This is a genomic window from Bradyrhizobium sp. 142, assembly GCF_023074015.1.
Taxonomy (GTDB): Bacteria; Pseudomonadota; Alphaproteobacteria; order Rhizobiales; family Xanthobacteraceae; genus Bradyrhizobium.
Map to the genome: position 1 here is coordinate 1 of NZ_JADPKQ010000096.1, position 43,151 is coordinate 43,151.

Genomic DNA, 43,151 nt, shown 5'->3' on the forward strand with positions numbered 1-43,151 from the left:
GGCCGCTACGCGCCGCCTCCGGCGGTGGCCTGCGGCCAGCCTTGACCGCGGCTGCGTCTGGCGCAGCGGTCAACCATCGGAACGAAAACGCCATCGCGAGTGCATCGCACTCCACACCAACAACCATGAGCAAAGCATGCCCTGATCAATCATTCCCCTTGACAACCACATCCCCATACAAGCCCGGGTGAGCGCAGCGACACCCGGGACAATGGGTCCTAAGGTCCCGGATGTCGCTACGCTCATCCGGGCTAGCTTCTCGCGTTCGAGGGAGATTTCTCGCAGGTCGTGTTATACAACCGGCATCATTGACCTTCGGATCATCCCATGGCCCCGGTTTCCATCCTGCTCAACCTGCTCTGGATTCTCATCGGCGGCGCCTGGATGGCGTTCGGCTGGCTGGTCGCGTCCGTCATCATGGCCATCACCATCGTCGGCCTGCCCTGGGCGCGGGCAGCGTTCAACATCGCCGTCTATACGCTGCTGCCATTCGGCTCGAGGGCGGTGCGGCGCGATGAGGTCACCGGTGCGGGCGATATCGGCACCGGCGTGCTCGGTGTCCTCGGCAATATCATCTGGTTCGTGCTCGCCGGCTGGTGGCTGGCGCTCGGCCACGTCGTGACCGCAGTAGTCCTCGCAATCACCATCATCGGCATTCCCTTCGCCTGGGCGCATCTGAAGCTCGCCGGCATCGCGCTCTGGCCGATCGGAAAGGTGATCGTGCCGGCGTAGCTCTGGCGAGAAGTGCGAGCTGAAATTCGGCCCAAGTGTGCGCCGCCCCCAAGTTCATCTTGCGCTGCGACAAAAAACTTGCACACTCGGCCGGGCCAGGCAGCGGAGCTCGCCATGTCCCTCCAGACCGTAATATCCGACGCCGACCATCGCCCCAACCGCCCTGAGGACGTCCAGGCGCTGGAGGCGGATGCGCGGCTGCGCGACGACATCCGCCTGCTCGGCCGCATCCTGGGCGACACAGTGCGCGACCAGGAGGGCGCCGAGCTGTTCGACCTGGTCGAGCGCATCCGCCAGACCTCGATCCGGTTCCACCGCGACGAGGACCGGCTCGCCCGCCACGAGCTCGAGCAGATCCTCGACGGCATGTCGATCTCCGAGACGCTGCGGATCGTCCGCGCTTTCAGCTATTTCTCTCATCTTGCCAACATCGCCGAGGACCAGAACAACATCCGCCAGATGCGCGCGCGCAGCGCCGCCAAAACCGGCAGCTCCGGCGTGCTGTCGGAAACGCTGGCCCATGCCAAGGCGGCGGGCTTCAGTGCCGACGCGCTGCGCCGCTTCTTCAGGGAGGCCCTCGTCAGCCCGGTGCTGACGGCACACCCGACCGAAGTCCGCCGCAAGAGCACCATGGACCGCGAGATGGAGATCGCAGCCCTGCTCGACCGCCGTGAGCGAGTCGCGCTGACTGAAGACGAAGCTGCGGCCAGCGACGAGCAACTTCGCCGCGAGGTGCTGACGCTGTGGCAGACCAATCTGCTGCGCCGGACCAAGCTCACCGTCCTCGATGAGGTTGCCAACGGCCTGTCGTTCTACGATTACACTTTCCTCCGCGAGGTGCCGCGGCTGATCAATACGCTGGAGGACCGGCTGGAGGAGGGCGGCGAGCAGACGGCAGGCGAGCTCGCCTCGTTCCTGCGGATGGGAAGCTGGATCGGCGGCGACCGCGACGGCAATCCCTTCGTCACCGCCGACGTCATGCGCGGCACGCTGCGGCTCCAGTCCAGCCGAGTGATGCAGTTCTATCTGAACGAGCTGCACGTGCTCGGCGCCGAACTGTCGATCGCGGCGCATCTTGCCGACGTGTCCGGGCAGCTGCGCACGCTGGCGGAGCGTTCGCCCGACACCTCGCCGCACCGGAGCGGCGAACCGTACCGCCTCGCGGTGTCGGGCATCTATGCGCGCCTTGCGGCGACGGCCGAAAAACTCCAGGTCGAAATCACCCGCCGCCCGGTCGGCAAGGGCGCGCCTTACGAGAGCGTCAAGGAGCTTCAGGCCGATCTCGACGTGCTGCACCGCTCGCTGATCTCAAACAATGCCCGCGTCATCGCCCGCGGCCGGCTGCGGCTGCTGCGCCGCGCGGTGGATTGCTTCGGCTTCCATCTGGCCCGGCTCGACATCCGCCAGAACTCGGCCGTGCATGAGCGCACCATCGCCGAGCTGATGGACGCTGCCAATCCCGGCACGTCCTACCTCGCGCTCGGTGAAGACGCCCGCATCGCGCTGCTCAGCAATGAACTGCGCAGCACGCGCTCGCTGGTCTCGCCGTTCGTCAAGTACAGCGACGAGACCATGGGCGAGCTCAACGTGTTCCATGCTGCCGCGGAGGCGCATGCGAAGTTCGGCTCGGACGCCATCCAGCAATGCATCATCTCGATGTGCAAGAGCATGTCTGATATGCTCGAGGTCGCCGTGCTGCTCAAGGAGGTCGGCCTCGTCCATCCGTCCGGCCGCAGCGCCATCAACATCGTGCCGCTGTTCGAGACCATCGAGGACTTGCAGGCATCAAGCGCCATCATGGACCGCATGCTCTCGCTGCACGATTACCGCCGCCTCGTCGACAGCTGCGGCAGCGTGCAGGAGGTCATGCTCGGCTATTCCGACAGCAACAAGGATGGCGGCTTCGTCACCTCGGGCTGGGAGCTCTACAAGGCCGAGATCGGGCTCGTCGACGTGTTCGAGCGGCATGGCGTGCGCCTGCGCCTGTTTCATGGCCGCGGCGGCTCGGTCGGCCGCGGCGGCGGTCCGAGCTACGACGCCATCATCGCGCAGCCCGGCGGCGCTGTGAACGGCCAGATCCGTATCACCGAGCAGGGCGAGATCATCTCGTCGAAATATTCCAATGCGGAAGTAGGCCGCAACAATCTGGAGATCCTTGCGGCGGCGACGCTAGAGGCAAGCTTGTTGCATCCGCGCCAGAGCGCGCCGCGGCGCGAATACCTGACCGCGATGGACGAATTGTCGAACCTCGCCTTTAGGGCTTATCGCGGTCTCGTCTACGAGACCGACGGTTTCGTCGATTACTTCTGGGAATCCACCGTCATCAACGAGATCGCGACGCTCAACATCGGCAGCCGCCCGGCCTCGCGCAAGAAGACCCGTGCGATCGAGGATTTGCGTGCGATACCGTGGGTGTTCTCCTGGGCGCAATGCCGCCTGATGCTGCCGGGCTGGTACGGCTTTGGCAGCGCGGTCGAGCAATGGATCGCCGAGCATCCCGACCAGGGCATGCCGTTCCTCAAAGAGCTTTACAAGGAATGGCCGTTCTTCCGCATGCTGTTGTCGAACATGGACATGGTGCTGGCGAAAAGCTCGATCGCGATCGCCTCGCGCTATGCCGAACTCGTGCCTGACGAAGCCCTGCGCGAAAAAATCTTCGGCCGCATCCGCCGCGAATGGCATTCCTGCATTGAGACGCTGCTGGATATCATGGACCAGGACCGCCTGCTGCAGGGCAATCCGCTGCTGGAACGCTCGGTGCGACACCGCTTCCCCTATCTCGATCCGCTCAACCATGTGCAAGTCGAGCTGCTCAGGGACCACCGCGCGCAGAACCCGGACGAGCAGGTGCTGCGCGGTATTCAGCTGACGATCAATGGTATTTCGGCGGGCTTGCGGAATACGGGTTGAGCGAGCGAGTAGTGAACAGAAGGGCGTGTCCGACTGTTCGCTACTCTCCACTCTATTTGCTCACGGCTTCATTGCGCCCTGCACGCTCGTGTAGACGGCGTAGAGCGATGTGGAGCCACAAATATAGAGCCTATTTCGCTGCTGACCGCCGAAGCACAGGTTCGCAACTGTTTCCGGGATATGAATTTTGCCTAGCAAGTCGCCCGACGGCGTGTAACAGCGCACGCCGTCTTCGTTCGGATCGCCCCAGCCCACCGAACACCAGACCCGTCCTTCGGTGTCACAGCGGACGCCGTCGGTGATGCTTGGCTTTGGCATTTCGGCGAAGACCTTGCTGTTCGACACCTTCCCCGCTGCCACGTCGAGGTCAAACACGCGGATATGCGATGGGTTGTCCGGTCCGTCGGTGAACCCGGTCTCGCAGATGTAGAGCTTCTTCTCGTCGGGCGAGATGGTGATCCCATTGGGCTCTACAAAATCGTCGATGACGACCTTGACATCTCCGGACTTCGGCTCGACCCGGTAGACGTTCTTCTTCGCCTGCTCGGGCTCGGCCTTGATCCCTTCATAGAAGCCGCCGATGCCGTAGGCGGGGTCGGTGAACCAGATCGCGCCATCGGCAGTAACGACCGCATCGTTCGGCGAGTTGAGTCGCTTGCCATTGAATTTGTCGGCAATGATGGTGATCGAGCCGTCGAGTTCGGTCCGCGTCACGCGCCGACCGCTATGCTCGCATGTGATCAGGCGTCCTTCGCGATCGATGGTGTTGCCGTTCGAGTTCATCGAGGGCTGACGGTAGACGCTGACGTGACCGTCGTCCTCCGAGAAACGCATGATGCGGTTGTTGGGAATGTCGCTGAACAGCAGGTATCGCCCGGCCGCGAAATACACCGGACCCTCGGCCCATCGGAAGCCGGTAGCAACACGCTCGACTGCCATGGTGCCGGCGAAGGCCGGGAAGTCCGCGGGCCCGAACGTCGGCGGCCCCTTCTTGGCGGATTCCAGATGGGAGTCCGGGTAGCGGCTGCCGGGTAGCGGCCCCAAGGGCAATGGCGCCGTCGACCTCGTCGGAGCGCCGGTCTGGCCGAACGGCGTGACGGAGGCCGCCAGGGCTGCGTTGATGGTAACGCCAGTCGCGGCGACTGCAGCCGCCGCGCCCTTCAAGAGGGCGCGACGGCCAAGGCCATCACGCTCCGTTGCAGTCGTGTCGCTAGGTTTGGTCAGTATTCTTGTCATGGTTTCCTCCCAAAAAGTTTGTTGGGAGGACAACCATCCTTCGGCATTCAGGCGTAAACCGGGGCGTTCTCCGGCCGAGGCAACCAAAGATCGCAGGGCAGGAATGCCGGAAATGCAGCTAGACGGGATCCTTACACGGGATCCCAGGGGAAGATGTCGGCTGAGCGGTCGAGCTTGTAGAACGAGCCCTTCAGCGCCGGCATGCCATGTTCCGCGATCGACTGCGGCGTCCAGCCTTCGCTCCGATGCACCGAGCGCAGCGGCCTGTTCTGGCTGAACAGGAAGAGCTCGTTCATGCGCGCGCCGAAGATCTGCCCGGTGACGTCCTTGGCGGCATCGGAAAGCAGATAGGCGCAGATCGGCGCGATCTTCTCCGGCCCCATCTGCTTGATCTTCTCGACGCGCGCCTTCTCGGCTTCGGTCTCGGTCGGGATGGTGCCGATCATGCGGGTCCAGGCGAACGGCGAGACGCAGTTGGAGCGGACGTTGAAGCGGCCCATGTCGAGCGCGATCGATTTCGACAGGCCGACGATACCGAGCTTGGCGGCAGCGTAATTGGCCTGGCCGAAATTGCCGATCAGGCCGGAGGTCGAGGTGAAGTGCACGAACGAGCCGGACTCCTGCTCGCGAAAAATCCGCGCCGCGGCGTGCGAGACGTAGAACGAGCCCATCAAATGCACTTTGATGACGGCCTCGAAGGCTTCCACGCTCATCTTGTGGAAGATCATGTCGCGCAAAATGCCGGCATTGTTGACGACGCCGTCGAGCCGGCCGAAATGATCGGTCGCGGTCTTGACGATCTTGCTCGCGGGGATCGCCTCCGCAACCGACTCGAAATTGGCAACGGCCGTGCCGCCGCGCTTCTTGATCTCCTCGACGACCTCCTCGGCGGGCGTGGCGCTCGTGCCGGCGCCGTCGGCGGCGACGCCGGGATCGTTGACGACGACCTTGGCGCCTTCCGCCGCGCAAAGCAGCGCGATCTCCCGCCCGATGCCGCGGCCTGCGCCGGTGACGATGATGACCTTGTCTTGCAGTGATTTCGTCATGTGGGTTCTCCGCTATGCGTTGCAATTTCCGCCGTCATTCGCGCCTCTTGGCGCGAGCTTGCGCTCCGCCCCGGAATGACAGCCTCATCTCTCGTTCGTAAACACGATCGTGCCTGATGCCGCGAACATGCCGCCGACGCCGTGGCACACCGAAATCTTCGCATTCGGCACCTGCGCCGGCGCAGTGCCGCGCATCTGGCGCACGCTCTCCTGGAGCGCGTACATGCCGTACATGCCCGAGTGCATATAGGACAGGCCGCCGCCATTGGTGTTGAGCGGCAGCTTGCCGCCGGGCCGCGTGTTGCCGTCGGCGATGAACTTGCCGGTTTCCTCATGCGGCATGAAGCCGAGGTCGCCGAGCCCGAACAGCGGAAGATGCGCAAAGGCATCGTAGATCATGAGATGGTCGACATCCCCATGCGTGATGCCGGCTTCCTTGAACGCGAGCGGCCCCGCGGTCTTGAAGGCGCGCGAGGAGTTGAACGTCTCCATCTGGCTCACCATCGGTGTCTCCACACTCTCGCCAGTGCCCTTGATGTAGACGGGCTTCCTCGGAAAATCCCTGGCGCGGTCGGCTGAGGTCAGGATCAGTGCGCCGCCGCCGTCGGTGACCAGACAGCATTGCAGCAGCCGGAACGGATAGGCGATCATGCGCGAGTTGAGAACGTCGGCGACCGTGATCGGGTCCTTCATCATCGCCCGCGGATTCTTTGCCGCCCATTCCCGCTGCACCACCGCCACCGAGGCGAGCTGCTCATGGGTGATGCCGTAGGTCTTCATGAAGCGCAGCACGGGAATCGGGAACATGCTGGGCGGGCCGTAGACGCCGAATGGCGCCTCGAATTGGCCTTGCAGGCTGTCGGCGGGGATCGAACGCGGCGCCTTGCCGATCATCGACTTGCCGCTCTCGGCATGGGTGATCAGCACGGTCTTGCAGAGGCCGGCCTCGATCGCCGCGGCGGCATGGCGGACGTGCAGCATGAACGAGCAGCCGCCGACAGAGGTACCGTCCACCCACGTCGGCTTGATGCCAAGATAATGGCTGACCTGCTGCGGCGTCTCGACCGCGGTGGCGAAGCCGTCGATGTCGGACAGCTTCAGCCCGGCATCGGCGATGGCATTGAGCGCCGCGTCCGCGTGAAGCTGGAGCTGCGAGGCATTGGGGATGACACCGAGCTCGGTGGTTTCGGCGGCGCCGACGACGGCAACCTGGTTGCTGCGCATGGTCTATCCCTTCGCCGGACGGAACACGGGGAGGCTGATCGTGTCGTCGAGCTTCTCGAAGTCGACCTCGAGCTTCATGTCGAGTTCGAGCGCTTCCGGCGTCTGCGGGCAGTCGATGATGTTGCTCATCATCCGCGGCCCCTCGGCAAGCTCGACCACGGCGATCGCGTAAGGCGGCGTGAATCCGGGCGCGGCGGGACGATGGTTGATCACGTAGCTGTAGAGGAAACCCTTGCCGCTCGCCTTGAAGGCAGAGACCTTGCGCGACGCACAGGACGGACAGAACGGGCGCGGCGGGAAGTAGACATGCGCGCAGGCATCGCAGCGTTGCAGGCGCAGCTCGCCCGCCTTGGTGCCGTCCCAGAAGTGCTGGGTTTCCGGCGTCGGTTTCGGTCGCGCGCGCTGCGGTTCGGCCATGTCGGCAAGTCCTCCCAAGGTTCAGGCTGTGAGGCCTGCCCGTTGCGATCTTGATGCGACAATTGACCATGGCGCGTCAACGGTCCAGCAACGCGCATGCATGCCATCATGCGCACAATGCTTGTATCGAACTGAGGCGGCGCTATAGATTGCGCGCGAAATATTCCGTGAGACAGACATGCCCGATTTTCCGACACTGGCGAAGCTCGCCGATGACCTCGAGAGCGGCCGCACGACCTCCCGCAAATTGGTCGAGGCGTGCCTCGCCAGGATCGCCGATCCGGCCGGCGAGGGCCAGCGCACCTTCCTCCGTGTCGACAAGGATGCGGCGCTTGCCGCTGCGGATGCGATGGATGGCCTGCGCAAGGTGAAGGCCGCGCCGTCGCGCTATGCCGGTATCCCGATCTCGATCAAGGACCTCTTCGACATCAAGGGGCAGGTGACGCGCGCCGGCTCCCGCGCGCTCGACGATTCCCCGCCCGCCGAGCAGGATGCCGCGACCGTCGCACGGCTGCGCAAGGCCGGATTCGTCGTGATCGGACGCACCAACATGACCGAGTTCGCCTATTCAGGCATCGGCATCAACCCGCATTACGGCACACCGAAAGGTGCCTGGAACCGGGCCGCGGGACATGTGCCGGGCGGCTCGTCCTCGGGTGCGGCGGTCTCCGTGCTTGACGGCATGGCGCATGGCGCGCTCGGCACCGACACCGGCGGCTCCTGCCGGATTCCGGCGGCCTTCAACGGCATCGTCGGCTACAAGCCGACGCAGCGGCGCGTGCCGCTCGACGGCTCAGTGCCGCTGTCGTTCTCGCTCGACAGCATCGGGCCGCTGGCACGATCGGTCAGTTGCTGTGCCATACTCGATGCGGTGCTGGCGAACGAGCCGATCGTCCCGCTGAGGCCGCGCCCGGTCCAGGGCATGCGGCTGGCGGTGCCGACCACGATTGCGCTCGACGATCTCGACGCTGAAGTGGCCGAGACGTTCGAGCGCGCGCTGAAATCGCTGTCCGGTCATGGGGCCATCATCGAGCGCATCGAGATGGCCGAATTCCACGACATCGGACCGATGAACGCCAAGGGCGGCTTTGCCGCATCCGAAAGCTACGCCTGGCACCGCTATCTCCTCACCGCAAAGGGCGACGTCTACGACCCCAGAGTTTCCGTTCGCATCATGCGCGGCGAGGCGCAGAGCGCGGCCGACTACATCGATCTTCTCAACGAGCGCCGCTCGCTGATCGCGCGCGTCAACGCACGTATCGCGCCCTATGACGCGCTGATGCTGCCGACCACCGCCAACACGCCGCCGAAGATCGCCGATCTTTCCGACGACAAGGCGTTCACCACAGAGAACCTGCGCGCCTTGCGCAATTGCACCCTGATCAACATGATCGATGGTTGCGCCATCTCTCTCCCAGCACATCGCGAGGGCGACGTTCCCGTTGGCCTGATGCTCGCGGGTAGCGGTGGATCGGATCGCCGTATTTTCGAACTTGCTGCCGGCATGGAGGCCGTAATTCGTGTTTGACCTGACTTTCACCGTCGACGCCCAAGACACCACAACGCCGCTGACGCTGGCGATCGACCAGTCCGTCATCGCCGGCTGGACCGGCCGCGATCCCGTCGCGCGCGACAAGCATATCGCGGAGCTGGAGGCCGTCGGCATCGCCCGGCCGGCCTCGACGCCGATCTACTACCGCGTCTCGGCGCGGCGGCTGACCATGGAAGACAGCATCGAATGCTGCGGCGGCGATTCCTCGGGCGAGGTCGAGTTCGTGCTGATCGGCTGGCAGGGCCGTATCTTCGTTGGCTGCGGCTCCGACCACACCGACCGCAAGGTCGAGGCCTACAACGTCACGGTGTCCAAGCAGATGTGCGACAAGCCGATCGCCTCCACGCTGTGGGAGCTCGAGGACGTGATCGGCCACTGGGACCAGATGATCCTGCGCTCCTACGCCTGGATCAAGGGCGAGCGCGTGCTCTACCAGGAGGGCACGCTGGACGCGATGCTGCCGGTCGACGACCTCATCGCGCGTGGATTTGGCGGTAACAAGCTGCCCGACGGCTGCGCGATGTTCGGCGGCACCTTCGCCGCCAAGGGCGGCATTCGCCCCGCCGACAGGTTCGAGTTCGAGCTGGAGGATCCTGTGCTGAAGCGGACGATCAAGCATGGGTATGACGTGGTGACGCTGCCGGTGCGGGGCTGACGTCTCTCCACCGTCATTGCGAGCGAAGCGAAGCAATCCAGACTCCTTCTGCGGTGACAGTCTGGATTGCTTCGTCGCAAGGGCTCCTCGCAATGACGAGGACATAGTCGGAAATCGGGTGGCGCAGGGCGAATCTGCTTGCGAAAGTCGAAGCCATGACTGCTACAGCACGCAAACCATCTCATCCGCTATCAACTGATCTCGCCACCCGCGTTGACGGGCTTCCTTGGGCCGAGATCACCGGCGAACTCGACACCCAAGGCTGCGCAGTCCTGAAAGGCCTGCTCACGCCGGATGAATGCCGCGCCGTCGCTGCGCTCTATCCGGACGACGCGCACTTCCGCAGCCGCATCGTCATGGGCCGCCACGGTTTTGGCCGCGGCGAATACAAATACTTTTCCTATCCGCTCCCCGATCTCATCGCGCAGTTGCGGCCGGCGCTTTATGCCCACCTGCAAGGCGTCGCCAATCGCTGGAATGAGTCGATGGGGATCGACATCCGCTATCCTGCCGCGCATGCGGCGTTCCTCAGGCGCTGCCACGAGGCAGGCCAGCTGCGGCCGACGCCGCTGCTGCTGCAATATGAGGCCGGCGATTACAATTGCCTGCACCAGGACCTCTATGGCGAGCACGTGTTCCCGCTCCAGGTCGCGATCCTGCTCTCCGAGCCGGGACGCGATTTTACCGGCGGCGAGTTCGTGCTGACCGAGCAGCGCCCGCGCATGCAATCCCGCGCCGAGGTCGTGCCGCTCGCGCAGGGCGATGCGGTGGCTTTTGCCGTGCACCACCGCCCGGTGCAGGGGACACGCGGCACCTACCGCGTTAACCTGCGCCATGGCGTAAGCCGGATTCGCTCGGGGCAACGCCACACGCTGGGTGTGATTTTTCATGATGCCAAGTAAACCATGCGACAAGTAAACCATGCTGAGTGAGGCCGACGATTGACGGCGGATTTGTTCGACAGCCTTGCCGAGGCGCGGCCGTCGCGCGAGGAGATCGCTGACGGCGCCGCGTTGTTGCGCGGATTCGCCAAGCCAATCGAGCAGGAGTTGATCGCGGCCGTGCATGCGATCGTTGCGCAGTCGCCGTTTCGGCGGATGACCACGCCCGGCGGCTATCAGATGTCGGTGGCGATGACGAATTGCGGTGAGCGCGGCTGGATCACCGATCACACCGGCTATCGCTACGATCCGATCGATCCGCGATCCGGCGCGGAATGGCCCGCGATGCCGCCCGTGTTCCGCGATCTCGCCCGCCGCGCGGCGGAGCAGGGCGGCTTCACAGGCTTTGCGCCCGATGCGTGTCTCGTCAATCGCTATGAACCCGGCACGCAGCTGTCGCTGCACCAGGACAAGGACGAGCTGGATATGTCCGCACCGATCGTCTCGGTCTCGCTCGGGCTGCCCGCGACCTTCCTGTTCGGCGGCATGGCGCGCAGCGACAAGCCGCGCCGCTTTCGGCTGGTCCATGGCGACGTCGTGGTCTGGGGCGGCTCGTTCCGGCTCGCCTATCACGGCGTCGCCCCGCTCGCCGAGGGCGAGCACGCGCTGCTCGGGCGGCAACGGATTAATCTGACGTTCCGTCGGACCCGCTGACGCATTTCCTCTGGGCCATCTCTCGTCTAGGCTTGCCGCTCGGGGGAGGCGGCGACATGACCAAGGCACAATTGTCGGCGGCGGCCGGCGCCAGCGCCAAGCGCACCGGGGTGTATCTGGCGGTGCTGCAACTGGTGTTCACGCTGGGCTGGACGACTTATGTCATCTATTTGCCGAGGCTCGCCGCCGAAGTCGGTCTCGCGCCGACGACCGTCATTCTCATCCTGATGATCGATCAGTCGATCTTCACCGTAGCCGATACCGCGATGGGAGTAGCTGCCGACAGGATCGCGCCCCGCGTCGGCAGGCTTGGTCTGTTCGTAGGCCTGATGGCGGCAGTCTCCTGCGCTGCTTTCGTGGCGCTTCCCTTCGTGGCCGGCGCCGGCGCTGCCGCGCGGGGCGCGTTCATCGGACTGATCGTGGTCTGGTCGATCACCTCCTCGGCCTTGCGCGCGCCGCCGCTGACCCTGCTCGGCAGGTACCGCGCAAAGCCTCAGGTGCCGTTGCTCGCGGCCCTGGCGATGCTGGGTTATGGGATCGCGGGCGCGATTTCGCCCTATCTCGGCGTGGTCCTGCGCGAGCACGACGCGCGATTGCCCTTTGTGATCTCCAGTTCCGTTTTGCTGCTCACGGCTCTCGCGCTGTCGCGGATCGAGTACGACGTTGCGCGCAACACCTCGCCACCGGCGCCGGCAGAAGCCGCCAAGCCGCTCTGTCTCGTCCCGATCGCTTTCATCGTCGCGATGGTGGCGCTCGCGCTCGGCTACCAGCTCCATTTCGCCATGAACAGCGCGCCGCTCTACCTTCGCATCGCCAAGCCCGACCAATTGCAATGGCTGATGCCGGTATTCTGGATCGGCTTCAACATCGCGATGTTTCCGGCGAGCCTGGTCGTCAAGCACCGCGGTGGCCTGATCGTGATGGGCGGGGCCGGGTTGTTCGGCGCGCTGGCGATCGTAACCGCCGAGCTCGCCGGCAGCCTCAGCGTTCTGACGGCGGCGCAATTCCTGGCGGGCGCCGCCTGGGGCTGCATGCTGATGAGTGCGGTCTCCGCCGCGCTCGCGATCGGCGCGACGGGCGCGGAAGGCAAGGTGACGGGCCTGGTATTCTCGGCCCTCGCGCTCGGCACGTTTGCGCGGATGGCGGCGGTTGCCGGCGGCTTGCAGAAGATGCCGGACTACGTGCCGCTGCTGCAGTGGGCGCCGGTCGCCTGCTGGTCGGTCGCAGGCGCCGGCCTGCTCGTGATCGCTGCCGCGCGGCTGGATGGTGCGCGGAGCCTCAAGGCCTCGGCGGGTGAATGAACGTCCACGGACTCACTTCGGAGTCCCGCGGCACCTCGACCGAGATCAGATATGGCCCGCCATGGGCCAGCGCCTTCTCCATCGCCGCCTTGAACTGATCCGGCGAAGTCACGCGCGCCGCGGCAACACCAAAGGAGTCCGCAAGCTTGACGAAATCCGGGTTGACCAGATCGGACGCCACCACGCGGCCGTCGAAGCGCTCGCGCTGGTCGCGGCGGACATTGCCGTAGGCGTTGTTGTTGAACACCAGCGTCACCACGGCGATGTTGAACTGCACGGCGGTGGCGAGCTCCTGAACGCCGAACATGAAGCCGCCGTCGCCGGTGATCGCCACCACCGCCTTGTCCGGATTGGCGACCTTGGCGCCGAGCGCGGTCGGAAAGCCCGAGCCGAGCGTGCCCTGGTAGCCCGAGGTGATGAAGGTGCGCGGCTGGTAGATCGGAAAGCCGTACCAGGAGGCGAAGCCGACCTGGGATAATTCATCGGTCACGATCGCATTCGCCGGCAACACCTCGCGCAGGATGTTCAGATAAGCCATCTGCGGCTGGATGCGCTGGATCTCGGCTTGCGCGCTCGCGGTAGCCTCGCGGATCTCCGCGCGGCGACCGCTGCTCTTTGCAAAGCTGGCCTTCTTCACGGCTGTGACGAGATCGGCCGTGCCGGCCTTCGCGTCGGCGACAACAGCGGCATCGGAGGCGACCCGGCGCATCTCGGCCGGATCGATATCGATACGAATGGATTTCAGCCCGTTCGGCTGATACGGCCAGCGGAAGCCCGATGCCGGCAGTTCCGCGCGGGTGCCGATTGCGATCATCAAATCGGTCTTCGCCCACAGCTTGTAGGCGGCCGCCATGGTCAATCCGAGCTCATGCGCGTTGGAGACGATGCCGCGGCCGCTGCGGAAGGCAACCACAGGCGCATCGATCATCTCGGCAAGCTCGAGGACTTCCTCGCGCGCCTCGATCGCGCCGCTGCCGACGAAGATCATCGGCGCCTTGCTGTTCCTGATGAGCGCGGCTGCCTGCTTGATCATATCAGGGTCGGGCAGGGGTGCCGGCAGCGGCCCCAGCACCTTTGCGGCCGCCGTGTCCGCGCGCTGGGTGAAGATGTCCCAGGGCATCTCGACCGAGGCGGGGCCGCGCCGTCCGGACGTCATCTCCTGGAACGCGCGCGCGACGATGGTCGGCGCATTGCCGGGATATTCGATCCGGTCCGCCCATTTCACATAGGTGCGCAAGGTGGCGAGTTGGTCCGGCATCTCGTGCAGATGGCCGCGGCCCTTGCCCAGGAACTGAGTTGGCACCTGTCCGGTGACGCACAGGACCGGCTCGTTGCAGCCGTACGCAGTCAGCAGCGCCGCGCTGGCATTGAGCACGCCGGGGCCGGGCACCACGCTGAACACGCCGGGCCTGCCGCTGGAGCGCGCATAGCCGAACGCCATGTAGCCGCAGGCCTGCTCGTGCCGGGCGCCGATCACCTTGAGCTGGGCCTGATGGAAGGCGTCGAACAGGCCGTAGACCTGCGCGCCGGGCAGGCCGAACACGGTGTCGACGCCATGGGCGACAAGGCCGCTTACGATCGCTTCGCCGCCGGTGAGGGTGGTCATCGCATAATTCCATTCGTTCGTTGATCAGGCTTCGTCGACGACGCCGTTGCGTAAAGCTCCGATGCCCTCGGCTTCGATCTCGACGACGTCGCCCGGTTTCAGATAGCGCGGCGGATCGAACCGCGCGCCGGCGCCGGTCGGCGTGCCCGTGACGATGATGTCGCCGGGCACCAGCGTCGCGAAGGTCGAGATATAATTGATGAGGTAGCGGAACGGGAACATCAGCCGGCTGGTTCGGTCGTCCTGGCGCAACTCGCCGTTGACGCGCGTGGTCAGTCGGATGTCGGCAATCTGCGATTCCTGCGTGTAGGGTACGAGCCACGGTCCGAGGCTGCCGCTGGAATCGAAATTCTTGCCTTGCGTGACATTGAACTTGGCGTGGCGCAGCCAGTCGCGCACCGAGCCTTCGTTGCAGAGCGTGAGCGCCGCGATGTGATCGAGCGCCGCGCTTTCGGCGATGTGCCGGCCGGCCTTGCCGATCACCAGCACGATCTCGCCCTCATAGTCGAGCTGGGCCGAGGCGCGCGGGCGCACCAGCGCCGTGTCATGGCCGACGAAGGACCGTGGGCTCCGCATGAACATGCTCGGATATTTCGGCGCCTGCTGGCCGTCCTTGTACTCGGCATTGCGGTCGGGATAGTTGACACCGATGCAGATGATCTTTTCCGGCGCAGGCACCGGCGGCAGCCAGGTGATGTCACTGAGCGCATGATCCGGTGCGCGGCCAGCGGCTTCTTGCGCGAGGCTCGCGAGCTTGCCGGCGGCGATGACCTCGCGCAGCGTCGGATAGTCCTTGGCGTGGCGCGCGGAGAGATCAACGATGCCGCCGTCTACGACGGCGCCATAGCGGGTTGCGCCCTTGACGGAATAGGTGGCGAGGCCAGGGAGGCTCATGGGCAGCTCACTATTTCTCGTCGTCCCGGCGAAGGCCGGGACCCATACCGCGTGATCTACCGGTCGTGCGCGATGACAATCCCGAACGACCAACCTTCGTCAAATTTCTCCCTGTGGTTATGGGTCCCGGCCTTCGCCGGGACGACGGGAGAGAGTTCTTAATTGTCACAAGCATCAATCCGCCACCAGCACGTCGGCCACGAATTTCGGCTCGCGCACAGTCTGCCCTGCGAACGGCGAGCCCTGCTCGAACCACGAGCGCGGGGCTGGTGCGCCCCACAGCGTCTGACGGCGCGGGTCGCGCAGCGACCAGCGCAGCGGCTCGTGGTCGTGATCGCCGGTAAAGTAGTCGCTGGTGTAGAGCTCGAGCCGGTGGCCGTCGGGATCCCTGACATAGAGGAAGAACGCATTCGAGATGCCGTGGCGTCCGGGACCGCGTTCGATGTTCTTGACGAAACCCTGCGACGCCATGACGTCGCAGAGGTGGATGATGTTCATCGCCGTCGGCGTCCAATAGGCGAAATGATGCAGCCGCGGCCCCTTGCCATTGGTGATGGCGAAGTCGTGGACGTTGCCCTTGCGATGCATCCAGGCCGCGGCGATGCGCCCGTTCGGCCCGTCCTCCTCGGCATATTCGGTGAGACGGAAGCCGAGCCGGGCATAGAAATCGACGGTGTCCTGCACCTCGGCGGCAAAGACATTGAAATGGTCGAGCCGCTGCGGATGACAACCCCTGTAGAGATCGTAGCGGCGGAGCAGATGCGGCCGCCGGTCCATTGACGCGTAGAGTTCGATCTGGAAGCCGAAGGGATCGGTGAACTGCAGGGTACGGCCCTGGAACGGCTGGTCGACGAAGGCGTAGCCAAGGCTGTTCTCGGACAGGAACGCAGCCGCCTTGTCGAGATCCTTGTCGTTGCCGACCTTGAAGCCGAGCCGGTTGCAGGCGGGAGCCGCCGCCTTGCGCAGCACCAGCGAGTGATGTTGATGCTCCTCGGCGCCACGCAGGTACACCACATTGTCGTCGGCGTCCTCGACATGCAGGCCGACGGTGGTCTCGTAGAACTCGCGGCTGAGCTTCAAATCGGTCACGTCAAGCACGGCGTGGCTGGAGCGGATGATGTTGAACGGCGGCTCGAAGACGTGTTGCGGTACGGGCATTGCGTTTCCCCTCTCTTAGACCTCGTCATTCCGGGATGCGCCGAAAGGCGCAGACCCGGAATCCATCGCGCAGCAGAGTTTGTGGACGAGTGGATTCCGGGCTCGCGCCCCGGGCCGCGCTTTGCGGTCCTGTCTCGCGCCCCGGAATGGCGAAGCATTATACTCCCAACTTTTGAATCTTGTGCGTGCCCCGCGCCAGCGAGACGTGCTTGGTTTCCATGTAGAAGTCGAACGAGTAGTCGCCTCCGTCGCGGCCGATGCCTGAGGCCTTCATGCCGCCGAACGGCGTCGGCAGATGGCGGACGTTTTCCGAGTTCAGCCAAATCATGCCTGCCTCTAACGCGTCGGCGACACGCAACGCGCGGCCCATGTCGTTGGTCCAGACATAGCCGGTGAGGCCATAGCGGATGTCGTTGGCGATCTCGATCGCATCCGCCTCGTCGCGGAAAGGAAGAACGGTGAGGAAGGGACCGAACACTTCTTCCTGCGCCACGCGCATCTTGCCATGCGCGCCGGTGACCAGCGTCGGCTCGACATAATGTCCGTTGCCGGGCCCGTCATAGACTTTGCCGCCGACGGCGATCACAGCGCCATCCTGGCGCGCGACGTCGAAATAGGAACAGACCTTTGCCAGGTGTCGCTCGTGGATCAGCGGCCCGATCTCGGTCGTGGGATCGAGGGGATGGCCGACCTTCAGCGCCTTCACGCGCGCGGTCAGCTTCTCGATGAATTTTTCGGCTATGCTGGCCTGGATCAGCAGTCGGCTGGAGGACGTGCAGCGCTCGCCGTTGAGCGAGTAGATCATGAACACGACCGCATCGAGCGCGCGGTCCAGATCGGCATCATCGAACACGATCACCGGGTTCTTGCCGCCGAGCTCGAAATGCACGCGCTTCAACGTCGGTGCGCCCTGCTTCATGATCGCCGAGCCCGTTGCGCTTTCGCCGACGAAGCCGATCGCCTTGATCGCGGGATGCTCGGTCAGGGCCTTGCCGGCCTCTTCGCCAAGGCCGTGAACCGTGTTGAGCACCCCGTCGGGAACCCCGGCCTGCTTGACGAGCCTGGACAGGATATCCGCCGTCACCGGCGACCATTCGGCCGGCTTGTGCACGACGGTGCAGCCGGCCGCGAGCGCAGGCGCAATCTTCCAGGTCGAGAGCATGAACGGCGTGTTCCACGGCGTGATCACACCGACGGGGCCGATCGGCACGCGCGTCGAGATATTCCAGTGCTCATCGCTCGGCGTGTTCTGGCCGTCGCGGGCTTCGCCGCATCTGTCGGCGAAGAAGCGGAAGTTTTCGGCAGCGCGGACTGCAGCTTTGGCCATGAAGCGATAGGCCTGGCCGGTGTCGATGCATTCGAGCACCGCGATGTCTTCGGCATGGTCCTCGATGGCGTCGGCGACCCGATGCAGCAGCTTCTTCCGCATCGCAGGCGCCATGTCGCGCCAGGATTTGAAGGCAAGCGCAGCGGCGGTGGCCGCGCGATCGACGTCCTCGGCGTTGCCGCGGGCGACGCTCGCGAGCGTTGCGCCGTCGACCGGGGACTTGGTCTCGAAGGTCTCGCCCGAGATCGAGGCGACGGTCTTGCCGTCGATCAAATGGCCGATGCCGTCGGCGCGGAGCTTCTTGAGCAGCGGCGCGACACGGTCGCGGTTGGCCTGGAACACATCGGCCTTCGGCGCGGGCTTATCCATGGGCGGCCTCCACTTTCAGGGCGTCGTGGATGTTGTTGCGCTTCCAGCTGGTGTCCTTGTCGTTGATCTGTATGTCGAACGACAGAGCGAATTTGCTGGCGGCAAAGACGGGATCGAGATGTCGGGAGAGCGCCTGGAACACATGCTCGCCGGCCTTCTGGCGGGTCACAACGTCGCGGCCCTCGCCGATGCGAAGCACCATGTCGAGAAAGCCGTAGTCCTGCCGGGCATCGGCGATCGCATAATGCTCGCACCTGACAGCGCGAACGCGGATGCCGCCGAGCGGGAAGATGCCGGTCTCGACCGCCGCCTTGCGTACGAGCTCACACGCCGCGCCAATGTCGAGGCGGCCCGCGAGATTGGCCGAATATTCGATCGTGAAATGCGGCATGGCGGTTTCACTCCCTGCATCTTTTTGTTCGTCAAGCGAAGTAGCAGCTCACCGAACCGTAGGCGCCATAGTCGGCTTGAATTGTGTCGCCCTTGCGGGTCTCGATCGGGCGGATGAAGGAGCCGGCGAGCACGACCTGCCCGGGCTCCAGCGCGAGACCGAGCGGCGCGATCTTGTTGGCGAGCCAGGCGACGGCGGTGGCGGGATGATTGAGCACGCCGGCGGCAAGACCGGTTTCCTCGAGCTGACCGTTCTTGAAACAGAGCGCGCCGATCCAGCGCAGATCCGCTTCCGAGGGGCGGATCGGCCGGCCGCCCAGCACGATGCCGGCGTTGGCCGCATTGTCGGCGATGGTGTCGAAGATCTTTCGCGTCGCCTTGGTTGCGGGATCAATGCGCTCGATCCGCGTATCCAGAATTTCCAGCGCCGGCACCACGAAGTCGGTGGCGTTGAGCACGTCGAACATCGTGCAGTCGGGACCGGAGAGGCGCTTGCTCATGATGAAGGCGAGCTCGGCCTCAACCCGCGTCGCGATGAAGCGCTCGGTTGGAACCAGCCCGCCATCGGCAAAGAACATGTCGTCGAGCAGCACGCCAGAATCCGGCTCGTCGATGTTGAGCGCGCTCTGCATCGCCTTTGACGTCAGGCCGATCTTGTGGCCCTTCACGAGGCGCCCTTCGGCAATCTTGACATCGACCCACGCCTTCTGAATCGCGTAGGCATCGGCGATGGTGATGCCGGGGAAATCCTGCGAGAGCTGGCGGATCTGCGTGCAGGTCCTCTCCGCCTGGTGCAGACGCTTCGCGCAAGCTTGGATATCGTCGTTGGAAAGCGCCATGGGATCTTACAAAGTGTAATTTTACAAATTGTGGTGCCGGGGAGATACTTAACATGTTAAGCGAATGCGTCAAACACAATTTGATCTTGCTGCACTGCAAACATTTCGCGGCCTGAAGGCGGGTATCATGGCGAAGAGACCGGCTGATCCAGCGAATGGGGGCGCGAATGCCGTGCGGCAGGTGCCGATGCGCGACTTCTCGCGCTCGCTGCCGATGTCGCTGCTGAGGGCGCGCGAGGCGGTGATGCGGCGATTTCGTCCTTCGCTGCGCGAGCACGGCTTGACCGAGCAGCAATGGCGCATTTTGCGGGCACTTGCGGCGATCGAGGCGGCCGAGGTCACGGAACTCGCGCGCACGGCGTTCCTGCTCGGACCGAGCCTGTCGCGCATCCTGCGCGATCTCGAGGCGCGCAATCTGATCGAGCGCAAGACCGCGAAGGCGGACCTGCGCCGCAGCATGGTCTCGATCTCGGAGAAAGGCGTGAAGCTGATGGCTTCCGTGGCGCCGTCATCGGAGGCGATCTATTCCGAGATCACGCGACGCTATGGTGCACGCAAGCTCGCCGAGTTGCAGGACATGCTGGCCGAGCTCGAACGGAGTCTCGCCGAACTTGGTGCCTCCGACGAGGCAATAGCCGAGGAGTGAACCCAGATATGCGCGTGCGCGCGGCGAGAGCGATGGACATCGCCTCATTTTTTCGCTCAAAGTCCCCCAAAGCCGATCCGCTCAAGATCGGCTCCACCCTTGCCGGATGACACCTGGGCGGCGATAGTGAACACCGCCCGCGAGGTCGGCGCTAGTGAAGTCAGCATCCAGAGGGCGACTGCATAGGTCTTGCGTCATTGCGAGCGTAGCGCGGCGATCCAGTTAGCGGTAACAGCGGCTCGCGCCGTCGTGGCGCTCGTCATGGTGACGAAGGTCCAACAACAAAGAAGGAAGGCAACGTGGCGAACAAGGTCAAGGAAATCTGGAAGTCGGGCAAGGCCGTGGTCAACGCGTGGCTCGCGATTCCCTCCGGCTTCTCGGCCGAGATGATCGCGCAATGCGGCTTCGACAGCGTCACGGTCGACATGCAGCACGGCGTGCAAGACTACCTGTCGATGGTGCAATGCTTCCAGGCAATGGACAAGCATCCGATCACGCCGATGGTTCGCGTGCCCTGGAACGAGCCCGGCATCATCGGCAAGGTGCTCGACGGCGGCGCCTATGGCGTGATCTGCCCGATGGTCAATACGCCCCAAGAAGCCAGGAACCTCGTCTCCTATTCCAAATATCCGCCGAAGGGCGTGCGCTCCAACGGCCCGATCCGCGCCGGCATGTACGGAACCGCGGGCTCCTACCAAAAGACGGCGAACGACGATATCGTGCTGCTGCCGATGATGGAGACCAGGACCGCGGTCGAGAACATGGAAGCGATCCTCGATGTCGAGGGCCTCGATGGCGTCTATATCGGCCCGTCCGACCTCGGCTTCTCCTACGGCCTCGAGCCGAAGCTCGATCGCACCGAGCCCGAGATCCTCGCGATCTACGACAAGATCATCAAGGAGTGCAGCAAGCGCGGGCTCAATCCGGGCATCCATTGCAGCGGTGCCGAAGGCGCCGCGCGCGCCATCAACATGGGCTTCAAGCTGGTGACGCTGTCCAACGAGGTCGGCCTGATGACGACCTACGCCAAGATGCAGGTCAACGCGACCCGGAAGGATTCGGCCGGGAAGGCGTGAGCTCTCTCCCCTCCCTCTCCCCGCTCTTGCGGGGAGAGGGTTGGGGTGAGGGGCCTCTCTCCACATATACCTAACTCACAGCAGAGCGCGCGGCTTGCCCCTCACCCGGATCGTACCGGACAATGCTTCGCATCGCCGGGAGCGATCCGACCTCTCCCCGTAAGAGCGGAGAGAGGTGAAGCAAGAAGACCGAAGGAGACCCTCATGACCATCAGCCCCGTCATCCGCCTGCATCCCGATGATGGCGTGCTGATCGCGCGCGCCAGCCTGCCGCCCGGAACGGTGGTGGCCGACGGCGTGACGACGGTCGACCGCATTCCCTCCGGCCACAAGGTCGCGATCAAGCCGATCGCAGTTGGCGAGCCGGTCAGGCGCTATGGCCAGATCATCGGCTTCGCCACGGTGCCGATCGCGCCGGGCCAGCATGTGCACACCCAGAACTGCGGCATGGGCGACTTCGCCAAGGACTATGCCTATTGCGCCGACGTCAAGCCGACGCCGAACTTCGATTTGCCGGCGACCTTTGAAGGCATCCGGCGCCCGGATGGCCGCGTTGCCACGCGCAACTATATCGGTATCCTCACCTCGGTGAATTGCAGCGCGCATGTCGCCAGCCTCGTCGCCGACGTCTTCAAGAAGAATCCGTTCAGTGGCGACAATCCGCTGGCTGATTTTCCCAACGTCGACGGCGTGGTCGCGCTGACTCACAAGACCGGTTGCGGCATGACCCAGAACGAGCCTTTGGCGCTGCTCCGCCGCACGCTCGGCGGCTATGCGCGGCACGTCAATTTCTCCCACGTCATCGTGCTCGGCCTCGGCTGCGAGGTGAACCAGATCGGCGGCCTGATGGAGGAGCAGAAGCTCGCGGGACGTCTGCGCGCGATGGACATCCAGGAGGTCGGCGGTACCCGCAAGACCGTCGAGGCGGGCATTGCCTTCGTGCGCGAGGCGCTCGCTGACGCCAACAAGGTCAAGCGCGAGTCCGTGCCAGCGAGCGAACTTACCGTGGCGCTGCAATGCGGCGGCTCGGACGGCTATTCCGGCGTGTCGGCTAATCCAGCCCTTGGTGCGGCGAGCGATCTGATCGTGCGTCACGGCGGCACCGTGATCCTGTCGGAGACGCCGGAGACTTATGGCGCAGAGCATCTGCTCACGCGCCGCGCCGTCAGCCGCGAGGTCGGCGAGAAGCTGGTCGATCTCATGCGCTGGTGGGACGCGTACACCGAGCGCGAAGGCGCCGAGATGAACGCCAATCCCAGTCCCGGCAACAAGGCCGGCGGCCTCACCACCATTCTTGAAAAGTCGCTCGGTGCGATGGCCAAGGCCGGCACCACCAATCTCGTCGACGTGCTGCGCTACGCCGAGCCGGTGACCAAGAAGGGTTTTGTGTTCATGGACACGCCCGGCTACGATCCGGTGGCGGCGACCGGGCAGGTCGCCGGCGGCGCCAACCTCGTCTGCTTCACCACCGGACGCGGCAGCGTGTTCGGCTGCAAGCCGGCACCGTCGATCAAGCTCGCCACCAACACGCCCATGTACAAGCGCATGGAAGACGACATGGACGTCAATTGCGGCACCATCCTCGAAGGTGCGGAGAGCGTCGAGCAATGCGGCCAGCGCATCTTCGAACTCATCCTGAAGACCGCCTCCGGCCAGCCGACCAAGAGCGAGAGCTTTGATTTCGGCGGCGCCGAGTTCGCCCCCTGGGTGCTTGGCGCGACCATGTGACGGACCCGGTAGCCCGGATTACGCTACAGCGTAATCCGGGCTACGGCGGATACTTCGTAGGCACGTGCTGCCCGTTGTTAGTGCTTGATCGCGATCACCAGCGGTGTTCTGCTCAAAAAAGCTGCTGGAGTACCGCAACCCGTGTCGATCTACGTCGCATTACACCACGTCACACACTACAAATACGACCGTCCGATCGATCTTGGCCCGCAGACTATCCGGCTGCGGCCGGCGCCGCACACGCGCACGCCGATTCTGAGCTATTCGCTCAAGGTCACGCCATCAAACCATTTCGTGAACTGGCAGCAGGATCCGCAAGGCAATTGGCTGGCGCGCTACGTCTTCCCGGAGAAGACCACGGAGCTGAAGATCGAGGTCGATTTCACGGCGCAAATGACCGTGGTCAATCCGTTCGACTTCTTCGTCGAGCCTTATGCCGACAGCTTTCCGTTCGAGTATCCGCAAGATCTCAAGACGGAGCTTGCGCCTTATCTCGAAACCATCAAGCCCGACCGCCTGTTCGCAAAATATCTCGATTCGCTCCCCCACGAAGCTCCGAACACCGTCAACTTCCTGGTCGATCTCAACAGGGAGCTACGCGAGCGAATTCGTTACGTCATCCGAATGGAGCCGGGCGTGCAGACGCCGGAGGAGACGCTGTCGTCCTGCGCCGGCTCATGCCGCGACTCCGCCTGGCTCTTGATCCAGGCCTTCCGTCATCTCGGGCTCGCTGCCCGTTTCGTCTCCGGCTACCTGATCCAGATCCGTCCCGACATCGATCCGATCGAGGGCCCGCCGGAGGTCGAGAACGACTTCACCGATTTGCACGCCTGGGCCGAGGTCTACCTGCCCGGCGCAGGCTGGATCGGCTTCGACGCCACCTCCGGCATGCTCGCGGGCGAGGGCCACATCCCGGTCGCCGCGACGCCGCACTACCGCTCCGCAGCCCCGATCTCCGGCGGCGCCGGCTTTGCCGAGGTCGAGTTCGCCTTCGACATGAGCGTCCGGCGCATTCGCGAGGCGCCGCGTATCACAAAGCCGTTCTCCGACGAATCCTGGACCCGGCTCAACGATCTCGGCGAGCAGGTCGACGGCGATCTCGCCGCGCAGGATGTGCGGCTCACCATGGGCGGTGAGCCGACCTTCGTCTCCGTCGATGATCTGGAAGCGGCGGAGTGGAACACCGAGGCGGTCGGTCCGACCAAGCGCGCGCTTGCCGACGATCTGATCCGCCGGCTGCGCACGCGCTTTGCGCCCGGCGGCCTGCTGCACTACGGCCAGGGCAAATGGTATCCCGGCGAAACCCTTCCGCGCTGGGCGTTCGGTCTGTACTGGCGCAAGGACGGCGTGCCGATCTGGAAGAATGCTGATCTGATCGCCAAGATCGAGAATCCGCGGCGGGCCGGGGTCAAGGACGCCGAAGCCTTCATGCAGGGCACGGTGGCACGGCTCGGCCTCGATCCCGGCTACATCATGCCGGCCTATGAAGATCCCGCCTACTGGTTGCAGAAGGAGGGGGAGCTTCCCGTCAACGTCGATCCATCCGACTCCAAGCTGTCCGATCCGGAAGCGCGCGCGCGCATGGCGCGGGTGTTCGACGAGGGGCTGAATACGCCGAAGGGCTTCGTGCTGCCGGTGCAGCGCTGGAACGCGGAAGCGCCGCGCTGGCGCAGCGAGCGCTGGAATCTGCGTCGCAACCATCTGTTCCTGATGCCCGGCGATTCCCCGCTCGGCCTGCGATTGCCGCTCGCCGCGCTCGAATATGTGCCGCCCGATCGCTATCCCTACATCGTCGAACAGGATCCGATGGAGCCGCGGAGCAAGCTGCCGGTGTTCGGCCGCATGCAGCGCCTGGAAGCGCCCGGACCACAGCTCGCGCCGAAAGGTCCCGATGCGCCGGAGCCGGTCCGCACCGCGATGTCGGTCGAAGTCCGCGACGGCGTGCTCTGCGCCTTCATGCCGCCGGTGGAGCGGATCGAGGATTATCTCGAGCTGATCGCAGCCCTCGAGGCCACTGCCGAGGAGATGCAGCTCCAGGTCCATGTCGAGGGTTATCCGCCGCCGTTCGATCCGCGCGTCGACGTCATCAAGGTGACGCCCGACCCCGGCGTGATCGAGGTCAACGTCCAGCCGGCAAAGAACTGGCGCGAGGCGGTCGACATCACCGTCGGGCTCTACGAGGATGCCGCCAAAATTCGTCTGGGTGCCAACCGCTTCCTGGTCGACGGCCGCCACACCGGCACCGGCGGTGGCAATCACGTCGTGGTCGGCGGCTCCAGCCCGCAGGATTCGCCGTTCCTGCGCCGCCCTGATCTCTTGAAGAGCCTGGTCCTGTACTGGCAGCGCCATCCGTCGCTGTCTTATTTCTTCTCCGGCCTGTTCATCGGCCCGACCAGCCAGGCGCCACGGATCGACGAAGCGCGCCACGACAGCATTTACGAGCTCGAGGTCGCGCTCTCGCACGTGCCGCCGCCGGGTTACCAGGCGCCGCTGTGGCTGGTAGACCGGCTGTTCCGGCACCTGCTCGTCGATATCACCGGCAACACCCACCGCGCCGAGATCTGTATCGATAAGCTCTATTCGCCGGATGGCCCCACGGGGCGGCTCGGCCTCGTCGAATTCCGCGCGCTCGAAATGCCGCCCGATCCCCGCATGTCGCTGGCCCAGCAGCTCCTCATCCGCGCGCTGATCGCAAAGCTCTGGCGCGAGCCGCAAGCTGGCAAGTTCGTGCGCTGGGGCACCGCGCTGCATGATCGCTTCATGCTGCCGCATTTCATCTGGGAAGACTTTCTGGATGTGCTCTCGGAGTTGAAGCAGTCCGGCTATCCGTTCGAGCCGGAATGGTATCTGGCCCAGCTCGAATTCCGCTTCCCCGCCTTCGGCCGTGTCCATCATGGCGGCGTGACGCTGGAATTGCGCCAGGCGCTGGAGCCCTGGCATGTGCTCGGCGAGGAGGGCTCGGCCGGCGGCACGGTGCGCTACGTCGATAGCTCCGTCGAACGGCTCCAGGTCAAGGCGGAGGGCTTTGTCGAGGGCCGCCATGTCGTGACCTGCAACGGCCGGCGCCTGCCGATGACCTCGACCGGCCGCTCGGGCGAGGCCGTCGCCGGCGTCCGCTTCAAGGCCTGGCAGCCGGCCTCCGGCCTGCACCCGACCATTCCGGTCCATGCGCCCTTGACCTTCGATCTCATCGACACCTGGAATGGCCGCTCGCTCGGCGGCTGCGTCTACCACGTCGCCCATCCCGGCGGCCGCAGCTACGACACCAAGCCCGTCAACACCTACGAGGCCGAGGCGCGGCGGCTCGCGCGCTTCCAGGACCATGGCCATACGCCCGGCCCGATCCGGCCGCCGCCGGAGGAACGCACAAATGAGTTTCCGCTGACCCTCGACTTGCGAACGCCGCTCCTGCAATGAGTATTTGGGTGGGGCAAGGAGACTCGCATGGGCGAGGGCGCAGCCGAAGAGAACGACCAGGCGGGCAGGGCGTCCGGCCGGCGCCGCGTCGCGCAATGGGTTCGCGACTATAGCCGCCTGCCCGGCATCCCCGACGAGTTCCTCGGCCCCGACGGGGCCCCGCGCGCGGTCTGGAGCCGCTTCCTCGATGCCTTCGGCGCGCTCGCGCCCGACGAGATCGAACGGCGCTTCGCCATGGCCGACCGGCATTTGCGCGAGGCGGGCGTCACCTACCGCGCGCCCGGCGATGCCGCCGACCGGACCTGGCCGCTCAGCCACCTGCCGCTCCTGATCGACGAGGCCGACTGGCGCCAGCTCACCGCCGGCATCAAGCAGCGCGCCGAGCTGCTCGAGCTGGTGCTGCGGGACATCTATGGCGAGGGACGGCTGGTTGCCGAGGGCGCGCTGCCCGCGGCCGCGATCGCCGGCAGCGCCGAATATCTGCGGCCCGTCTGCGGCGTCCCGCCGCCCGGCGGGCGCTATCTCTCGATCTATGCCGCGGATGTCGGCCGCGGGCCCGACGGCCGCTGGTGGGTGCTCGGCGACCGCACGCAGGCGCCATCGGGCGCGGGCTACGCGCTGGAGAACCGCCTGGTGCTCTCGCGCGCCTTCTCCGATCTCTACAAGTCGATGAAGGTGCCGCGCGTCGCGCCGTTCTTCGAGGCCTTTCGCGACTCGCTTCGCGCCAGCGCCGACCGCGACGAGCCGCGCATCGGCGTGCTCTCGCCCGGCAGCTTCAGCGAGACCTATTTCGAGCATGCGACGCTGGCGCGCTATCTCGGCTTCCTGCTGGTCGAGGGCGACGATCTTGCCGTCAGTGACAACCGCGTCCACATCCGAACCGTCGCAGGACTCAAGCGGCTCGACGTGCTGTTGCGCCGCGTCGATTCCAACTCGCTCGATCCGCTCGAGCTCGATGCCTCCTCGCGGCTGGGTGTGCCCGGCCTGATCGACGTGCTGCGCAAGGACGGCGTCGTCGTCGCCAACATGCCCGGCTCCGGTGTGCTGGAGGCCCGCGCGCTGCTCGGCTTCCTGCCGGCCCTGAGCCGCCGCCTGCTCGGCGAAGAGCTGAAGATGCCGCATATCGCGACCTGGTGGTGCGGCCAGCGCTTGGCGCGCGACGAGGTGCTGTCGCGGCTCGACGAAGTCGCGATCGGAGGCGCCTATCGGCGCGGCGTTCCGGGTTTCGACGGCAACGGACCGGTGCTTGCGAGCGAGCTCGATGCAAGCGGCCGCCGGCGCCTGGTCGACTCCATCAACGGCCGTGGCATGGACTATGTCGGCCAGGAGGTGGTGCGGCTCTCGACCATGCCGGTCTGGGAGCAGGGGCAGCTCACGCCGCGCCCCTTCGTGCTGCGCGTGTTCGCGGCCGCGACGGCCGATGGCTGGACCATCATGCCCGGCGGCTTCTGCCGGATCGCCGAACAGGCGGATGCGCGCGCGGTGTCGATGGGCGACGGCGCGCGCGCCGCCGATGTCTGGGTCGTCTCCGAAAAGCAGGTCTCGACCGCGACGCTGCTGCCGGCGACCGATCAGGTGCGGATCCGCCGCATCGCGGGCGTGCTGCCCAGCCGGGCTGCCGACAATCTGTTCTGGCTCGGCCGCTATCTCGAACGCGCCGAGGCGACGCTGCGCCTGGTGCGCGCCTTGAGCTCGCCAAGCGGGCCCAACAAGGGCACCTCGGCCACGATGCAGTCGATCGAACGCATCCAGCGCATGCTGGTGTCCTGGGGTGCGATTTCGCAAGCTTCGCGCGCGGCACCCGGGCGCATCGCCGCCGAAGCGCTGCAGAGCGCCGAGCGTCCCGGCTCGGCGTTGTCGCTGGTGCGCGCGGCACAGCGAACGGCGACCTCCTTGCGCGAGCGGCTGTCGCCGGATGCCTGGCAGGTCATCACCGAAATGGCCGAACGGCTGGCCTGGGAGGTCGAGGACGACGACAGCGTGCTGAGCGCCGCGGAGCTGACCTTGCAGGAGCTTGCGAGCTTTGCCGGCCTCGCGCAGGAGAACATGAACCGAGCCGCAGGCTGGCGCTTCCTGGATATCGGCCGCCGCGCCGAGCGCGCTATCAACACCACGCGCTTCGCGCGCCAGTTCGCCTATGACGAGGCTTGCGACGAGGATCTCGATATCCTGCTGACGCTGGTGGATTCACAAATCACTTACCGTTCGCGCTATCTGCTGGCGCCGATCCTGGCCCCGGTGCGCGACCTTGCGGTGCTCGATGGCTACAACCCGCGCTCGGTCGCATTCCAGGTCACGACGCTGAACGAGCACATCGCGGCGCTGCCGAGCCTGAAGGAACACGGCCTGATCGAGCGGCCGCAGCGGCTCGCGGTCGCGGTGCAGGCGATGCTGGCGACCGCCGAAGCCGAGAAGCTCGAGGTCAAGACGCTGTTCGCGCTGGAGCAGGACCTGCTCAGCCTCGCTGAAGCAATCGGGCTGCACTATTTTCCGCATGGTCCCAATGCCAGCCGGCCGGAAAAGCTGACGGGGCTGGCGTGATCTACGACATCCGTCACGTCACTACCTACGAGTACGAGAGCGCGGTCAGCTTCGCCCGCTGCACGCTCCGGCTGGAGCCGAGGAGCGGCGGCGGCCAGGAGCTGATCTCGCACAATGTCGAGATTCGGCCGCGCCCGGCGGAGCGCAACGTCCGGCGCGATTTCTTCGGCACGCTGACCGAGAGCGTGGTGATCGAGGCCGCGCATCGGACCTTGCGGATCGACTCGCGCTCGCGCGTGTCGGTGTCGCGCCAGACGCCGCCGCGTGACGCCGCGAGCCCGTCCTGGGAGGGCATCCGCGACCTGGCCTTCGAGGCGACGAGCCTCGGGCCGTCCTCGCCAGTGGGCTATGTCTTTGCAAGTCCCCTTGTGCCGGTGCTGCGGCCCGTCAGCGCCTATGCGGAGGCGAGCTTTGCGCCCGAGACGGGCATTCTCGCCGGCGCCGTCAATCTCATGCATCGCATCCGCACCGAGTTTCGCTACGATCCCAAGGCGACGGCGATCTCGACGCCGCTCGACGAGGTCTTCGACAAGCGTCACGGTGTCTGCCAGGACTTTGCCCATGTCATGATTGCTGGCTTGCGCGGGCTCGGTCTGCCCGCGGCCTATGTCAGCGGCTATTTGCGTACCATTCCGCCGCCGGGCCGGCCGCGCTTGCAAGGCGCCGACGCGACCCATGCCTGGGTGTCGCTGTGGTGCGGAGCGGAGCTCGGCTGGGTCGACTTCGACCCGACCAATGATCTCTTGGTTGCCAACGATCACATCGTGCTCGGGGTCGGTCGCGATTTCTCAGATGTCTCGCCGGTGGACGGCATCATCGTCGGCTCACCGAAGCAGAAGCTCGGCGTCGCCGTCGACGTGATGCTGGTGGAGTGAGCGTGGTTCACCGTCCCGGCGCGGCCGCCCAGGGCTTATTGAACCGGGTGTATTGAACTGTGACAGCAACCGCTATGTTGCGAAGCGGGACGGTAACATATTTCCTTATTTTCGTCCCCGGGTTTGGTCAGTTCCGCAAGATGGGCTATGCTGGATTTGCGTCGAGGACGCGAACGAGACGTGGGGAGTTGGCGTGGAACACCACCGACAGGCGGGGCTGCATCCATGATCACGTTGCCGAAACTGGCGGCCGAAACCCTGGAGAAGATGCTAGGCTCGTTCATGCGTCGCAGGTACGACGACGAGTCCTATGCCAGGGTGCTGGAGGGCTCGACGCGCACCGCGATGGAATGTATCGGCAACAGCGATGCGCTCTACCACAATATCGAGCATACGATGCTGGTAACGCTGGCGGCCCAGGCGATCCTCATGGGACGCAATCTCCACACGCACCTTGCGGCGGAAGACTACATTCACATCCTGATCGCCAGCCTTGCCCACGACATCGGCTATGTCCGCGGTCTGTTTCCGGAGGATGACGACGACGGTTTCGTGATCGACGATGCCGGGACCAAGGTGTCCCTACCGCGCGGCGCCTCGGATGCCAGTCTGATGATGTATCACGTTGACCGCTCGAAGCTTTTCGTGCGGCGGCGGCTGCCACCGATCCGCGGTATCGACAGCGAGCGCGTCGCGCGCGCCATCGAGGGCACCCGCTTTCCGGCCCATGAAGGGCAGGAGTATGACGACGAGGCCTCGATCCTGCGCGCCGCCGACTTCATCGGACAGCTCGGCGACCCCAATTACTTGCGCAAGGCCAATGCGCTCTATTACGAGTTCGAGGAGGTCGGCATCAACCGTCAGCTCGGCTACGACTCGCCGGCCGACATCGTCAACCGCTATCCGCAATTCTATTGGAACAGCGTCGCACCGCACATCCAGACCGAGATCGGCTATCTCAACAAGACCGAGATCGGCCGGCAATGGATCGCCAACCTCTACAGCAACGTGTTTCGCGCCGAGCGAGAGATCTCGCTGTCAGGGCCGCAGAAATAGGTCGGGTCGTTGCAGGGCACGACGTCGAGTAAATCCGTAAATCCGTCATGCAGCACAAAACACTCGCGACCGACGTCCTCGACATCGCCTATCTCGAATATGGCACGCCGGCCGGTTGGCCCTGCATCATGGGCCATGGCTTTCCCTACGACGTAAACGCCTATGCCGAGACCGCGCCGCTCGTCGCAAAGGCCGGCGCGCGCGTGCTGGTGCCATGGCTGCGCGGCTACGGGCCGACCCGGTTTCGCTCCGCTAAAACCCTGCGCTCGGGAGAGCAGGCGGCGCTGGGGGCTGATCTGCTCGCTTTCATGGACGCCCTGAAGATCCCACGCGCGGTCGTCGGCGGCTATGATTGGGGTGGGCGTGCAGCCTGCGTGGTCTCGGCTCTGTACCCTGAGCGCGTCGTAGGTCTCGTCTCCGGCAATTCCTACAACATCCAGAACATCGCCGGCGCCATGGAGCCGGCCTCGCCGCCGGAGGAAGCCGCGCTCTGGTATCAATATCTCTTCCACAACGAACGCGGCCGCCGCGCGCTGGAACGTAACCGACGTGGGTTTGCCCGCCAGCTCTGGTCGATGTGGTCGCCGACCTGGGCATTCGACGACGCGACGTTCGAGCGCACCGCGGCCTCGTTCGACAACCCCGATTTCGTCGATGTCGTGATCCATTCCTATCGCCACCGCTATGCGCTGGTCGCGGGCGATCCGGCCTATGCCGGGATCGAGGCGAAGCTTGCCGGCCAGCCGCCGATCCGCGTCCCGACGATTGCGATCGACGGCGACAGCGATGGCGTCAATCCCGGCACTGCGCATCATGCGCGCAGGTTCGAGGGTTTTTTCAAGCGGCGGGTGTTCGCCGGGGCCGGCCACAATCTGCCGCAGGAGCGTCCCGCCGAATGGGCACAGGCCGTGCTCGATGTTCGCAACGCGGCGGCCGAACGATCCTGATTTTCGCCGATCACGGGAACTTTTCGCGGTCGGCGCCGTCCAAATCCTGAGCTGTGCGTGAGCCGGGAGATGATCATGAACGAGGAAAGCAAGCCGAGCGGACCTGACCTGACCAAGGGCGTCTCGCTGACCGAATTCAAGGACGGCAAGCTACTTGGTCATGTCGGTGCGGAGGATGTTTTGCTGGTGCAGGCGAGCAATGAGATCTTTGCGATCGAGCCCTCTTGCAGCCACTACCACGGACCGCTTGCCGAAGGGTTGGTGGTCGACGACACCATCCGCTGCCCCTGGCATCACGCCTGCTTCTCCTTGCGCACCGGCGAGCCCACGCGTCCGCCGGCGCTGAACGCGCTGGCAGTGTGGGAGGTGACGCGCGACCGGGATCGGATCCTGGTTCAGCGCAAGCGCGAGATGCCGGCGCCCCCGGCGCCTCATCGTGCGGCGCCGATGCCGGAGAAATTCGTCATCGTCGGCGGCGGCGCGGCCGGATTCGCGGCGGCCGAGATGCTCCGGCGCGAAGGCTTTGCCGGCGCCATCACCATGCTTAGCGACGACGGCGCGATGCCGGCCGACAGGCCGAACCTGTCCAAGGACTATCTTGCCGGCAACGCGCCGGAGGACTGGCTGCCATTGCGCCCCGAGGATTACTATGCGGATGCGGGCATCGACCTCAGGCTCAACACGAATGTTTCCGGGATCGATCTCAAGGCGCGTCGCGTGACATTGGGCAATGGCGACATGCTGCCGTTCGACCGGCTGCTGCTTGCGACCGGCGCCGAGCCAGTCAAATTGGAGATCCCCGGCGGCGACCAGCCGCATGTCCACACCTTGCGTTCCGTCGCCGACAGTCGTGCGATCATCAAGGCGGCGGGAAGTACGAAGCGCGTTTTGGTGATCGGCGCCAGCTTCATCGGCCTCGAGGTCGCGGCCTCCTTGCGGGCACGCAAGCTCGAGGTGCACGTGGTCGCCCCGGAAGAGCGGCCGATGCAGCGCGTGCTCGGTGCGGAGATGGGCGATTTCGTTCGCGCGCTGCATGAAGAGAATGGCGTCAACTTCCACCTCAAGGAAACCGTGGAAAAGATCGACGGAATGCGCGCGACGCTGAAGAGCGGCGGCGTCATCGAGGCCGATCTCGTCGTCGTCGGGATCGGCGTCAAGCCGCGCCTTGCGCTGGCCGAGCAGGCGGGGCTCGCGACCGATCGTGGCGTCAGCGTGAATGAATATCTCGAGAGCAGCGCTTCCGGCATATTTGCCGCCGGCGACATCGCACGCTGGCCCGATCCGCATTCGGGGCAAGCGATCCGCGTCGAGCACTGGGTGGTGGCCGAGCGGCAGGGCCAGACCGCGGCGCGCAACATGCTCGGCAGGCAGCAGCGTTTCGACGCCGTGCCGTTCTTCTGGTCCCAGCACTACGACGTACCGATCAACTATGTCGGTCACGCCGAGAGCTTCGATGACATCGCCATCGACGGCAGCATCTCCGGCAGGGATTGCCTGCTGAAGTTCCGCAAAGGGGGCCGCGTGCTCGCGGTTGCCTCAATTTACCGCGATCTCGATAATCTCAAGGCCGAGCTCGACATGGAGCGTTCGCGCGCATGAGACGCTCCGTCCGCCCTTGACTTAAGTCAATGGGGCTCCCGCGGGAGCTGCTCTGCTGGCTGTTGTCCCGGCGCGGTTCGTGCTATCCTGAGATGTGCCTTGGGACTTCGCATGCAGGAGTAGCCGTCATGACAAGTGCTTCGGATACGTCCCCAAACCTGGGTCTTGGGTCGGGCATTACAGCGCTGCACGCCAAGTGGGGCTGGATCGTCGCCCTTGGCGTCGTCTATCTCATCGCCGGCTTCGTCGCTCTCGGCAGCATGGTTATGGCGACCGTGGCGAGTGTGATCGTGGTCGGTGCGATGATGGTTGTTGCCGGGGTCACCGAGGTGATCGGCGCATTCCAGATGAAGAGCTGGGGCAAGTTCCTGATCTGGGCCTTGCTCGGCGTGCTCTATATCGTCGCGGGCTTCCTGACCTTTGAGAACCCGTTGTTCGCCGCGGCGCTGCTCACCTTGTTCCTCGGCGCCTCGCTGCTTGCCTCCGGCGCCGTCAGGCTGTTTCTCGCCTTCAGCATGAAGCGCGAAAGCCCGTGGGTCTGGGTGGCGCTATCTGCCGTCATCACGCTGCTGCTCGGACTGCTGATCCTGGCGCGCTGGCCGGTCAACAGCGTCTATATTCTCGGCCTGTTCCTCGGCATCGACTTGATCATGGCGGGCGCGGGTTGGGTCAGCTTGGGCTTCAGCCTGCGGCGGCGCCGCTAGGCGGGGTAAAGGATCTGTCTGGTAGCGGCGCCCGCGTCGCCGGAGGGGATCATTCATGCGTTGGGTTCATCTCGCCGTCATCGTGCTGCTCGCTGCCGTCACGGTGATCTTCGCCGCGCAAAATCTCGAGACAGTCACGATCTCGTTTTTCAAGATGAACGTGAGCCTGCCGCTCGCGGTCCACACCATCGTGGTCTATCTGCTTGGCGCGGTAACTGGCGGCAGTCTGTTCGCCTTGCTGCGGCGCTCCTACGCGGGCTCGCGGCGAAGCGTCGGGTAAACCAGCAACTCGACGCAAGACCGTCTTTCGGAACTCCGCTGATCTGACGCGCTGACCAAAAGCAGCACGCCGCGCGTTTGCCTCGCGGACGATTATCATCGGGGAGAAACTATGAGAACCGCTCTGGTCCTGGCCGCGGCGCTGGCTGCCGCCGGTCTGTCCATACCCGTCTCCGCGCAAAAATCCTACGGTCCCGGCGTCAGCGACACCGAGATCAAGGTCGGCAATACCATGCCCTATAGCGGGCCGGCGTCGCCGCTCAGCATCACCGGCAAGGTGATCGCGGGCTATTTCGACGAGGTCAATGAGAAGGGCGGCGTCAACGGGCGCAAGCTCAACTTGATCTCGCTGGACGATGCGTTCTCGCCGCCCAAGACCATGGAGGCGGCACGGCGGCTGGTCGAGAGCGATGGCGTCGCGTTCATCTTCGCGACCATGGGCACGGCGCCGAGCTCGGCGATCGCAAAGTACCTCAACAGCAGCAAGGTGCCGCAGTTGTTCTTGATCAGCTCGGCCTCGAAGTGGAACGATCCGGCCAACATGCCCTGGTCGATGGCGCTGCCCTGGGCGCCGAACTACACCAGTGAGGCCGCGATCGATGTCGCCTATGCCCGCGCCAAGAACCCGAATGCGCGCTTTGCGGTGCTCTACCAGAACGACGACGCCGGCAAGGAATATCTTCGCGGCGTCAAGGAGGCGCTCGGAGCTGATGCCGACAAGGCGATCGCGATGGCCTCGAGCTTCGAGGTTGCCGATCCCACCGTCGATTCCCAGGTGCTGACGCTCGCGAGCACCAAGGCCGATGTCTTCATGATTTATTCGGTGACGCCGCGCGCCTGCGCGCAGGCGATCCGGAAAGCCCACGAGGTCGGCTGGCAGCCACAGCGATTCCTCGCCTCAGGTTGCGCCAACAAGGCCACCGTGATGGTGCCGGCGGGGCTCGATGCCGGCAAGGGCGTGCTCTCGCTCGGCTCGCTCAAGCCGTTCACGGCCGAGCCGAAGGACGATCCGGCGATGTCGGCCTATATCGATTTCATGAAGCGGCGCCTGCCCAATGCCGACGTCAACAACGTCGCTGGCCTCTACGGCTACACCGTCGCCGAGGCGCTGGTCGTCGTGCTGAAGCAGTGCAGGGACAATCTGACGCGCGAGAACATCATGGCGCAGGCGGCGAGCCTGAAGAGCGTGCCGCTGTCGCTGCTGATGCCCGGCATCACCCTCAACACCACGCCGCAGGATTTCCGCCCGATCAAGGACGGCTATATGCTTCAGTTCGATGGCAATGACTGGATCGTGGCGAGCGAGCTGTTGCGGGGGACGTGATGTTAGAGCTGAACGAACGGCCGCAGAGACGGTGCACCCTCTCCCCTTGTGGGAGAGGGTGGCTTCGCAAAAGCGAAGCCGGGTGAGGGGTCTCTCTCCTCACGACCGGTTGTGCGAGTGGAGAGAGACCCCTCATCCGGCGCCATAGCCGATGCGAAGCATCGGCGTTCTTAAGAACGGCGGCCGAAGGCCGCCTATGCCACCTTCTCCCACAAGGGGAGAAGGGAACAGGAGAACACAATGGACTTTCAACACTCCGAACGTTCGCTGGAGCTCCAGGAGCGCGTCCGCCGGTTCATGCAGACGCATATCGAGCCGGTCGAGGAGCTCTATTACGAGCAGGTCAAGCCGGAAGCCACGCGCTACCGGACGCCGCCTGTGCTCCAGGACCTGAAGCGGCTGGCGCGCGAGCAGGGACTCTGGAACCTGTTCCTCTCCGGCGAGCACGGGCCAGATCTTGCTAACGCAAGGCTGACCAATCTCGAATATGCCCCTGTGAAGGAGATCATGGGCCGCATCCTCTGGGCGCCCGAGGTGTTCAACTGCTCGGCGCCCGACGTCGGCAACATGGAGGTGCTGGCCAATTACGGCACGCCAGCGCAGCAAGGGCGTTGGCTGAAGCCGCTGCTTGAAGGACGGATCCGCTCCGGCTTCTCGATGACCGAACCGCAGGTCGCCTCCAGCGACGCCACCAACATCCAGTGCGAGATCCGGCGCGACGGCGGCAACTACGTCATCAACGGCCGCAAATGGTTCACCTCAGGCGCGATGAACGAGGATTGCGAGATCCTGATGGTGATGGGCAAGACCGCGCCCGACCATCCCGACCGCCATCGCCAGCAATCGATGATCCTGGTGCCGAAGAATACGCCCGGCGTGCGCATCGTGCGCGACATGCTGACCTACGGCTATGACGATGCGCCGGCCGGCCATCCCGAGATCGTCTACGACAACGTCCGCGTGCCCGCCGAGAACATTTTGCTCGGCGAGGGCCGCGGCTTCGAGATCGCGCAAGGTAGGCTCGGGCCCGGCCGCATCCACCATTGCATGCGGCTGATCGGCTGCGCCCAGCGCGCGCTGGAATTGATGTGCGCCCGCGCGGTTTCCCGCACAGCCTTCGGCAAGCCGCTCGCCGAGCAAGGCTCGGTGCGCGAAGACATCGCAAACTCGTTCTGCGAGATCACGCAGGCGCGGCTATTGACGCTGCAAGCGGCCGACAAGATGGACCGCGAGGGCAACAAGGCCGCGCGCGACCTGATTGCCGCGGCCAAGATCGTGGTGCCGAGCATGGCCGCCCGCGTCATCGACCGCGCCATCCAGATCCACGGCGCCGCCGGCGTCTCGCAAGACACGTTCCTCGCCCGCGCCTACGTCTACGCCCGCTTCATCCGCATCGGCGACGGACCCGACCAGGTGCATCTGGCAGCGGTCGGCAAGGAGTTGATCAAGCGCGGCGGGGTGATGGCCGGGTAGGGGCTACCGTCCGCTGGGCTCCGCGTTTGCATATGAAACACACTTGCACCGGCAGTCACGCACTCCGCCTTCCGACCGGGTGCCGGCTTTTCGCCAAGCTTCGTTGCTCGCCTCAACGAAGTAACGTTATCAACGTCCGCCCTTTCCGATTTCCTGTTTGCCAGTGCGTCGCCGGGTAAGTTGCGGGTGGTTGAACACCCGTCGGCGACGGTCTTGGCCACACCGCGACTGAACTAGATTGCGGGCCGAAGCGGTCTGAATGCGGCGCGCAGCTCGGCGGAGAAAAGCTCCGGCTGCTCCCAAGCTGCAAAATGACCGCCTTTGCCGACCTCGTGGAAGTAGACCAGGTTGCGATAGGCGCGCCGGGCCCACCGGGGCTTGATAGCTCTCGCCCGGAAAGACCGTGATGGCCACCGGGAGCGAGATCTCCGCAGTCTTCTCCGGGCCGGCAAGGGCGGGACTGCGCCCGCTGTATTCCCAGTAAAGTCGCGCCGATGAAGTCGCGCTGTTCGTCAGCCAGTGGAGTGTAACGTCGTCCAGCACTTCGTCGCGGGACTTTTCGGGGTCGGTGCCGTCATATTTCCAATGCGCGAAACCTGGATGCCCAAGCATCCAGGCTGCGAGGCCCGCGGGAGAGTCCGTCAAGCCGTAGCCGATCGTTTGCGGCCTTGTCCCCATCATCAACCATAGGACCGGTTGCCCATTTTGGCGGCCGTACTGAATGCTTCGAACGCCATGCGTTCCTTCTCAGACAGTCCCGCCGGGACAGGCCCGCCGGCGGCGAGGATCGCAGCAATCTCGGGCGGCACGATCGCTGGCAAGTTGATATGGATGCCGAGCAAACCTGCCGGCGCCAGCCGCGCCATCGCGCTTGAGACGGGTGAACCCCAGTCGCCGCCCTGGGCGACATAATGGGTGTAACCCAGGCGCTTCATCAGTTCTGCCCAGATCCGCGCTGTGTGGTCAGGACCCCAGCCGATATCAACCGGTTTGCCGGAGAAGCCGTAGCCGGGCATCGAGGGGATCACGACGTCGAACGCGTCTTCAGGCCGGCCGGTATGGCCGTTGGATCGGTGAGCGGATCGATCACCTTGAGCTGCTCGAATACCGATCCCGGCCAGCCGTGGGTTATGACGACAGGCAGCGCATTGGGATGCTTGGAGCGGACATGAATGAAGTGAATGTCGATACCGTCGATAGTGGTGATGAATTGCGGAAGCCCATTCATCTTTGCTTCGATCTTCCGCCAGTCGTACTCCTTCCCCCAGTAGTGCACGAGCGACTGGAGCTTCGCCAACGGAATACCTTGGGACTGATCGGAAACAGTCTCACGGTCAGGCCATCGAGTCGCCAACACGCGCCGGCGAAGCTCGACGAGATCCTCCTCGGGGACATCGATGCGGAAGGGGCGAATTGCGCTCTCGTTGCCCGCCGACGCCCTATGCATGGGAAACACGCTCGCGGAAATCGCCACTGCAATTCCAATCGCGGCGGTGCTCAGAAGCGAGCGTCGGTCTCTGTCAATGATGATCTCGGAATTGTATGACATGGGCATGGGACTGTCTCCTGGCTTCAGGCGATCGGAGCCTGCGGGGCAGGACAATCCTCCGTCTGGCTCTGCAACTTGGCTTGGAAGCTGGCCAATAGCTCGTTAGGCCTTGTTAGATGCTGTGAGCTGTTGCGACCGCTACCGGGCGTGAGACAAGCTCAGCACTGCTGTCCATGTCCGCTCACAAGGCAGGGCGGACAAGACATGGCTTCGCGAACTGATCGGATCTGTGATCACACGCGCTGGTCAACTACGTGAGGACATCGCAAACTCGTTCTGCGAGATCGCGCAGGCGCGGCTATTGACGCTGCAAGCGGCCGACAAGATGGACCGCGAGGGCAACAAGGCCGCGCGCGACCTGATTGCCGCGGCCAAGATCGTGGTGCCGAGCATGGCCGCCCGCGTCATCGACCGCGCCATCCAGATCCACGGCGCCGCAGGCGTCTCGCAGGACACGTTCCTCGCCCGCGCCTACGTCTACGCCCGCTTCATCCGCATCGGCGACGGACCGGATCAGGTGCATCTGGCGGCGGTGGGAAAGGAGCTGATCAAGCGCGGCGGTGTGATGGTGGGCTAGGCAGACATGCTCCGGGGCACTCCGGCCGCCCTGTCGCCCATTAGGATTGGTTTTCCGCAGTGTTTGCCCATTCAAACGCCGCGTCGTTCAGTGTTGAGCCGTTGCCACGTCGGTGCTATGGTTAAACCGCATCATACCCATTTGGTCTGATGAAGCGGGCGGATGATCAGGCTTACGGACTGCCGCCTGCCATTTGGAAACTGGAATATTTGAAGCCATAGGCCCCGCCTCCGGGCGCATTTCAAAGCCGGCCGCGCAGTCTTCATTGACGTTAGTGCCCTCCGTTCTTCCTATTGACTCGGAGGCGGGCCTGTTTCTGTCGAGCGTAATCGAAAAGCGATTTCGCCATGTTCATTCCGACAAGCCGAGCCGATTGCAAGGCAGGTAAAGCCCGTTCCAGTGCAGGACCAGTTTGTCTTTACTTAATAGCTTTCCTGCTAGGTGCTGCTTGCGTTGCTCAATTCGCGGACACCGCGTGGGCTCAATGCGCAGCCCGGGATGTCTTGCGCAACAAGCTGGAGCTCAGGACACGCTCCGCCCAACCGTCCCAACTGCCTATCAAGTCCGCTCGCGATGTGGCGACATGGAAGACGATCATAATTGGCACATTTGCCGGGCCGATCAGGCTGCGCAACGAGCTGGATGGTCTGGGCTGCAATGTCGGTGGGCAGGCCTCTGAAATTCTTGCTCGACCGGCGTTTACTGTCGGCTCACACAAGACCGATGTGGAGCTTGTCCTCGTAACGCCGGCCCAGCTTGGGTTCACGTCCGATACCGTGAGCCTGGCTGACGTTTACGCGCGTGCTCGGCAGCTCGGCTTTGAACTTGCTGCGGCCGAAGTCGGCCCGCAATTGCGTATCCAGTATTTCGATCAGCCTATGGGCGAATTTCTCATTATTGGCATGGAGCCAATCAAGACCTGGAGCGGCGAGCCCATCATTCTGAACGTGGCAAATGGCGGAGCCGGATTGATCCTGATCGGCCAAGACGGCAGAGCCGAAGCCGAAATACCCGCGACATCCCGGTTCGTCTTTGCGCGGTCGCATCAATCCGCACCCGGCGCCGAATTCATCGACCAGACAGCGGCAATTCTGCCACCGTAAACGGAAACCGACGGCAATTCTGGAGGACGCCATTGAATGGCGGCCTGCAGCCAGCGTGTAAAACGCCTCCCGGCCGAGTCCGCTTCCGGATCCAAGCCTGCCACTTGCGATATATAGACCATCCGGTCTATATATCAGCAATGAGCCGCCAAACTCCAGCGCAGTTGCCCCGTGGCCGCCCCCGAAGCTTCGACACGGAAGCCGCGGTCGAACGCGCGATGGGCGTGTTCTGGTCGCGCGGCTATCACGCCACGGCGCTCCCGGATCTTCTTCGTGCGACCAAGCTCTCGCGTGGCAGCCTTTACGCCGCTTTCGGCGACAAGCACTCGCTCTTCCTGCGTTCGCTTGATCGCTACATTGCCGATGCCATGACACGGATGGACCTCGAACTCGACCCCTGCAGGGAGCCGGTCGACGCCCTACGGGCCTACCTTGCCGGCTACGTCGACCGCACCAGCGGTGCCAATGGCCGGCGCGGATGCCTGCTCGTGGCCACAGCCATGGAGCTGGCTGGCCACGATGCTGAGGTTAATCGCCGCATCGCAAGCTTCTTCAAATCCATGGAGGCCAGGGTGGCGGATGCACTGTCCCGCGCGAACACGGCGGGCAAGTTGGCCGAAGGTGTCGAGCCTGCAAGTGCCGCCCGAATTCTCATCTGCTTCCTTTGGGGGCTACGAGTGGTGGCCAAAACGGCACCGACACGGATCACGTTACAAGCCACCGTTGACGCTCTTCTCGGCCGCTTCATCAGGTAGACGACCCATGGACGACTCCGCTGTTAGCGCGCCTATATCTAGACCGAACGATCTTGAAAGGAAAGATGCCATGTCGGCCATCCAGATCGTCTGCGCCGTGGCCGTTCCGTTGCTCTGGGGTTATCAGTTCGTGGCCATCAAGGTGGGCGTTACGGAGTTTCCGCCTCTCTTCTTCCTCGCCCTCCGGTTCATGGCCATCGCGCTGCTGCTTATTCCGTTCGTCAAGAGGCCCAAGCGTCAACAGTTCGGCCCTATCGCAGCTATTTCGTTTTTCCTTGGTGGACTGAACTTCGGGCTCTTCTATGTCGGCCTTGGGCTCGGCTCGGGAAGCGTGTCGGCCGTCGCATATCAACTCGCGCCGCCCTTCACCGTGCTGTTGGCCTGGCCGCTGCTCGCGGAGAGGCCGTCTCTCACCACGTCCGCCGGAGTGGTGCTTGCATTCGTCGGCGTGATCATGTTGGCGGCGGGGCTTGGCCTGTCGGCAAGCGCGCTTCCACTGCTGCTTGTGGTCGGGGCCGCCTTCGCGTTCGCGGTATCCAACGTCTTGACGAAGCGCTACGGCCCTTTTGATCCCCTGATGTTGATGGGATGGTCATCCCTGCTCACGGTGCCACAGGTCATGTTGATGTCGTCGCTCCTTGAACATGGACAACTGGCGAGCCTGATCACGGCGGATGAACGTGGTTGGCTGGCACTCGCCTACACAATTTTCATCGGAGGAATTGTTGGGTTTGGCCTTTGGTTCTGGCTGATCGCCCGTTGCTCCATGGGCCGCGTCGCACCATTCGGCCTGCTGCTCCCGGTGTTCGCCTTGATGTCGAGCGTGTTGTTTCTTGGCGACCGCATGACCCCAAAGTTGATTGTCGGTGGGCTGCTCGCGATCTCCGGCGTCGCCATCACGCAGGTAAGACCGAGCGTCCGATCAGTTTGAAAAACTGGAAGGCGCGCCGCGGCGACTTGCGGGTTTGGCCCGTAAACGACCTGCCATGCGTTTCCCGCCCAAGATTGCTTCTGACCAAAGTGGACATGCCGGGCGCGAAGGTTCTCGCATAGCGCCGATCATTCTCCGCCAAAAGGCCCCCAGCCTAAGTGGTATTCAAGCAGATGACATAAATGGACCGAAAGCACCGGCCAGACGTTGAAAAACAATCAACCGAAATGGACGAGGGTCCTCCGTGGGAGACAACTTCTCGGGCATTCATTAGCGCGGGAGACGAGTATGACACTTATTTGGCTTGGTGTGCTCCTGGTTTTCGGCGGCGTGCTCCAGATGGCGTATCAGCCGATCTGGCGAGGCCGCCTAAGTGGCGGAAGGCGGCTTCGCTCCGGGCGAACCAGTGACACCATTGAACCTGAAAGACCGGCCAGCGGCTTTGGGATCAAATCGAATTGGCCTGGACTTACACTGGTCGCGCTTGGCGCCGCGTCCTTGCTGGCCGGCGCTGCCATCTGAGTTGAACCTGAGTTAGATGACGTTCTCGGGCCTTGCGGGGGGCCGCGCCCGATCGATCTCACCAAATCCGCGCCGGTCGGACGGGACGGCTCCGGCCTTGCGTAGCTTGCTCATCGTCAGCGTCACTGTCGTCCGCCGCACCCCAAGCAATTGCGCAAGCGCCTCCTGGGTCACCGGAAGGAGGTCATCGGGGACGCGGTCGTGAAGCTGCAGGAGCCACCGCGCCATGCGGCCATCCACCCTGTGCAGCGCGTTGCAAGCGGCTACGTGCTGGAGCTGCAATAGCAGCGCGCGGGCATGGAGCTGCACGACATTCCTGATGGCTGCGCTTTGCGCATAGGCAGCCCGAAATTTTGCGGCGGAAATCAGCGATGCCGTGCCGGCCACGCGAGCAACCGCGGTCACGGATGAAAGTGACGGGCCGAGCACGGAGAAAGAGGCCAAAGCGGCGCCTTCCCGTCCCATCAAGGTGGTCGCGACCGTTTGCCCGAAGGCGATTGCGTCGTTATGGGAAAATAAACCGGGTCCATCTCATCGCCCGACCGCACCAGGACGGCTTTTGTGAAGGTTTTCGGATGCCGGCCCCATGACGGTGGCTCGGCGCACACCGGGGCCGGCGTCCGCAAACCTCCAAGGGAGATGCTATGGGGCGGCGGCGAGGATATTGCATCCATCGTTGCTGATGTGAACCGATGGAGGGCCCCATGCAGAAATTGAACGATCTGAGCCGATCCCCGAGCCCCCTCGACCCGGACGGCACGCTGATCGCCGTTATCGAACTGAGCCTGTCGAGCTGGC

Annotated in this window: 34 protein-coding genes and 2 pseudogenes; 24 read left to right on the forward strand and 12 right to left on the reverse strand. The window is 64.4% G+C overall.

The genetic code is table 11. From position 1 onward, the window contains the following. Window positions 1-327 precede the first annotated feature (327 nt). Both IVA82_RS09795 and ppc read left to right on the forward strand, forming a co-directional pair. Complete coding sequence (locus tag IVA82_RS09795) at window positions 328-732, forward strand: YccF domain-containing protein (RefSeq protein WP_247386646.1); 405 nt, start codon at window positions 328-330, stop codon at window positions 730-732. Window positions 733-846: 114 nt separating this feature from the next. Beyond that, window positions 847-3,642: a phosphoenolpyruvate carboxylase gene (ppc, locus tag IVA82_RS09800; RefSeq protein ID WP_247386653.1), complete on the forward strand. Its 2,796-nt coding sequence runs from the start codon at window positions 847-849 to the stop codon at window positions 3,640-3,642. Between the two features lie 60 nt (window positions 3,643-3,702). Here ppc and IVA82_RS09805 read toward each other — a convergent pair whose 3' ends face one another. From IVA82_RS09805 to IVA82_RS09820, 4 genes are all read right to left on the reverse strand, one after another. Then, on the reverse strand, window positions 3,703-4,878 hold the full coding sequence (locus tag IVA82_RS09805) for an SMP-30/gluconolactonase/LRE family protein (protein WP_247493284.1): 1,176 nt from the start codon (window positions 4,876-4,878) through the stop codon (window positions 3,703-3,705). A 131-nt stretch (window positions 4,879-5,009) separates the two neighbouring features. Continuing rightward, entirely contained in the window at window positions 5,010-5,924 is a 915-nt protein-coding gene (locus IVA82_RS09810; protein ID WP_247386655.1) for an SDR family oxidoreductase, read from the reverse strand. Between the two features lie 84 nt (window positions 5,925-6,008). After that, the gene (locus IVA82_RS09815) at window positions 6,009-7,148 is read right to left on the reverse strand and encodes a thiolase (RefSeq protein ID WP_247386656.1); all 1,140 of its coding nucleotides are present in this window, start codon (window positions 7,146-7,148) and stop codon (window positions 6,009-6,011) included. Window positions 7,149-7,151: 3 nt separating this feature from the next. Beyond that, window positions 7,152-7,565, reverse strand: a complete 414-nt coding sequence (locus IVA82_RS09820; RefSeq protein ID WP_247386657.1) for an OB-fold domain-containing protein — start codon at window positions 7,563-7,565, stop codon at window positions 7,152-7,154. 178 nt (window positions 7,566-7,743) lie between these two features. On the opposite strand from IVA82_RS09820, the gene IVA82_RS09825 reads away from it, so the two are divergent. The 5 genes from IVA82_RS09825 to IVA82_RS09845 all read left to right on the forward strand — a co-directional run bounded on the left by IVA82_RS09825 (window position 7,744) and on the right by IVA82_RS09845 (window position 12,668). Further along, entirely contained in the window at window positions 7,744-9,093 is a 1,350-nt protein-coding gene (locus IVA82_RS09825; protein WP_247386662.1) for an amidase, read from the forward strand. Further along, window positions 9,086-9,772, forward strand: a complete 687-nt coding sequence (locus IVA82_RS09830; protein ID WP_247386663.1) for a DUF2848 domain-containing protein — start codon at window positions 9,086-9,088, stop codon at window positions 9,770-9,772. The genes IVA82_RS09825 and IVA82_RS09830 overlap by 8 nt, the downstream gene beginning before the upstream one ends. A gap of 155 nt (window positions 9,773-9,927) precedes the next feature. Beyond that, window positions 9,928-10,674 carry a 2OG-Fe(II) oxygenase gene (locus IVA82_RS09835; protein WP_247386664.1) on the forward strand — a complete coding sequence of 249 codons (747 nt, stop codon included), beginning with the start codon at window positions 9,928-9,930 and terminating at the stop codon, window positions 10,672-10,674. 39 nt (window positions 10,675-10,713) lie between these two features. After that, a complete protein-coding gene (alkB, locus tag IVA82_RS09840) occupies window positions 10,714-11,367 on the forward strand; it encodes a DNA oxidative demethylase AlkB (RefSeq protein ID WP_247386665.1) in 654 nt (217 codons plus the stop codon). A 56-nt stretch (window positions 11,368-11,423) separates the two neighbouring features. Further along, on the forward strand, window positions 11,424-12,668 hold the full coding sequence (locus IVA82_RS09845) for an MFS transporter (RefSeq protein ID WP_247386670.1): 1,245 nt from the start codon (window positions 11,424-11,426) through the stop codon (window positions 12,666-12,668). Here the strand turns inward: IVA82_RS09845 and IVA82_RS09850 are convergent. The 6 genes from IVA82_RS09850 to hpaH all read right to left on the reverse strand — a co-directional run bounded on the left by IVA82_RS09850 (window position 12,646) and on the right by hpaH (window position 19,251). Further along, entirely contained in the window at window positions 12,646-14,274 is a 1,629-nt protein-coding gene (locus IVA82_RS09850) for a thiamine pyrophosphate-dependent enzyme (protein ID WP_247386672.1), read from the reverse strand. The genes IVA82_RS09845 and IVA82_RS09850 overlap by 23 nt on opposite strands. 24 nt (window positions 14,275-14,298) lie before the next feature. Then, on the reverse strand, window positions 14,299-15,168 hold the full coding sequence (locus IVA82_RS09855) for a fumarylacetoacetate hydrolase family protein (RefSeq protein WP_247386673.1): 870 nt from the start codon (window positions 15,166-15,168) through the stop codon (window positions 14,299-14,301). 174 nt (window positions 15,169-15,342) lie between these two features. Next, window positions 15,343-16,326: a 3,4-dihydroxyphenylacetate 2,3-dioxygenase gene (gene hpaD, locus IVA82_RS09860; RefSeq protein WP_247386674.1), complete on the reverse strand. Its 984-nt coding sequence runs from the start codon at window positions 16,324-16,326 to the stop codon at window positions 15,343-15,345. A gap of 157 nt (window positions 16,327-16,483) precedes the next feature. Beyond that, the gene (gene hpaE / locus IVA82_RS09865) at window positions 16,484-18,022 is read right to left on the reverse strand and encodes a 5-carboxymethyl-2-hydroxymuconate semialdehyde dehydrogenase (RefSeq protein ID WP_247386675.1); all 1,539 of its coding nucleotides are present in this window, start codon (window positions 18,020-18,022) and stop codon (window positions 16,484-16,486) included. Continuing rightward, window positions 18,015-18,413, reverse strand: a complete 399-nt coding sequence (locus IVA82_RS09870) for a 5-carboxymethyl-2-hydroxymuconate Delta-isomerase (RefSeq protein ID WP_247386676.1) — start codon at window positions 18,411-18,413, stop codon at window positions 18,015-18,017. Before IVA82_RS09870 ends, hpaE begins: the two co-directional genes overlap by 8 nt. Window positions 18,414-18,444: 31 nt before the next feature. After that, window positions 18,445-19,251: a 2-oxo-hept-4-ene-1,7-dioate hydratase gene (hpaH, locus tag IVA82_RS09875; RefSeq protein ID WP_247386677.1), complete on the reverse strand. Its 807-nt coding sequence runs from the start codon at window positions 19,249-19,251 to the stop codon at window positions 18,445-18,447. A 127-nt stretch (window positions 19,252-19,378) separates the two neighbouring features. On the opposite strand from hpaH, the gene hpaR reads away from it, so the two are divergent. From hpaR to IVA82_RS09940, 13 genes are all read left to right on the forward strand, one after another. Continuing rightward, entirely contained in the window at window positions 19,379-19,897 is a 519-nt protein-coding gene (gene hpaR / locus IVA82_RS09880; RefSeq protein ID WP_247386678.1) for a homoprotocatechuate degradation operon regulator HpaR, read from the forward strand. Between the two features lie 299 nt (window positions 19,898-20,196). Next, complete coding sequence (locus IVA82_RS09885; RefSeq protein WP_247386683.1) at window positions 20,197-20,973, forward strand: aldolase/citrate lyase family protein; 777 nt, start codon at window positions 20,197-20,199, stop codon at window positions 20,971-20,973. A gap of 204 nt (window positions 20,974-21,177) precedes the next feature. Continuing rightward, window positions 21,178-22,701 carry an altronate dehydratase family protein gene (locus IVA82_RS09890; RefSeq protein ID WP_247386684.1) on the forward strand — a complete coding sequence of 508 codons (1,524 nt, stop codon included), beginning with the start codon at window positions 21,178-21,180 and terminating at the stop codon, window positions 22,699-22,701. A gap of 141 nt (window positions 22,702-22,842) precedes the next feature. Further along, window positions 22,843-26,118 carry a transglutaminase family protein gene (locus IVA82_RS09895; RefSeq protein WP_247386685.1) on the forward strand — a complete coding sequence of 1,092 codons (3,276 nt, stop codon included), beginning with the start codon at window positions 22,843-22,845 and terminating at the stop codon, window positions 26,116-26,118. A 27-nt stretch (window positions 26,119-26,145) separates the two neighbouring features. After that, complete coding sequence (locus IVA82_RS09900) at window positions 26,146-28,659, forward strand: circularly permuted type 2 ATP-grasp protein (RefSeq protein ID WP_247386686.1); 2,514 nt, start codon at window positions 26,146-26,148, stop codon at window positions 28,657-28,659. Continuing rightward, window positions 28,656-29,534 (forward strand): transglutaminase family protein, encoded by an 879-nt coding sequence (locus tag IVA82_RS09905; protein WP_247386687.1) that lies wholly within the window; start codon window positions 28,656-28,658, stop codon window positions 29,532-29,534. The genes IVA82_RS09900 and IVA82_RS09905 overlap by 4 nt, the downstream gene beginning before the upstream one ends. Window positions 29,535-29,759: 225 nt before the next feature. Next, the gene (locus IVA82_RS09910; protein ID WP_247386689.1) at window positions 29,760-30,590 is read left to right on the forward strand and encodes a metal-dependent phosphohydrolase; all 831 of its coding nucleotides are present in this window, start codon (window positions 29,760-29,762) and stop codon (window positions 30,588-30,590) included. A 47-nt stretch (window positions 30,591-30,637) separates the two neighbouring features. Beyond that, window positions 30,638-31,537, forward strand: coding sequence for an alpha/beta hydrolase (locus IVA82_RS09915; RefSeq protein ID WP_247386691.1), 900 nt, complete (start codon window positions 30,638-30,640; stop codon window positions 31,535-31,537). Between the two features lie 75 nt (window positions 31,538-31,612). Then, the gene (locus IVA82_RS09920; RefSeq protein WP_247386692.1) at window positions 31,613-33,136 is read left to right on the forward strand and encodes an FAD-dependent oxidoreductase; all 1,524 of its coding nucleotides are present in this window, start codon (window positions 31,613-31,615) and stop codon (window positions 33,134-33,136) included. Between the two features lie 128 nt (window positions 33,137-33,264). Further along, entirely contained in the window at window positions 33,265-33,840 is a 576-nt protein-coding gene (locus tag IVA82_RS09925; protein WP_247386694.1) for an HdeD family acid-resistance protein, read from the forward strand. A 55-nt stretch (window positions 33,841-33,895) separates the two neighbouring features. Beyond that, window positions 33,896-34,120, forward strand: a complete 225-nt coding sequence (locus IVA82_RS09930; RefSeq protein WP_247386696.1) for a hypothetical protein — start codon at window positions 33,896-33,898, stop codon at window positions 34,118-34,120. Window positions 34,121-34,231: 111 nt separating this feature from the next. Further along, window positions 34,232-35,443: an ABC transporter substrate-binding protein gene (locus IVA82_RS09935; RefSeq protein WP_247386697.1), complete on the forward strand. Its 1,212-nt coding sequence runs from the start codon at window positions 34,232-34,234 to the stop codon at window positions 35,441-35,443. A gap of 240 nt (window positions 35,444-35,683) precedes the next feature. After that, the gene (locus IVA82_RS09940; protein WP_247386699.1) at window positions 35,684-36,916 is read left to right on the forward strand and encodes an acyl-CoA dehydrogenase family protein; all 1,233 of its coding nucleotides are present in this window, start codon (window positions 35,684-35,686) and stop codon (window positions 36,914-36,916) included. 233 nt (window positions 36,917-37,149) lie between these two features. Here the strand turns inward: IVA82_RS09940 and IVA82_RS09945 are convergent. After that, window positions 37,150-38,471 (reverse strand): annotated as a pseudogene (locus IVA82_RS09945) (epoxide hydrolase family protein). A 211-nt stretch (window positions 38,472-38,682) separates the two neighbouring features. Here IVA82_RS09945 and IVA82_RS09950 point away from each other — a divergent pair. The 4 genes from IVA82_RS09950 (at window position 38,683) to IVA82_RS09965 (ending at window position 41,831) form a co-directional block, all read left to right on the forward strand. Then, entirely contained in the window at window positions 38,683-39,042 is a 360-nt protein-coding gene (locus IVA82_RS09950) for an acyl-CoA dehydrogenase family protein (RefSeq protein ID WP_346658756.1), read from the forward strand. 503 nt (window positions 39,043-39,545) lie between these two features. Next, complete coding sequence (locus IVA82_RS09955) at window positions 39,546-40,145, forward strand: hypothetical protein (RefSeq protein ID WP_346658755.1); 600 nt, start codon at window positions 39,546-39,548, stop codon at window positions 40,143-40,145. Between the two features lie 140 nt (window positions 40,146-40,285). Beyond that, window positions 40,286-40,900, forward strand: a complete 615-nt coding sequence (locus tag IVA82_RS09960; protein ID WP_247386700.1) for a TetR/AcrR family transcriptional regulator — start codon at window positions 40,286-40,288, stop codon at window positions 40,898-40,900. A 70-nt stretch (window positions 40,901-40,970) separates the two neighbouring features. Then, a complete protein-coding gene (locus IVA82_RS09965) occupies window positions 40,971-41,831 on the forward strand; it encodes an EamA family transporter (RefSeq protein ID WP_247386701.1) in 861 nt (286 codons plus the stop codon). Window positions 41,832-42,395: 564 nt separating this feature from the next. Here the strand turns inward: IVA82_RS09965 and IVA82_RS09970 are convergent. Beyond that, window positions 42,396-42,910, reverse strand: a pseudogene (locus IVA82_RS09970) (Crp/Fnr family transcriptional regulator); the annotation flags it as partial. Between the last annotated feature and the right edge of the window lie 241 nt (window positions 42,911-43,151).

Excerpts from the sequence above, each read along its gene's own strand:
- IVA82_RS09795 (WP_247386646.1), top strand. The coding sequence starts at position 328 with ATGGCCCCGGTTTCCATCCTGCTCAACCTGCTCTGGATTCTCATCGGC.
- ppc (WP_247386653.1), top strand. The coding sequence starts at position 847 with ATGTCCCTCCAGACCGTAATATCCGACGCCGACCATCGCCCCAACCGC.
- IVA82_RS09805 (WP_247493284.1), bottom strand. The coding sequence starts at position 4,878 with ATGACAAGAATACTGACCAAACCTAGCGACACGACTGCAACGGAGCGT.
- IVA82_RS09810 (WP_247386655.1), bottom strand. The coding sequence starts at position 5,924 with ATGACGAAATCACTGCAAGACAAGGTCATCATCGTCACCGGCGCAGGC.
- IVA82_RS09815 (WP_247386656.1), bottom strand. The coding sequence starts at position 7,148 with ATGCGCAGCAACCAGGTTGCCGTCGTCGGCGCCGCCGAAACCACCGAG.
- IVA82_RS09820 (WP_247386657.1), bottom strand. The coding sequence starts at position 7,565 with ATGGCCGAACCGCAGCGCGCGCGACCGAAACCGACGCCGGAAACCCAG.
- IVA82_RS09825 (WP_247386662.1), top strand. The coding sequence starts at position 7,744 with ATGCCCGATTTTCCGACACTGGCGAAGCTCGCCGATGACCTCGAGAGC.
- IVA82_RS09835 (WP_247386664.1), top strand. The coding sequence starts at position 9,928 with ATGACTGCTACAGCACGCAAACCATCTCATCCGCTATCAACTGATCTC.
- IVA82_RS09845 (WP_247386670.1), top strand. The coding sequence starts at position 11,424 with ATGACCAAGGCACAATTGTCGGCGGCGGCCGGCGCCAGCGCCAAGCGC.
- IVA82_RS09850 (WP_247386672.1), bottom strand. The coding sequence starts at position 14,274 with ATGACCACCCTCACCGGCGGCGAAGCGATCGTAAGCGGCCTTGTCGCC.
- IVA82_RS09855 (WP_247386673.1), bottom strand. The coding sequence starts at position 15,168 with ATGAGCCTCCCTGGCCTCGCCACCTATTCCGTCAAGGGCGCAACCCGC.
- hpaD (WP_247386674.1), bottom strand. The coding sequence starts at position 16,326 with ATGCCCGTACCGCAACACGTCTTCGAGCCGCCGTTCAACATCATCCGC.
- hpaE (WP_247386675.1), bottom strand. The coding sequence starts at position 18,022 with ATGGATAAGCCCGCGCCGAAGGCCGATGTGTTCCAGGCCAACCGCGAC.
- IVA82_RS09870 (WP_247386676.1), bottom strand. The coding sequence starts at position 18,413 with ATGCCGCATTTCACGATCGAATATTCGGCCAATCTCGCGGGCCGCCTC.
- hpaH (WP_247386677.1), bottom strand. The coding sequence starts at position 19,251 with ATGGCGCTTTCCAACGACGATATCCAAGCTTGCGCGAAGCGTCTGCAC.
- hpaR (WP_247386678.1), top strand. The coding sequence starts at position 19,379 with ATGGCGAAGAGACCGGCTGATCCAGCGAATGGGGGCGCGAATGCCGTG.
- IVA82_RS09890 (WP_247386684.1), top strand. The coding sequence starts at position 21,178 with ATGACCATCAGCCCCGTCATCCGCCTGCATCCCGATGATGGCGTGCTG.
- IVA82_RS09900 (WP_247386686.1), top strand. The coding sequence starts at position 26,146 with ATGGGCGAGGGCGCAGCCGAAGAGAACGACCAGGCGGGCAGGGCGTCC.
- IVA82_RS09910 (WP_247386689.1), top strand. The coding sequence starts at position 29,760 with ATGATCACGTTGCCGAAACTGGCGGCCGAAACCCTGGAGAAGATGCTA.
- IVA82_RS09915 (WP_247386691.1), top strand. The coding sequence starts at position 30,638 with ATGCAGCACAAAACACTCGCGACCGACGTCCTCGACATCGCCTATCTC.
- IVA82_RS09920 (WP_247386692.1), top strand. The coding sequence starts at position 31,613 with ATGAACGAGGAAAGCAAGCCGAGCGGACCTGACCTGACCAAGGGCGTC.
- IVA82_RS09925 (WP_247386694.1), top strand. The coding sequence starts at position 33,265 with ATGACAAGTGCTTCGGATACGTCCCCAAACCTGGGTCTTGGGTCGGGC.
- IVA82_RS09930 (WP_247386696.1), top strand. The coding sequence starts at position 33,896 with ATGCGTTGGGTTCATCTCGCCGTCATCGTGCTGCTCGCTGCCGTCACG.
- IVA82_RS09935 (WP_247386697.1), top strand. The coding sequence starts at position 34,232 with ATGAGAACCGCTCTGGTCCTGGCCGCGGCGCTGGCTGCCGCCGGTCTG.
- IVA82_RS09940 (WP_247386699.1), top strand. The coding sequence starts at position 35,684 with ATGGACTTTCAACACTCCGAACGTTCGCTGGAGCTCCAGGAGCGCGTC.
- IVA82_RS09960 (WP_247386700.1), top strand. The coding sequence starts at position 40,286 with ATGAGCCGCCAAACTCCAGCGCAGTTGCCCCGTGGCCGCCCCCGAAGC.
- IVA82_RS09965 (WP_247386701.1), top strand. The coding sequence starts at position 40,971 with ATGTCGGCCATCCAGATCGTCTGCGCCGTGGCCGTTCCGTTGCTCTGG.